General features: G+C 51.3%; 58 protein-coding genes, 1 rRNA gene and 1 riboswitch (1 of these 60 running past the window's edge). Of the genes, 5 read left to right on the top strand and 54 right to left on the bottom strand.

The window, feature by feature from the left end; all coding sequences use genetic code 11:
* From nadB to yabN, 21 genes are all read right to left on the bottom strand, one after another.
* Positions 1-482: the 5' end (the start) of an L-aspartate oxidase gene (nadB, locus tag CFI03_RS11655; protein ID WP_127497058.1), read on the bottom strand. Its footprint begins 1,135 nt before the window's first position; only the first 482 of its 1,617 coding nucleotides appear in the window; it begins with the start codon at positions 480-482; the stop codon falls past the left edge of the window.
* Between the two features lie 46 nt (positions 483-528).
* On the bottom strand, positions 529-1,467 hold the full coding sequence (gene nadA / locus CFI03_RS11650) for a quinolinate synthase NadA (RefSeq protein WP_012772070.1): 939 nt from the start codon (positions 1,465-1,467) through the stop codon (positions 529-531).
* Between the two features lie 251 nt (positions 1,468-1,718).
* Complete coding sequence (locus CFI03_RS11645) at positions 1,719-2,681, bottom strand: ABC transporter permease (protein ID WP_201008784.1); 963 nt, start codon at positions 2,679-2,681, stop codon at positions 1,719-1,721.
* Positions 2,678-3,772, bottom strand: a complete 1,095-nt coding sequence (locus CFI03_RS11640; RefSeq protein WP_127496989.1) for an ABC transporter permease — start codon at positions 3,770-3,772, stop codon at positions 2,678-2,680. The genes CFI03_RS11645 and CFI03_RS11640 overlap by 4 nt, the downstream gene beginning before the upstream one ends.
* A 6-nt stretch (positions 3,773-3,778) precedes the next feature.
* Entirely contained in the window at positions 3,779-5,323 is a 1,545-nt protein-coding gene (locus CFI03_RS11635; protein ID WP_248757504.1) for an ABC transporter ATP-binding protein, read from the bottom strand.
* A gap of 108 nt (positions 5,324-5,431) precedes the next feature.
* On the bottom strand, positions 5,432-6,499 hold the full coding sequence (locus CFI03_RS11630; RefSeq protein ID WP_248757503.1) for a BMP family lipoprotein: 1,068 nt from the start codon (positions 6,497-6,499) through the stop codon (positions 5,432-5,434).
* Positions 6,500-6,829: 330 nt separating this feature from the next.
* Positions 6,830-8,842: an ATP-dependent zinc metalloprotease FtsH gene (gene ftsH, locus CFI03_RS11625; protein WP_201008785.1), complete on the bottom strand. Its 2,013-nt coding sequence runs from the start codon at positions 8,840-8,842 to the stop codon at positions 6,830-6,832.
* A 104-nt stretch (positions 8,843-8,946) separates the two neighbouring features.
* The gene (gene hpt, locus CFI03_RS11620) at positions 8,947-9,486 is read right to left on the bottom strand and encodes a hypoxanthine phosphoribosyltransferase (protein ID WP_012772064.1); all 540 of its coding nucleotides are present in this window, start codon (positions 9,484-9,486) and stop codon (positions 8,947-8,949) included.
* Positions 9,487-9,540: 54 nt separating this feature from the next.
* Entirely contained in the window at positions 9,541-10,968 is a 1,428-nt protein-coding gene (gene tilS / locus CFI03_RS11615; RefSeq protein WP_248757502.1) for a tRNA lysidine(34) synthetase TilS, read from the bottom strand.
* A gap of 53 nt (positions 10,969-11,021) precedes the next feature.
* Positions 11,022-11,939, bottom strand: a complete 918-nt coding sequence (locus CFI03_RS11610) for a protein kinase domain-containing protein (protein WP_248757501.1) — start codon at positions 11,937-11,939, stop codon at positions 11,022-11,024.
* Positions 11,923-12,651, bottom strand: a complete 729-nt coding sequence (locus tag CFI03_RS11605) for a vWA domain-containing protein (RefSeq protein WP_127496995.1) — start codon at positions 12,649-12,651, stop codon at positions 11,923-11,925. The genes CFI03_RS11610 and CFI03_RS11605 overlap by 17 nt, the downstream gene beginning before the upstream one ends.
* 227 nt (positions 12,652-12,878) lie before the next feature.
* Positions 12,879-15,371 (bottom strand): stage II sporulation protein E, encoded by a 2,493-nt coding sequence (gene spoIIE / locus CFI03_RS11600; protein ID WP_481857670.1) that lies wholly within the window; start codon positions 15,369-15,371, stop codon positions 12,879-12,881.
* 874 nt (positions 15,372-16,245) lie between these two features.
* Positions 16,246-16,734: a S1 domain-containing RNA-binding protein gene (locus CFI03_RS11595; protein ID WP_127496997.1), complete on the bottom strand. Its 489-nt coding sequence runs from the start codon at positions 16,732-16,734 to the stop codon at positions 16,246-16,248.
* 97 nt (positions 16,735-16,831) lie between these two features.
* Positions 16,832-17,143, bottom strand: coding sequence for an FtsB family cell division protein (locus CFI03_RS11590; RefSeq protein ID WP_248757500.1), 312 nt, complete (start codon positions 17,141-17,143; stop codon positions 16,832-16,834).
* Positions 17,144-17,161: 18 nt separating this feature from the next.
* A complete protein-coding gene (gene yabQ, locus CFI03_RS11585; protein ID WP_127496998.1) occupies positions 17,162-17,770 on the bottom strand; it encodes a spore cortex biosynthesis protein YabQ in 609 nt (202 codons plus the stop codon).
* Complete coding sequence (gene yabP, locus CFI03_RS11580) at positions 17,767-18,051, bottom strand: sporulation protein YabP (RefSeq protein WP_127496999.1); 285 nt, start codon at positions 18,049-18,051, stop codon at positions 17,767-17,769. The genes yabQ and yabP overlap by 4 nt, the downstream gene beginning before the upstream one ends.
* Before the next feature lie 109 nt (positions 18,052-18,160).
* Complete coding sequence (locus tag CFI03_RS11575; protein ID WP_127497000.1) at positions 18,161-18,976, bottom strand: DUF817 domain-containing protein; 816 nt, start codon at positions 18,974-18,976, stop codon at positions 18,161-18,163.
* Positions 18,977-19,134: 158 nt separating this feature from the next.
* On the bottom strand, positions 19,135-19,875 hold the full coding sequence (locus CFI03_RS11570) for a hypothetical protein (RefSeq protein ID WP_248757499.1): 741 nt from the start codon (positions 19,873-19,875) through the stop codon (positions 19,135-19,137).
* A 157-nt stretch (positions 19,876-20,032) separates the two neighbouring features.
* A complete protein-coding gene (locus tag CFI03_RS11565) occupies positions 20,033-20,311 on the bottom strand; it encodes an RNA-binding S4 domain-containing protein (protein ID WP_012772052.1) in 279 nt (92 codons plus the stop codon).
* Positions 20,312-20,314: 3 nt separating this feature from the next.
* On the bottom strand, positions 20,315-20,587 hold the full coding sequence (locus tag CFI03_RS11560; RefSeq protein ID WP_012772051.1) for an HU family DNA-binding protein: 273 nt from the start codon (positions 20,585-20,587) through the stop codon (positions 20,315-20,317).
* A 202-nt stretch (positions 20,588-20,789) separates the two neighbouring features.
* Positions 20,790-22,268, bottom strand: coding sequence for a bifunctional methyltransferase/pyrophosphohydrolase YabN (yabN, locus tag CFI03_RS11555; protein WP_248757498.1), 1,479 nt, complete (start codon positions 22,266-22,268; stop codon positions 20,790-20,792).
* A 225-nt stretch (positions 22,269-22,493) separates the two neighbouring features.
* On the opposite strand from yabN, the gene CFI03_RS11550 reads away from it, so the two are divergent.
* A complete protein-coding gene (locus CFI03_RS11550) occupies positions 22,494-23,633 on the top strand; it encodes a glycerate kinase (RefSeq protein ID WP_248757497.1) in 1,140 nt (379 codons plus the stop codon).
* 21 nt (positions 23,634-23,654) lie between these two features.
* Positions 23,655-24,278 carry a GyrI-like domain-containing protein gene (locus CFI03_RS11545; protein WP_248757496.1) on the top strand — a complete coding sequence of 208 codons (624 nt, stop codon included), beginning with the start codon at positions 23,655-23,657 and terminating at the stop codon, positions 24,276-24,278.
* A 493-nt stretch (positions 24,279-24,771) separates the two neighbouring features.
* Here the strand turns inward: CFI03_RS11545 and melA are convergent, their stop codons facing one another.
* Positions 24,772-26,070: an alpha-glucosidase/alpha-galactosidase gene (gene melA / locus CFI03_RS11540; protein ID WP_248757495.1), complete on the bottom strand. Its 1,299-nt coding sequence runs from the start codon at positions 26,068-26,070 to the stop codon at positions 24,772-24,774.
* Positions 26,071-26,256: 186 nt separating this feature from the next.
* On the opposite strand from melA, the gene CFI03_RS11535 reads away from it, so the two are divergent.
* Positions 26,257-27,111 (top strand): AraC family transcriptional regulator, encoded by an 855-nt coding sequence (locus CFI03_RS11535; protein WP_248757494.1) that lies wholly within the window; start codon positions 26,257-26,259, stop codon positions 27,109-27,111.
* 71 nt (positions 27,112-27,182) lie between these two features.
* Here the strand turns inward: CFI03_RS11535 and spoVT are convergent, their stop codons facing one another.
* The 21 genes from spoVT to CFI03_RS11430 form a co-directional block, all read right to left on the bottom strand.
* Positions 27,183-27,722: a stage V sporulation protein T gene (gene spoVT / locus CFI03_RS11530; protein WP_201008795.1), complete on the bottom strand. Its 540-nt coding sequence runs from the start codon at positions 27,720-27,722 to the stop codon at positions 27,183-27,185.
* 491 nt (positions 27,723-28,213) lie between these two features.
* Positions 28,214-28,399, bottom strand: coding sequence for a type II toxin-antitoxin system antitoxin (locus tag CFI03_RS11525; RefSeq protein ID WP_248757493.1), 186 nt, complete (start codon positions 28,397-28,399; stop codon positions 28,214-28,216).
* Positions 28,400-28,411: 12 nt separating this feature from the next.
* Positions 28,412-29,284, bottom strand: coding sequence for an SPFH domain-containing protein (locus tag CFI03_RS11520; RefSeq protein ID WP_248757492.1), 873 nt, complete (start codon positions 29,282-29,284; stop codon positions 28,412-28,414).
* A gap of 130 nt (positions 29,285-29,414) precedes the next feature.
* A complete protein-coding gene (locus CFI03_RS11515; RefSeq protein ID WP_248757491.1) occupies positions 29,415-30,521 on the bottom strand; it encodes a peptidylprolyl isomerase in 1,107 nt (368 codons plus the stop codon).
* 128 nt (positions 30,522-30,649) lie between these two features.
* A complete protein-coding gene (gene mfd, locus CFI03_RS11510) occupies positions 30,650-34,177 on the bottom strand; it encodes a transcription-repair coupling factor (RefSeq protein WP_248757490.1) in 3,528 nt (1,175 codons plus the stop codon).
* A gap of 126 nt (positions 34,178-34,303) precedes the next feature.
* Complete coding sequence (gene fin, locus CFI03_RS11505) at positions 34,304-34,534, bottom strand: anti-sigma-F factor Fin (RefSeq protein WP_012772040.1); 231 nt, start codon at positions 34,532-34,534, stop codon at positions 34,304-34,306.
* Positions 34,535-34,597: 63 nt separating this feature from the next.
* Positions 34,598-35,158, bottom strand: coding sequence for an aminoacyl-tRNA hydrolase (gene pth, locus CFI03_RS11500; protein WP_127497012.1), 561 nt, complete (start codon positions 35,156-35,158; stop codon positions 34,598-34,600).
* A gap of 126 nt (positions 35,159-35,284) precedes the next feature.
* Entirely contained in the window at positions 35,285-35,938 is a 654-nt protein-coding gene (locus tag CFI03_RS11495) for a 50S ribosomal protein L25 (protein ID WP_248757489.1), read from the bottom strand.
* Between the two features lie 60 nt (positions 35,939-35,998).
* A complete protein-coding gene (gene glmU / locus CFI03_RS11490; RefSeq protein ID WP_283094506.1) occupies positions 35,999-37,399 on the bottom strand; it encodes a bifunctional UDP-N-acetylglucosamine diphosphorylase/glucosamine-1-phosphate N-acetyltransferase GlmU in 1,401 nt (466 codons plus the stop codon).
* A 228-nt stretch (positions 37,400-37,627) separates the two neighbouring features.
* Positions 37,628-37,912: a septation regulator SpoVG gene (gene spoVG / locus CFI03_RS11485; protein WP_012772036.1), complete on the bottom strand. Its 285-nt coding sequence runs from the start codon at positions 37,910-37,912 to the stop codon at positions 37,628-37,630.
* A gap of 129 nt (positions 37,913-38,041) precedes the next feature.
* Complete coding sequence (locus CFI03_RS11480) at positions 38,042-38,437, bottom strand: RidA family protein (RefSeq protein WP_248757488.1); 396 nt, start codon at positions 38,435-38,437, stop codon at positions 38,042-38,044.
* A 62-nt stretch (positions 38,438-38,499) separates the two neighbouring features.
* Positions 38,500-39,324 (bottom strand): pur operon repressor, encoded by an 825-nt coding sequence (gene purR / locus CFI03_RS11475; RefSeq protein WP_012772034.1) that lies wholly within the window; start codon positions 39,322-39,324, stop codon positions 38,500-38,502.
* A gap of 81 nt (positions 39,325-39,405) precedes the next feature.
* On the bottom strand, positions 39,406-40,260 hold the full coding sequence (ispE, locus tag CFI03_RS11470) for a 4-(cytidine 5'-diphospho)-2-C-methyl-D-erythritol kinase (RefSeq protein ID WP_201008801.1): 855 nt from the start codon (positions 40,258-40,260) through the stop codon (positions 39,406-39,408).
* Between the two features lie 126 nt (positions 40,261-40,386).
* Positions 40,387-40,572 (bottom strand): small, acid-soluble spore protein, alpha/beta type, encoded by a 186-nt coding sequence (locus CFI03_RS11465; protein ID WP_012772032.1) that lies wholly within the window; start codon positions 40,570-40,572, stop codon positions 40,387-40,389.
* A 155-nt stretch (positions 40,573-40,727) separates the two neighbouring features.
* A complete protein-coding gene (gene veg / locus CFI03_RS11460) occupies positions 40,728-41,003 on the bottom strand; it encodes a biofilm formation stimulator Veg (RefSeq protein WP_012772031.1) in 276 nt (91 codons plus the stop codon).
* 155 nt (positions 41,004-41,158) lie between these two features.
* Entirely contained in the window at positions 41,159-42,052 is an 894-nt protein-coding gene (yabG, locus tag CFI03_RS11455; RefSeq protein WP_127497025.1) for a sporulation peptidase YabG, read from the bottom strand.
* A gap of 1,255 nt (positions 42,053-43,307) precedes the next feature.
* Positions 43,308-44,204, bottom strand: a complete 897-nt coding sequence (gene rsmA / locus CFI03_RS11450) for a 16S rRNA (adenine(1518)-N(6)/adenine(1519)-N(6))-dimethyltransferase RsmA (RefSeq protein WP_283094505.1) — start codon at positions 44,202-44,204, stop codon at positions 43,308-43,310.
* A gap of 5 nt (positions 44,205-44,209) precedes the next feature.
* Entirely contained in the window at positions 44,210-44,755 is a 546-nt protein-coding gene (gene rnmV, locus CFI03_RS11445) for a ribonuclease M5 (RefSeq protein WP_248757487.1), read from the bottom strand.
* Between the two features lie 155 nt (positions 44,756-44,910).
* Positions 44,911-46,044: a ubiquitin-like domain-containing protein gene (locus CFI03_RS11440; protein ID WP_248757486.1), complete on the bottom strand. Its 1,134-nt coding sequence runs from the start codon at positions 46,042-46,044 to the stop codon at positions 44,911-44,913.
* Between the two features lie 244 nt (positions 46,045-46,288).
* A riboswitch (cyclic di-AMP (ydaO/yuaA leader) is annotated at positions 46,289-46,498 on the bottom strand.
* Between the two features lie 183 nt (positions 46,499-46,681).
* The gene (locus tag CFI03_RS11435) at positions 46,682-47,455 is read right to left on the bottom strand and encodes a TatD family hydrolase (RefSeq protein ID WP_127497030.1); all 774 of its coding nucleotides are present in this window, start codon (positions 47,453-47,455) and stop codon (positions 46,682-46,684) included.
* Positions 47,456-47,483: 28 nt separating this feature from the next.
* Complete coding sequence (locus CFI03_RS11430) at positions 47,484-48,779, bottom strand: HD domain-containing protein (protein WP_201008804.1); 1,296 nt, start codon at positions 48,777-48,779, stop codon at positions 47,484-47,486.
* A gap of 284 nt (positions 48,780-49,063) precedes the next feature.
* On the opposite strand from CFI03_RS11430, the gene CFI03_RS11425 reads away from it, so the two are divergent.
* Complete coding sequence (locus CFI03_RS11425; protein WP_012772023.1) at positions 49,064-49,318, top strand: AbrB/MazE/SpoVT family DNA-binding domain-containing protein; 255 nt, start codon at positions 49,064-49,066, stop codon at positions 49,316-49,318.
* Positions 49,319-49,440: 122 nt separating this feature from the next.
* On the opposite strand, the gene rsmI is transcribed toward CFI03_RS11425, so the two are convergent.
* The 10 genes from rsmI to CFI03_RS11375 all read right to left on the bottom strand — a co-directional run bounded on the left by rsmI (position 49,441) and on the right by CFI03_RS11375 (position 56,749).
* The gene (gene rsmI, locus CFI03_RS11420; protein ID WP_248757485.1) at positions 49,441-50,328 is read right to left on the bottom strand and encodes a 16S rRNA (cytidine(1402)-2'-O)-methyltransferase; all 888 of its coding nucleotides are present in this window, start codon (positions 50,326-50,328) and stop codon (positions 49,441-49,443) included.
* Between the two features lie 30 nt (positions 50,329-50,358).
* Positions 50,359-51,009 (bottom strand): tRNA1(Val) (adenine(37)-N6)-methyltransferase, encoded by a 651-nt coding sequence (locus CFI03_RS11415; RefSeq protein WP_236013587.1) that lies wholly within the window; start codon positions 51,007-51,009, stop codon positions 50,359-50,361.
* Between the two features lie 116 nt (positions 51,010-51,125).
* A complete protein-coding gene (locus CFI03_RS11410) occupies positions 51,126-51,542 on the bottom strand; it encodes an initiation-control protein YabA (protein ID WP_201008806.1) in 417 nt (138 codons plus the stop codon).
* 32 nt (positions 51,543-51,574) lie between these two features.
* The gene (locus CFI03_RS11405) at positions 51,575-52,384 is read right to left on the bottom strand and encodes a PSP1 domain-containing protein (protein ID WP_127497040.1); all 810 of its coding nucleotides are present in this window, start codon (positions 52,382-52,384) and stop codon (positions 51,575-51,577) included.
* Between the two features lie 4 nt (positions 52,385-52,388).
* Positions 52,389-53,366, bottom strand: a complete 978-nt coding sequence (holB, locus tag CFI03_RS11400) for a DNA polymerase III subunit delta' (RefSeq protein ID WP_127497042.1) — start codon at positions 53,364-53,366, stop codon at positions 52,389-52,391.
* A 15-nt stretch (positions 53,367-53,381) separates the two neighbouring features.
* Positions 53,382-53,825 carry a YaaR family protein gene (locus CFI03_RS11395; RefSeq protein ID WP_127497044.1) on the bottom strand — a complete coding sequence of 148 codons (444 nt, stop codon included), beginning with the start codon at positions 53,823-53,825 and terminating at the stop codon, positions 53,382-53,384.
* 16 nt (positions 53,826-53,841) lie between these two features.
* Positions 53,842-54,171 carry a cyclic-di-AMP receptor gene (locus CFI03_RS11390; RefSeq protein WP_012772016.1) on the bottom strand — a complete coding sequence of 110 codons (330 nt, stop codon included), beginning with the start codon at positions 54,169-54,171 and terminating at the stop codon, positions 53,842-53,844.
* 59 nt (positions 54,172-54,230) lie between these two features.
* Entirely contained in the window at positions 54,231-54,884 is a 654-nt protein-coding gene (gene tmk / locus CFI03_RS11385; RefSeq protein ID WP_201008808.1) for a dTMP kinase, read from the bottom strand.
* A gap of 110 nt (positions 54,885-54,994) precedes the next feature.
* Positions 54,995-56,467: an aminotransferase class I/II-fold pyridoxal phosphate-dependent enzyme gene (locus tag CFI03_RS11380; protein WP_248757484.1), complete on the bottom strand. Its 1,473-nt coding sequence runs from the start codon at positions 56,465-56,467 to the stop codon at positions 54,995-54,997.
* A 90-nt stretch (positions 56,468-56,557) separates the two neighbouring features.
* Positions 56,558-56,749, bottom strand: coding sequence for a sigma factor G inhibitor Gin (locus tag CFI03_RS11375; RefSeq protein WP_127497050.1), 192 nt, complete (start codon positions 56,747-56,749; stop codon positions 56,558-56,560).
* 175 nt (positions 56,750-56,924) lie between these two features.
* Between CFI03_RS11375 and CFI03_RS11370 the strand changes: the two genes are divergently transcribed.
* The gene (locus CFI03_RS11370; RefSeq protein WP_201008810.1) at positions 56,925-57,455 is read left to right on the top strand and encodes a transposase; all 531 of its coding nucleotides are present in this window, start codon (positions 56,925-56,927) and stop codon (positions 57,453-57,455) included.
* A 51-nt stretch (positions 57,456-57,506) separates the two neighbouring features.
* On the opposite strand, the gene rrf is transcribed toward CFI03_RS11370, so the two are convergent.
* Positions 57,507-57,623, bottom strand: a 5S ribosomal RNA gene (gene rrf / locus CFI03_RS11365).
* Positions 57,624-57,671: the final 48 nt, after the last annotated feature.

Raw genomic sequence — 57,671 nt, 5'->3', positions numbered from 1 at the left:
ATGCCCGGGTCGGCCGTCGCCTTCTCCGAGAGAGCGCGCACAATCTCGTAACCCGTCGCATCGCCGTTGGCATGAAGGATGCGGCGCTGGCTATGCGCGCCTTCTTTGGTCAGCGCGAATTCACCGTTCTCGAGATCGAACTGCGTCCCCATTCTGATCAGATTGTTAACCCCTTCCGGCCCTTCGTGAACCAGAACGTTAACGGCATCCTCGGAGCAGAGGCCGGCCCCCGCGATAAGCGTATCCTCTCGGTGGTAAGCCGGGGAATCGTCATCCGAGATGACGGCCGCGATACCGCCCTGCGCGTAACGCGTATTGCTGTCGAGCAGCGATTTTTTCGTAATCATTAAGACAGACTGGTTATTCTCGCTTGCCCGAAGTGCGGTAAAAAGACCGGCGATGCCGGCCCCGATCACAATAACGTCCTTCTCTATTACCGGCAAGTCCTCGAGTGACAAATCAACAAGATATCTTGGTATCATCATCTTCGTAATGCGCCTCCAAGCATAGGAGTAGCGCATGCTCCTCCTATTTAACGAGTAACATGCGCTCCAGGGACTTACGGGCCTCGTCCGCAACATGATCAGGAACGTAAATTTGAGGCTGCATGGTTTCCAGGCATTTCACCAGCTTCTTCAAGTTGTTCACTTTCATGTTCGGGCAAACCAAATATTTGGATGCAAAATGGAAAGTCTTGTTCGGGCTGTCCAGACGCAATTGGTAGCCGGTACCGTCTTCCGTACCAACGATAAACTCCTGACAATCCGATTCTTTGCAATATTTAATAATAGCCGTTGTACTGCCGACGAAATCGCCAAGCTCCACAACCTCCGGACGGCATTCCGGATGCACGACAAATTGAGCGTTCGGATATTTCGCCTTCATCTCTTCAACGTCTTTCACCGTCAGCATATCATGGGTGTTGCAATAACCTTCCCAGATAATCATTTTCTTGTCGGTGTTCTGCTGCACGTAGTGGCCAAGGTTTTTGTCCGGTACCCAGATGACTTCATCGCCTTCAACCGAATTCACCACTTTAACGGCGTTGGCCGAGGTACAGCAAATATCCGTCTCCGCTTTGATTTCCGCAGAAGAGTTAATATACGTAACAACAGTCGCGTTCGGATGCTGTGCCTTCAGCTTGCGCAAGCCGTCCACGTTAACCATGTCGGCCATTGGACAGCCGGCCCGTTCGTCGGGGATAATGACGGTTTTGTTAGGAGCCAGAATTTTCGCGCTCTCTCCCATAAAATGAACGCCGCAAAAAACAATAACGTCCGCATCGGTTTGTGCAGCCTTTTGCGCGAGCAGGAACGAGTCCCCGCGGAAATCGGCCACCTCTTGAATTTCGTCTCGTTGATAATAATGGGCAAGAATGATGGCATTGCGTTCCTTCTTCAATTGCATGAGCCTTTCACGCAGTTCACGATTCTGTTCCGCCTTGCGTTCCAGCGCCAGTGCTTCCACAGTTGATCCTCTCCTCTTATGAGGGATGGGCGATGAGTCCCATTCCGATTATGGCTATCCAGACTTTGTGAATTGATGCACAAACTATTTCAAAGTCAATGGCCTATTTATGATTCTTTTGTTAAGGTTTAATTTACTCCAGGTGCAGGATGCTGTCAATGTATTTAGACAATAAAAAAACCTCTTCTCCACAGCAAATTTTGCATGAAGTGGAGAAGAGGGCATAAACGGCTGCCGCAAAGGGATTCCGGCTACCTTTTCGCCGGATCATACGGCTCGCCCAGCGCACCTGGCGCTGCCGAGCGTCCCACTGCGCCCGCAAGCACAAGAAGCGTCAGCAAATACGGAAGCATATAGAAAAATTCGTTCGGAATATGATGCGACCATTCGAACAGCTGCGCCCAGTTCCGAAGCGCCTGCGCCATCCCGAAGAAGATCGCCGCTCCGGCTACGCCAAGCGGATTCCATTTGCCGAAAATAACGGCCGCAATCGCGATAAAGCCTTGCCCGGAAATCGTATTATGGGCAAAGTTGCTTGTTGTTGTCAGAGCAATCGTTGCACCGCCAAGTCCGGCCAATGCACCGCTCAGCATAACGCCGATGTAACGGTACTTCGTTACGCTGATGCCAACCGTATCAGCCGAGCTTGGATGCTCGCCCACCGCACGGAGGCGAAGGCCAAAGGTTGTACGGTACAGAACGATATAGCTGAGAATAACAACACCGATCACAATATAAGTGGTTGGGTAAGCCGTGAAAATACCTTTGCCGAGCAAAGGAATATCCGATAGTCCCGGAATAGCGACCGGATTAAACACATATTCCAGGGTTGGTGTTTGTCCGGAGCCTTCATAAAGGCTTTTCGTCAGATAGATGGCAAGGCCCGCCGCCAAAATATTAATAACGACGCCTACAATGGTCTGGTCGGCTTTAAACGTGATCGTGGCAACCGCATGCAGCAGAGACACCACAAGTCCCAAAACCAGACCGGCAAGAAGTCCGATCCACGGAGCGCCATGCTTCATTCCGCCCTGAATGGCTTGATCGGCGAATACGGCAGCCCCAAAAGCGCCCGCGATCATAAGTCCCTCAAGGCCGATGTTCACGACGCCGGACCGCTCCGAGAACACGCCGCCAAGTCCGGTAAAGATCAGAGCGGTTGAGAAAACAAGCGTAATGCTAATTAATTGTCCGATTGTATCTAGTGCGTTCACAGGGCACTGCCTCCTTCCGACTTGCCTTTATTCGAGCGGCGAGCCATAAACGGCTTCAGGAAGAACTTCACGAGTCCATGCGAAGCGACAAAGAAGATAATGGACCCGATAACGATCCGTACAATCTCCGGCGGTACATTCGCTCCGAAGCTCATGCCGGCCGAGCCGTAGCTTAATCCGCCGAACAGCACGGCGCCAAGGAATACGCCGATTGGCGTATTGCCGCCAAGAAGAGCAACCGCGATACCGTCAAAGCCGTAACCCCATGACGCGGCCATAACCGTCTGGTAACCAAAGACGCCAAGAATCTCGAATACGCCGCCAAGTCCGGCGAACACGCCACTGATAAACATCGAAGTAATGATCGTGCGGTTAACGTTCATCCCCGCATACAGCGCGGCGTTCGGATTGAGGCCAACCGCGCGGAGCTCGTAGCCTTTTTTCGTGCGCCACAAGATAACGTAAAACACGACCACACCGATGAGCGCAATCAGTGTTCCCCAATGCATACGGGCATTGCCCATGCTTTCGGACAGCCACTTGATCGATACAAGCGCCGATTCGTGAACCGGCTTCGATTTCTGTTGGCCTTCCATGACGAGATACGTGCCTACGATATAGTTGGACAGGAAGAGGGCGATCCAGTTCAGCATAATGGAGGAGATAACCTCATTAACGCCTCTCGCTGCCTTCAAATAACCGGCGAGCGCCGCCCACAGGCCGCCAAACAGCCCTCCTACGATAATCGCTAGCGGAGCATGAATATACCATGGCAAATCAAGCGTTACCCCGACAATCGTTGCGCCTGTCATCCCCATTAAAAACTGACCGTCGGCGCCAATGTTGAAGAGGCCTGTACGGAAAGCAAAAGCTACCGCGATACCGGTAAAGATTAGCGGCGTGATCGCACGGATGGCTTCGCCGATATCGTAAGGACTACCGAACAGCTTCTTCACCAAGGCAGTATACGCCATCCAAGGATCGTATCCACCCGCAAGCATCGCAAGCGCGCCGCAGATAAGACCAAGGATGATCGCCACGAGCGGCACGAGGAAGGAAGACTTGTCGAATATTTTTCTCATCGTGTTCATTTCGTTTTACTTCCTCCCTTCGGTTGCAGCTACTGCGGATGCATCGCCTGCCATCATCAAGCCAAGCTGCTGATCGTCGCGATGATCGGCATCCACTTCACCCATCAAACGTCCTTCGTACATTACCGCGATTCGGTCGGACAAGGAATATAGCTCATCCAGCTCGAAGGAAACGAGCAGAATCGCTTTGCCTTCATTCCGCGCTTCGACAAGCCGCTTATGTACGTATTCGATCGCGCCGATATCGAGACCGCGCGTTGGCTGAACCGCAATAAGCAGGTCCGGGTTTTTCCAGAGCTCGCGGGCGATAATCGCCTTTTGCTGGTTGCCGCCGGAGAGCGAGCGCGCTTTCGCATGGATACCGGAGCCGCGGACATCAAATTCATTGACCAGCTTATCGGCCAGCGTGTCCATCGCCTTAAAGTCGATAAAGCCGTTCTTGCCGAACTGCGGATCGAAATAACTGCCGAGAATCATGTTCTCGCTCAGCGTAAAATCAAGGACAAGACCATGCTTGTGCCGGTCCTCCGGAATATGGCTGATACCGGCCAGCGACACTTCGCGCGGCGTTCGGTTCGTAATTTCCTTGCCGTTCAGTTTTACGCTTCCGCCGTTAACGCCGCGCATCCCCGTAATCGCATAAATAAGCTCGCTTTGGCCATTGCCGTCAACCCCAGCGATACCAAGAATCTCGCCGGCGCGAACATCAAGGCTGATGCCATCGAGAACCTGCTTGCCTTGATCGCCCTTCATACGCAGCGAATCAACGGACAGCACAACATCGCCAGGCTCCTTTTTCGATTTCTCGACTTCGAAGGTGACGTCTCTGCCGACCATCAGCTCGGCCAAATGCCGTTCGTTTGTTTCCGACGTTGGAAGGGTGCGAATAACCTTGCCTCTGCGGATAACGGTTACCGAATCCGCCAGCGCCATAACTTCCTTCAGCTTATGGGTAATCAAAATAATCGATTTGCCCTCCGCCGCCAGGTTCCGCAAAATTTCAATCAGCTCTTCGATTTCCTGAACCGTCAGTACGGCTGTTGGCTCATCGAAGATCAGAATATCGGCACCGCGGTACAAGGTCTTCAAAATCTCTACCCGCTGCTGCATGCCGACTGTAATATCTTGAATCCGCATTTGCGGATCTACTTTCAATCCGTAACGTTCGGAGAGATCCCGAACTCTCTGATTTGCTTTTCTATATTTCAAAAAACCGAATTTCGACGGCTCGTTGCCGAGCACGATATTCTCTGCCACCGTAAACGGCTGCACAAGCTTGAAATGCTGATGGACCATCCCGATCCCAAGTTCGATTGCCTTACCTGCACCGTCAATGACGGTCTTCTTGCCGTTAACCCAAATCTCGCCTTCTTCAGGCTGATACAAGCCGAACAAAATGTTCATCAGCGTTGATTTGCCCGCCCCGTTCTCGCCGAGCAGTGCATGAATCTCGCCTTTTTTCAGTTCAAAATTGATGTTATCATTGGCTACTAACCCTGGAAAACGTTTCGTTATTCCTTTTAGTTCAACAGCCGTTGTGCTCCGGTCCATCTTTCATCATCCCCCCGGGGTTTCTACCTGTATGGCAAAAAAGGACAAGACCGGCTTACTGCCGGCCTTGCCTTGACACAGCGACATCAAATATTTTCGCGAGGAAAATTATTTAACTGGCACCGTAATCTCGCCGCTGACGATTTTTTGTTTGTACTCTTCAACTTTCGCAAGAACATCAGCCGGAACGTTTTTCGTGGAAGTCTCAGGCAAACCTACGCCATTGTCTTTCAGACCAAGCGTTACGACTTTTCCGCCTTGCCATGTACCGTTGATCAGGTCCGTCGAAACTTTATAAACAGCCGCTTCTACACCCTTCATCATGGAAGTCAGTGTGATTTCGTCGCCGAATTCGAGCGATTGGTCTTTGTCTACGCCGATTACCCACACGTCTTTGCCAGCGTCTTTACGGGATTTAGCTTCGTTGAACACGCCGTTACCGGATGCGCCGGAAGCGTGGAAGATGATGTCGACGCCAGCGTCATACATCGTTGCAGCCGCTTGCTTGCCAAGGTCAGGCTTGGAGAAGTCGCCTACATAGTTGATTTTCATGCTTTTTGCAGCTTCAGGGTTAACCGCTTCTACACCAGCTTTAAAGCCGGCTTCGAATTTTTTGATAACCGGAATTTCCATGCCGCCTACGAAACCGATTTTGTTTGTTTTCGTCATCAGACCGGCAACAACGCCAACGAGGAAGGAGCCTTCATTTTCCGCGAAAGATACGGATTCAACGTTAGGCAGATCAACTTCAGCATCGATAAGCGCGAATTTGGAGTTTGGATTCTCTGTTGCGACTTTCGTCATCGCGTCCGTAAACAGGAAGCCGATCCCCCAAGTCAGATCATATTTCTCCGATACGAAAGCCTTCAAGTTCGGCTCCATGTCGGCATCGCCTTTGGATTCAAGATATTTGGTTTCAGCACCGGTATCAGCCGTTACTTTCTTCAGAGCTTCCCAAGCGCTTTGGTTAAAGGATTTGTCATTAACGCCGCCAACGTCTGTAGCCATGCCAATCTTAAGTTTGGAAGTTGCTCCAGAAGTACCCGGGGATGCAGCACCCTCGTTGCCGCCTTTGTTAGAGTTATTGGTGTTGTCATGGCTCTTGCTGCCGCATGCGGACAAGACAAATGTCAACGCCAGGATGATCATAAGCATTAAACCAACTTGTTTCTTCATACCTGTTCTCTCCCCTGCTTTATATTTGTGTTTAGGGCAATTGCACTATCTTTATTATTCTTGATGTCCAGCGCCACTATTCTCCTTAATTATAATTACAATCTAACAGCCGTCAATCACATTATGTCAACTAATTTGACACAGAAATTTTGTTCACAAAACAACATGTCGATTATGTAACATTTGTGCGAGTAATATTCGAAATTTTCGGACAAATAGCTAACATAGTCTTGGTTAGTCCTCTAATGAATACCCTCAAAACCCGAACGGTAAACAAAAACAGCTGTCCTTCGTTTGCTATCAAGCAAACATTGGACAGCTGTTTTTTAATTAGGATCCTTTATTCGGATCTTCGTCGTCTGGTTTTTGTTCATCCAGCTCAGGAGGCGTAATCTCGCCTGCATCGCGGGTTTGAATGCGGACCTTCACGCCGCCGATCGTATCTACGATTGGCTCGGACGAGGATTCCGCTGCACCGCTTCCTTCTCCTGAAGGCTCATCTCCGCCTTCAAGACCGCCGGATTCGATCAAATTCTTGATTTGCTCAAGCTCGAGCGTTTCTTCTTTAAGAAGCGTTTGAGCGATCAAATGTACTTCTCTGCTCTTCTCCGTTAACAACTGCTTCGCGCGAGTGTAGCAATCATTGATGAAGAATTGCATTTCCTGATCAATCTCGTAAGCGATCTTATCGGAGTAGTTCTGCTCATGCCCAAGATCTCTGCCCAGGAATACTTGGCCTTGCGATTGGCCGAACTGCATCGGACCAAGCTTATCGCTCATACCGTATTCCATGATCATGCTGCGGACGATACCAGTCGCTTGCTTAAAGTCGCTGTATGCGCCCGTACCAATCTCGCCAATGAACAATTCCTCCGCAACGCGTCCGCCAAGCAGACCCGTAACTTTATCAAGAAGCTCTTGCTTCGTTACGAGCATACGGTCTTCCTTAGGAAGCATAATGACGTAACCACCGGCACGGCCGCGTGGGATAATCGTAACTTTGTGTACCATGTCCGCATGCTCCAGGAAGTAGCCGACAATGGTATGACCAGCTTCGTGGTAAGCGACGATCCGTTTCTCGCGATCGCTGATGACACGGCTTTTCTTCTCCGTACCCACGATTACGCGGTCAATCGCCTCGTCAACCTCTTGCATGGCAATGTCTTTCTTGTTGCGGCGGGCTGCAAGAAGCGCTGCTTCGTTCAGCAGGTTCTCGAGATCCGCGCCGGTAAAGCCCGTCGTACGTTTTGCAATCACATCAAGCTTCACATCTTTGTTAAGCGGCTTGTTGCGCGCATGGACTTTCAATACCGCTTCGCGGCCTTTTACGTCCGGACGGTCAACCGTGATTTGACGGTCGAAGCGTCCCGGACGAAGAAGCGCCGGGTCAAGAATATCCGGACGGTTCGTCGCAGCGACGATAATAATGCCTTCGTTGGCACCAAAGCCGTCCATCTCAACGAGCAATTGGTTGAGCGTTTGCTCGCGTTCGTCATGTCCGCCGCCAAGCCCGGCGCCGCGCTGACGACCAACCGCATCGATCTCGTCGATAAAGATGATACACGGAGCGTTTTTCTTCGCATTCTCGAACAAGTCGCGGACACGGGATGCGCCGACACCGACGAACATTTCCACGAAGTCCGAACCGGAGATGCTGAAGAACGGCACGCCTGCCTCGCCGGCAACCGCACGGGCAAGGAGCGTTTTACCGGTACCCGGAGGACCCACAAGCAATACGCCCTTCGGAATACGTGCGCCCACGACATTGAATTTGCGAGGATCCTTCAGGAAGTCAACGACTTCGACAAGCTCTTGCTTCTCTTCGTCGGCGCCCGCCACGTCCTCAAAGGTAATGCGCTTCTTCTCTTCGTTGTACAGCCTTGCGCGGCTCTTGCCAAAGTTCATCACTTTGCCGCCGCCGCCCTGAGCTTGGTTCATCAGGAAGAAGAACAAAATAAATATGATCACAAACGGAATTATGGAAGTAAGGAACGTAAGCCAGATGCTGGGTGTATCCATTGGCTTGTAGTTCAGCTTAAATCCGTATTGCTTCTCTGCATCAAGAATATCCTGCCCCGCTTCTAGACCGATACGCGAGGAGAAGTTCTTTTCTCCGTTTTTGGAGTCCGCAGGCGGTTCTTTATATTTACCTGAAACCAAATAAGTATAACCATCGTACTTCACGGTCAGCTCTTCCACGTTATTGGAACTGATCGCTTGGCGAAGCTGATCGTAACGAATTCCGACGGTAGTATTATTTTGGCTGCTGATAAACTGAATAATCCCAACCGTTACTAAAAAGATGATCAAATAAAATCCAGTATTACGGATGATCCGATTCATCCCCTACCTCCTCTCAAGACGCTTTTAATATTTTAACATAGCATGACTTTCCATCTCAATAGAACCAAGAGCGAGGGGGAGACATGCCGGTTTAACCGCAAATTCTATTTCTCGTAAACTTCCGGCTTCAGAATTCCGATGAACGGAAGGTTGCGGTATTTCTCTGCGTAATCGAGGCCGTAGCCGACAACAAACTCATCCGGCAGCGAGAATCCGGTGTAGTCCGCTTCAAGATCAACCGACCGGCGTGCAGGCTTGTCGAACAGCGTGGCAACCGTTACCGACTTGGCATTGCGGCGTTCCAGCACATCGATCAGGTAGCTCAGCGTCAGACCGCTGTCAATAATATCTTCGACGATCAGGACGTCACGCCCTTCCACGGAGGCATCAAGATCTTTAATAATCTTTACGACGCCCGACGATTTGGTCGAAGCCCCGTAGCTCGATACCGCCATAAAATCGATCTCAAGTTTAATCGGCATCTCTTTGACCAGGTCAGACATGAAAATAAACGCACCTTTGAGGACGCAAATAACGAGCGGATTACGCCCGTCGAAGTCGCGGCTTAACGTTTCCCCAAGCTCTTTCACCTTCGCCTTGATTTGGCCTTCGTCGTAGAGTACCTCTTTAATATCGTTCAACAAAATGTAAATCCTCCTATATCTTTCACTTTATAATTATGAATACAGCAGTGCTTCTTATTCGTTCTCCATTCGAATGAACAGGAAGTCCGTTGTCTCATGACCGGTTTGCGCATGGCTTGAACGTCGTATCCCCGGAATCCAGAGCAGGCGGTTATTCGCATCAACCAGCAGCGGATATCGCTCACGCTCGGATGGCGCGATCTTTTCGTCAACGAACATATCTTGCACTTTTTTGGACCCATTTAATCCTAAAACCTGAATTCGGTCGCCAGGCTGCCGATTACGTACCGTAAGCGGAAAATCAAGCTGGTCCGCATCAAAGCAAACCTCGCTCCGTCCCGCAGGTCTTACCGCTTCACCCCGCTTCAGCCGCTCGATATGCAGCGCTCTTCCGCCGGCCGTGATAAACGCCGACTTCGAATCCCCGGAAATGGAAAAGGCATAGCTATCTTCGGACGTGCCCGATGCGTTCAGCACTCGCACCCATCGGATGCTGCCATACTCACGGATGCACCGAACACCCGAGCCTGCGTCGTATCGCCAGGTACTCGGGGCTGCAGGGGCTGCCGCAAGCCGCATCGTCTCAATCGCGTCAAAGGAGGCAATTTCTGCATCCTTCGAAAGATAATTTAATATTAGTTTAATCAATCTTCTTTGTAAAGCGACATGAAGACCGACCAGCTCGCCGGCATTAAGCTTGCATTCATCCGGCGACGACGTTACGAGCGATGCAAAGAGCCGCTGTCCTTCAAGCTCCATCCAGTCATCCTCCGCCCCCGCCACATCGGCGATCCGCCTGAGCGAGTGGGTAAGCTGAGGATTAAATTGCGAAAGATAAGGGATAACATCCAGCCGAACGACATTCCGAAAGTAATATCGCTCATTGTTGCTGCCGTCGAGGCAATAAGGAATATCCTGCCCGGAGCAGTAGCGCACAATGTCTGACTTGTTCATACGAAGTAATGGTCGAATAAGTTCCACGTTTTTTTCTTTCCTTTTGGCGGCCATTCCCGCAAGGCCGGTTAGGCCCGCTCCGCGGATGACCCGCATCAGCACCGTCTCCGCTTGATCATCGGCATGATGGGCAAGGGCGATGGAGGATGCATCGTATTTTACCGCGATTTCATGCAGAAAAGCGTAACGCTTCTCCCGCGCCGCGGATTGCGCATTCATTCCCGTTTCTTCTATGTATGCGGGCATATCGAGCTCAATCATCTCGAAAGGCACGCCCAGCTTCACCGCGTATTGGCGGACAATCTCCGCCTCCTGCCGGGAAGCCTCCTTGCGGAAGCCATGATTGACATGGGCCGCAATAATCGTAAGCTGCTCCTGCCGGGCTGCAAGCCAGAGCAGATGCAGCAGAGCCATTGAATCGGGACCGCCGGATACGGCGGCCACGATTCGATCGCCCTTTGACCATAGCTGTTCGGTTGCTGCGTATTTCATCATGTCGTTCAGCAGCTTATGGTCTCCCGTTTCCATATGCGTATGTATCTCCCCATTCCCTTTTAGTATATGTTTCTTCTATATATCAGCTATATACCACTTCGAAGCAGCCAGTAAACCGAAATGCCAAGCACAACGGCCGACACGGCGGCAAGCCCTTTGAGCCATCCGGGCGTCTTTGCGCTTTTGACCCGCGTGTCCCTGCGGTGCAGCAGTCTCCTCCAGGCCTCCGCTCCTTCCGAAGCGTCGAAGAATTGCCCGCCGAGCGCCTGCCTCAGCCATCCCGCTACGGGAGCCAGCCCCTTGCACTCGCCAATTAAACGTTCCAGCTCTTCGGTTGAACGGATTTGCGGCAACCCTCCCGTCAGCGCGTGAAGCTTCTTCGGCTCATGGAGCATGATGCAAAGCACGGCGAAGGAGAACAGATCGTATCTCGCATCCGCCGAGCGCGAGCCCGCATTCCAAAAGCCGCGGTCGTAAATTTCGGTGAACTGGCGGATCCCTTTGCCCATCGCCGTAACGCCGCCGTAATCGACAAGCTCCACATACCCGTAGTCGGCCACCAGCACGTTATCGATCTTCAGATCGCCGAATACCCAGCCCTTGCGGTGAAGCTCGGCCAGCTTGCCAAGAAGGTTAAGACCAATGAGCGGAAACCATTCGGACCCGTTTTTATCCAGGAAGTCGGAAATCGTTACGCCGCGCACGTATCTCATAATATAGAAAGGATACTCTTTGCCATCCTCTCCAAGCAGATCATCCACTTCATAAAGGTAGGTCTGCTTCCGGTCCTGCTTCTCGAGAGCCTGCAGAACATTGATCTCCGACTGCAGATCAATGGCGTCCATCCCTACTTTTAATGCGCACCAGCCGCGGTCGGCATGAACGAGATAAACCTTGCCGTTCGCTCCCTCTCCAAGCAACCGCTCGACTCGATAACGGGAGTGCTTCCATTTCCCCGTTACAACGGCACCGCGGCGGAGATTCAACTTAAACGACGTAGTCACTCATCATCCCATCCGTTTCATCGTTTCTGCTCTTCTTACCATAATCCCCCTGCCGGTAAAAATCAATGACTTGCATCATCGCCGGACCCGTTGGCGTTGTCCCGCTCATGGGGAATTTCGTAAATATAGAAGAAATGCCTTTCAGATTATCGGTCCAATCCAGATCCAGCTTGCAGTCCTCGCCATGCTTGCTGCTTGGGAAATGGAACACGGCAATCTCGCTCTGCCCCTGACGTGCCTGCAGGCTTAGCATAAGATCATGAATCGCTTCCTCCACCGCGCGAAGCTTAGGCTTCATGCTGGCGCTTGCGTCTATCAGCAGGGCAACCTGCAGCTTGGATGTCTCGCCAAGCTCGTCGATAACACGGACGACCTCGCTCCGCTTCTCGGGTGGGAGCGCTTCGATCGAACCGTTGCCAAGCACCTGCTTCAGTTCCTTTTGGACCGCCAGCTGAATCGTTTGAACCGCCGTTTTTCTCGTCATCATTTGAACCGTCTGCGACAGCTGCCGCATATTCACAAGCCTGCTCAGGCCCCCTCCGGCGCGAGCAATCTCTTCTATTTCGGATGCACCAAGTTCTCCCACATCGCCGTAATCGAGAATTCCTACAACGTTAACCGCAATACCTTCCGACTTCGCATGCGCCGCCGCTACAACCGGACTCATTCCGACGTTGGAGCAGCCATCCGTCACCAGCAATATTTGTTTCATTATTCCTTGCCTCCTCTTCAAAACAAGCATAACCTCTCTATTAGTTTTGCCGTTTGAAGCGAGGGATAAACCGCTAGATTGCCCTATTTCCCGAGAAATTATGCAGCCCCTGCAATGAAAAATTCATAATCATGCCTAAGCCATGCGAAAAGGCTCCCGGAGCGAAAGCGCAAACTGCCGCGCTTTCGTCCAAGAGCCTGCATCCGCCCATTTGTCATCTGCCTCCTTCAGCTAACCGTCCGCGGCCGCTCCAGCCGGTTGATTCCCGGCCATCGGAATGACGCCCATTCCGGCAAATGCTTATCGATCTTTGCGACAAGCACCGTCATATCGTCTTTAATATCGCCCTCATGATACCTCACCACGGTCTCCAGCAAGGCATCGGCCATTTCCTGCGGTTCATCGGTTTTCAGCTCCTGAATAATCCTCTTCATCCACATCTCCTTATTGACCGCATGTCCCGGCGCGTCATATATCCCGTCGCTCATCATGACGATCGTGTCGCCCGGCTGCAGCGGCATGGAGATCAGGTCGAATTCAATATCCTGCAAAATACCGACCGGCAAATTATTCGCCGTTACGGGAATCACCTCGTTTCCTCGTTTAATAAAGCTTGGCGTCGAGCCAATCTTCATGAAGGTCGTCCTCGCCGTATATAAATCGATCATCGCTAGATCGATTGTCGCGAACACCTCATCCGGCGATCGCAAGAGAAGAATCGAATTGACCGATTTGATGGCAAGCTTCTCGTCCATCCCGGACTTCAAAAGCTGCTGCAAAATCGACAGGGCTGCGCTGCTCTCCTGGCGCGCGCGTTCTCCATTGCCCATGCCGTCACTAATGGCTACGGCGAATTTGCCATTGCCAAGCTCCAGCATACTGAAGCTGTCTCCCGACAGCAGGTCGCCTCCTTTGGCGGCACCGGCAATGCCTGTCTCCACCTCGAATTCCTTGGCCGAACCAAACACGACAAGGGTTGGTTCGCCATTCTTCTCTGCCGGTCTCTCCGATTTGACGGCCACATGCTCGCCCAGTATATCCGATAAGAGCGGAGCGATAATTTTGCGGCATTCATCGTAGCCCCTGGCAAAATGGTGATACAGTTCGATTTCCACATTCCCCTCTTCCAGATTAATGACCTCAATTTCCTGTATGGATAATCCCAGTCCCTCCAAGGCTTCACGGATCTGTTCCTCCTGCAGATGCAGGGTCTGCCCCTCCCTTTTAATTTCATGCGCCAGGTCCTCCATCACCTGCGATACGCCAGATAATTGATCCGCCACCAGCTGCCGGGAATCGAATATTTGCTTTTTCCAGTGCATATCATTCTTATAAAGCTCGTACTCCTGCTCGATAATGCCAAGCACCTGAGCAGGCTTCGCGCAATGGGACGCCCATGTGCGCGGCATATTGTGCGTTGGAATGCGATCCTCGTCCACGGCCGAGATCATGTCCTTCATCATTTGATAGGTTTGAAAATACTTGCCCTCCCAGCAAGCCTTATTCCGGTGGCAGTCCGCGCAGCTTCGCGCCGACACCGCCTGCATGAAATGATTAAGCTCCTCCTCCTGCTTCACGGCACCCGCCGTGTTATTGAGCTGGCCAAAGCTCTTCGAGAGCTGGCGGAACACCTCCGAATATTGGGATACCCGCTCCGCCGTTACATCGCGTACGCGCTTGGCATACTCATGCTGCGACTTGGCATGCTCGTTTGTACCCGGAACATAGCGGGCGATGGTTCGAATCATAATTTTTGGGGTAAGCATAAGCAGGACAGCTGCGGTGACCGACTCCCATGTCGACGTCATCACATCCGATCCGCTTCCCACATAGATTGCGAGGATCGAGGTGCCGAGCAGCATGCCGAAGGCAACCGCGGCTTTACCGCCTTCGCGCAGAAGGCCGGCCAATAGACCCGCGAAAGCAAGCAAGCTCATTTGCACAACCGCGTTAAAGTCGGCGAGACTAAGAATAAGTCCGGCAACTACGCCGACGCAGGCTCCAAGCGGAGCTCCGCCTGCAAGGGCAAACAATAGCAGCAGGAAGCGCGACATAATATGTTCAACGGACAGACCGTAAATTTGCCAGCCTACCGCTCCGGTCATGACGGAGGCAAGCAGAATCATCAGGCAGATAATCTCTTCATTCTTGAGAGAGGCGGTTTTTTTCGCCATGGTCAGAACCGGTATGGCCTGAATAAAGACAAGCGTAAGCACAAAGCTGAGCGCTGCCTCCACAACCACCATCATGAACCCATACCAGCTCATCGTATCTCCTATGAAGAGTCCAAATAGCTGCACAAGTAAGGTGGAGATAAAGACGAGTAAGGGAGCAGTCCCGAGCTCCGCTTTCTCGTAAGCCTCCAGGCCTTTAAATAATAAGAATAGAACGGCGAGCTCCATCCCGATCCATAAGGGTGCGGGCGTAACCGCGAACCAGCTCCCGGCCACGAGCGATACGGCTGTCCAGGCGAACGCGTCTTTTCGAAGAAAGTAGACGACCGCAAAGTAAGCCGCAGCGAAGGGCATCAGGGATTCCAGGATCACCGCCCTTCCGAGCAGGAAGCCAAGCCCCACAAGCATGATTGTCCATTTTTTCGCAAGCACCAGCTGGACCAGCCTTCTCGAAGATAGCCATCCACGGCCCTTTTCCATCATGGAACGTCCCCATCCCATTTGTTGTTCACCTGCGGGAAACATAATCACGTTTTCTTTTTTCATTTCGAACACCACCCATTTCGTTTTGTTGTGGTTCTCATTATAGGAGCATGGCCGTATGAAGTTTGTCAGTTTAACGTGGGCGTGCCAAAGTTTTTTCCGACAAAACCCAAATCCTTCACCGACAAATTGTCAACGCTTTCAAATATGCGCCGTTACTGGCTTTAAACCTGACACGTGACTATTGGCACTACTGCCGCTTCAACAAAAACCGTCGCGTCGCGCCTCGTTCTGTCCGCGAAATCTTTGTTTTCTGCTGTCGGGATTGCAGGGAGTATCAGGGAAACAGGCTGAAACTTTTTTTGAAATGAGGTATATTTTTTGAAAAATGCGCATAGCGGGGGCCGAAAAACGTGAATGGAGCGTTTTTTTCTTGCGTCTGGGGCGAGAAGGGGCTTCGTAAAACTCCGTTAGCTGCATCGCGGGGACAATTGATGTCTGCTTTTATGAGGAAGTTTGTCGCTCCGTACGGGATGATCTTAATTCCCCTACTTGAATCGTTTATGAACATCACGTTTGGGGAGTGACGAGAAGGCGTGCTGCCGTGAGAAAACCCTTATCGATGTAACTCGAAGATGGGCGACCGCGTTTAGTGGTAGGTTTTATCGCCGAATGGACTGCCGTGAGAAAACCAAAATCGATGCAACTCGAAGAGGAGCGACCACGCTTAGCGGTAGGTTTTATCGCTCTGCGGTAAGAAAAACTTTTATTCGAAGATAACTCGGAGATGAATGACCCTGCCTTTAACGGTAGTTTTTCATGCGGTTCAGGATGATTTTTATTTTCGCTTAAGCGGAAATAAACTTAATCATCCTGAAGCCGTAAAAAAGGCAGAACCGTTTAGGTTCTGCCCTCATATGATTGTATAAAATCCAGCTTAGACCCGTTTAGCACCGCGGCCGCCGCGTTTGCCTTCGGTATTTTTCTTCAGGGAGGAGATACGTTCTTCGCTATCTTTCAGGAAGCGAGACATTTTATCCTCGAATGACGGTTTGTTGTAAGACGGTCTGCCAGCTGACTGCTTGTTGAAAGGACGTCCACCGCGATCTTGACCGCCGCCGCCTCCACGGTTAAAACCGCCGCCACCGCCTGCACGTGGTTCACGTTGTGGCGCTGCTTGGCCCTCAGGCCGGTCAACTGCCTGTTTAATGGAAAGTCCGATCTTACCGTCTTTATCAACGTTGATCACTTTGACTTTAACAACATCGTCAATTTTCAGGTGATCCTTCACGTCTTTGACGTAGTTATCGGCAATTTCCGAGATGTGAACGAGCCCTGTGACACCCCCGGACAAATCAACGAATGCTCCGAAATGCGTTATGCCTGTCACTTTGCCTTCTAACTTGGCTCCTACTTCAATTGCCATAAAATAAAATGTTCCTCCCTAAGCTAAATAGCGTTACTATCGTGATTATAACCGAATCGTCAAAGTAAGGTCAACAGACGTTCACCCGTTGTAGCGTCTATTTAATGACCTGAATCTGCTGTTCTCCAGGTGTTACCATTCCTTGTTCCTTCGTTGCAAGTTGTCTGATATATTCCGGATCGTTAAGCCGATCGATCTGTTGTTGAAGCTGCTTGGACTGCAAAGTGGAATCATCTACCTGCTTCTTGATCTCCGTCAATTGCGCCTGCGTGGCACGCGCATCCTTGATTTGACCAATAAAGGTATACGCCGCCCAGCACAAAAATAGAGTGATGCACATGGCCCATATGCGCAGACGGCGTTTGGATCCTGCGTTCGCTGTCGATGGATTGGCTGTGGCAGTCGTCATAACGGTAAACCTCCTAAATCATTTGAACAGGCGTTTCCATAATTTAATAACGCCCGATAGGATCTTGTCCCATCTTTCTTTGAGCTGCAGGCTGGAAAGCTTTGGTCCAAGCCATCGCCATAGAGGGCGCGTAAGCGGACCAAGCAGAAAACGCAGCAAAAGCCAGAACGGACGAACCAATTGTAGCACAATTTTTAACAGGAAAATAGTGAGTGCGGTCCCAAATCCGATTAATACGCGGATAAACCGGTATAAAAGGACGACCGGCTTCACAATTAGAAGGTCAAATGTCCGCAGCGTGAACCGGATGAGAGCTCGTACCGCATCAATCAGCCATTTTACCGTACGGATGACCGGTTTGCTCAGCAGCCAATAATAACATAGCACGCCAATAAGCAAGCCGAGGAATACATACGCCCGCACCTCGCCATAGTTGCTGGCGTACAGCACACGAAATACGAGGAGCGATGCGGCAAGCCAGTACACCATATCGAGTACCGGCAGCGTCCACCGCGGGAAGCGCAATTCATTCGACACAACCCGGTAGCCGTCGAAGATCACGCCCATCCCGATGCCTGACAGCAGCATCATCCCCATTGTGAGAAACTGTAGGCTTAAGGAGGTCACTTAAACAGCTTTCCGAATAAGCCTTTAGTTTTGGTAGAGGTATTGGCGTCCAAATAGGCGAGTGAATGGACATACCCCTCGATGGCGACCAGGTTTTGCTCCAGATTGAGATGCTTGATATGCAGGTTTTGCCCTTTTATCATCAAGAAGCCAAGATCGGTATCGAGCAGAAACTCTTCGCTGTCGAAACTTTCCACATTTAAAACGCCGGTAATTTCGAGCAGCTTGCGGTTCAGCATTTTGACTTCCTGCCGCTTCTGCCCTTTGCTTTGTTCAACCATTGACCCGTCCCTCCACTTCGAAAGCATAGCTTGAGACTAGCTTATGGGGGTTGGACGAACTTTAGAACATTCGCGCGTGGGCAATTCTACTCTTTCATATTCGGTTTCGCTAGAGCGCCGGATTTCCTCCGTCTCTGGCGCTTTTTACGCGCTTAAGCTGCGCAACGATAATGACGCTGATGACAACAAGCAGGAACCAGGAGCTGATTTTTCCCAGGTGGACAATATGCCAGGTATGCTCCTGGTCCGGATAGGCCCATGCCCCCATAAACGTCGAAATATTTTCCGCGAGCCAGATGAAAAAGCCGATAAGCAGGAAGGACAGCACGACATGCATGCGGTACTCCCTCCCCCCCACCTTGTAAGCAAAGGATGTCCGGTAAAAGACGATAATCAGAAGCAGCGTCAGCAACCACCGCATATCCCACAAATAGTGATGGGTAAAAAAGTTTAGATAAATAGCAGCGCACACCATTACGGCATACCGCTGCCGCGGCCACCCGTATACGGAGATCGACAGCCTCCTCCATGCCTGGCAGATATAGCTCGCAACGCTGGCGTACATAAACCCGCTGTAGAGCGGCACCCCAAACAGCTTCGACCAGCCTTCCCCTGGGTAAGACCAAGAACCCATATGCACTTTGTACAGCTCAAGCATCAATCCGATAATATGGAACATGCAAATGACCTTAAGCTCGTCGATCGTCTCCAGTTTAAATACCACCATTCCAATCTGGGCAAACAGGCAGATCAGCAAAAGCAGATCGTAACGATGAACGTAAGGTATGGATATAACCTTGGTTAAAGCAAGAGAAGCGAATATAATAACCGGAAAAATACAGGACATGGCCTGCTGATAACCAAAAATAAAAAGCTGCCATATGCGGCGAATCCAGACGGCATTCAATAAGGGCTGCAATTCCATAAGTATGCCCCTCCTCTGCTTGATGGAAATTCACCATTAAAGTACCACAAACATTTATCGTTTTACAATAAATATTTAATGATATCATTGATATGTTTGTTTCGGAGAATGAAAAAAGCACTTCCCCGTTCGGAGAAATGCTCTTTTTCCTTAACTATTTATGCCGTTACCGCAGCTTCTTCCGCCGCCCGGGCAGCCGCCGCATATTGCTCCGTTCTGATCTTGAGATAAAGAACGAGAGATAGAATAACCCCAATCAGCGATAACCAGTCTATGAACAGATAATAAAGCGTAACCGTAATCCCGTTGATCATCCCCGACTCTAGCAGCAGCTTGCTTGCACCCAAGCCTAAGAGAAAATTAAATAGATTGACAACAATGCCAAGTCCGAGAAAACGCCAGAATTGTCCTGCGGCCATATTGCGGCTGCTCTCGAGCGGATTCGTCACGGAGGTATTCTCGATCGAGACGACAGCGGGAAGCAGCAGAAGCCTTACGTACATGAACAAACCCGGAATGACGAACAACAGGAGCCCCGCCGAAAAAATAACGCTTTGGAGAAAACTATACATGATCATCCGAGGCCACTTGCGGAGCCCCCAGCGGTAAGCAGCGGCAACGCTGCCCTTGCCGCCCCGGAGTCTCTCAATCAAGCAGTAAACGACAACGGGGGTCAGCAAGGTTAGGAATAGTTGGGAGATGATAATATCCTTGAGAATATTATCGATGGACAGGTTGGAAAAACCGTAACAGATTATGAGTTCGACCGGCACGATTGTGATTGCCGTTATGAATAGCAGCACTGCGGCATTTTTAATAAAGAGAGAAAAGGTTAGTCCCAATACGCCTCCGCCCTTTGAAGGACGGACTTCGGGCAAATTCGTCATGGCGGGAATCAAGGGTTGTCTACCTCCTGAGCATCAAGGTGAACCGGCTTCGCCGCCCTTAGACGGGATTGATCCGGCGAATTCTAAGCCATGTTTATGGGAGACGCAAACCTACACTCCTGGAATTGAAAAAAAAGAGCTGCCACTTAAGGTGACAGCTCTTTTTTGTTTACCAGCCGAGATTATCCTCGCGCGGGCGTTGTTCTTCCTTGATCAAAGTGTAGAGCTCACCGGCTTCATCCTTGCGGGTCGTCTCGGCAATTCGTTCGACGCGAACGGTTACCGTCTTCTGTCCGTATTGGATCGTAAGCTCATCCCCTGCTTTAACCGTGCTGCTAGCTTTCGCTTCACGGCCGTTGATCCAGACGCGTCCTTGCTCGGACACGTCCTTTGCTACCGTACGGCGCTTGATCAACCGGGATACTTTGAGGAATTTATCGAGACGCATGTATTACTTGATAGCGTCTTTCAGTTTGTTGCCTGCTTTGAATGCAGGAACTTTGGATTCTGGGATGGAGATTTCTTTACCCGTTTGCGGGTTGCGGCCAACGCGGCCGGAACGTTTACGAGTTTCGAAAGTACCGAAGCCGATCAATTGTACTTTGTCTCCGCCTGCAAGAGCGTCAGTAACTTCGCCGAGGAAGCCGTTCAGTACCGCTTCTACGTCACGTTTAGTCAAACCGCTTTTTGTTGCAATGTTGTTGATCAGATCTGTTTTGTTCATTATTAATATCCTCCTAAATTCAATTCGCCTGTTTTGTTCGGTCAGCGCTGCTACTGGGTGCTGCCGTTTGGTTGGTAATTTTAAGCATAAACACAAACACGTTGATACTTATTCTGCTTGTCTGTAAAAAAATCCTGCTGCACGAGTAAAAAAATTTACCGAAAGATGCAGAAATGTTGCGATTCGTGGCGAATCCGAGGCTCTATTGTCGCTTCGCTTCTTCCCACCAACGATCCATTTCTGTTAAATCAGTCTGGTCAAAAGTTTTGCCGTTTATACGAAGCTGCTCCTCAATATAAGAGAATCGGCTCTTAAATTTTGCATTGGTGCGAGAGAGAGCTTCTTCAGGATCCGCGTGGATAAAGCGAGAAGCGTTCACAACCGCAAACAGCAAATCTCCCAACTCTCCTGCCTGCTCTTCCGAATCCTTCGAATCTATCGCCTCGCGCAGCTCGCGAAGCTCCTCTTTTATTTTGGTCAGAACCGGCCCCAGATCCTTCCAATCAAAGCCAACCTTCGCCGCTTTCTTCTGAAGCTGGTAGGCCTTCATAAGCGCCGGCAGATCCTTCGGAATGCCGTCCAGCTGCGATTTGCGGGCATCGGCTTCGCCTTTCCTCTTCTTCTCCTCCGCCTTCATCTGCTCCCAGTTGACAAGCGCTTCGCCGGCATCCCCGGCGCTGCGGTCGCCAAACACATGCGGATGGCGGAAAATCAGCTTCTCGTTCAGGCTTTCGATAACGTCATAGACAGAGAATGCTCCCGTCTCCTCTTCCATCTGGCTGTGCAGCATCACCTGAAGGATCACGTCGCCAAACTCCTCCCGCATATTGTCGGGATCGTCGTTATCAATGGCTTCAAGCGCTTCATACAGCTCTTCGATGAAATTTTTGCGGATGGACTGATGCGTCTGCTCGCGGTCCCACGGACAGCCTTCGGGGCTGCGCAGAATAGCAACGATCTCATGCAGACGGTCGAACGTGCGGTTAAGAACGGCATCCTCTTCCGTACGGGGTACCCAAATCAGCGACAGATTGCCGAAGCCCGGCGTCCGGTCGAGCTCGTACAGCGGAACCTTAAGGATCTGTTCCTCGCCCGTTACTCCAAGCGCGTGACCAACAACAACCTCGTAGTCATCCGGGTAACGCTCCATCAGCGCGAGCTTTACATCCGATGCCGTATAAGCATCATAGACCTGCCCTATAATCGTATGTACGCGCGGCTGCACGTGAGCTGCCTTCAGCTCTGCCGCATCAAGCAGCGCAAAGCCTTCGATCGGATCAATGCCAAGACGGATAAAAGCCTGGTCAAGGAAGCTTTCCCCGCCGATAATTTCGAGCGTTATACCAGCCAGCGAGCAGCGCTCGCGCAGCAGCTGTACCGTGCGCTCCGCTACCATCGGATGCCCAGGTACGGCATACAGGATTGGCGCGGATGCCTCCTGCGCCTTGCGGACAAGCGTATCCGCTATTGTATCATAAACCTCCGGAAAGGTGTCATGCTGTTCATAAACGCTGTCAAAGGACGTGTAAGCCAGCTGATGCTCCCGCAGCAGCGACATCACCGGATGCTGCTCCGTACGGACGTAAATCGCCTCCGCCTCCCGCAGCCTCCGCCACACGCCAAGCGTTAATTGATCGGGATCGCCCGATCCCAGGCCAACTACCGTTATCGTTTGCGCCATATTCGTAATGCTCCTTCCTGCCACAAGCAGATTCTACAGGTAGTATACCATTTCTTGCATGGGGATTAATAATACCCGGTAACTGCAGACAACAATTAGCAGGCTTTTTGCCTGCTGCGGCCCGCGCTGACTGCTCATGTTGCTCCTTTCCCCCTCTTGCAGCGCAGCGACCGGGGAATCAGGTATACTAAAGGCAATAAGGAACGTAAAAGGAGATGGCTGCTCGTGAAAATCGTTATAGCACCGGATTCTTTCAAAGGCAGTTTGTCCGCCGCTTCGGCGGCGGACGCCATTGCTCAAGGCATCCGGCGGTGTCTGCCGGATGCCACCATCGTCAAGCTTCCGATCGCTGACGGCGGAGAGGGAACGCTCGACAGCCTACTCGCCGCTACGAGCGGTGAGCGCATAACCGTTACCGTAACCGGCCCGCTAGGGGCAAGCGTAAGCGCTTCTTACGGAATAATCGAACAGACGGCCGTTATTGAGATGGCGGAAGCTTCCGGCCTTTGCTTGCTGTCCGAGGAACAGCGTAACCCGGCCTTGACGACAACTTACGGGACAGGCGAGCTTATCCGCCACGCGCTGGACCGTGGTTGCCGGCGGTTTCTGCTCACCGTAGGCGGCAGTGCCACCAATGACGGCGGGACCGGCATGCTGCAGGCTCTAGGGATGCGGCTGCTGGATCCGCAGGGCAATTCCGTCCCGCCCGGCGGAGGGGCTCTAGCGGATATTGCGACGATTGACGACAGTCTATGGGATCCGCGCATTGCGGAGTCTTCTTTTGTTATCGCCACTGACGTGCAAAACCCGCTTATCGGGGAGCAGGGGGCTTCAAGCGTATTTGGTCCGCAGAAAGGCGCGTCTCACGAGACGGTAGACCTGCTAGAGCATGGGATGACGGCGTGGGCGGATCTAATCGAAGCGAAGACGGGAATCCGGCTTCACGAACGCCCTGGCGCAGGTGCAGCCGGCGGCTTGTGCGGCGCCTATCTGGCCTTCTTCCCCGCATCCGTTCGCCGCGGCATTGATGTCGTTCTGGAGCATGTACGTCTGGAGGAGTATCTAAACGGAGCGGATCTGGTCATAACCGGGGAAGGCCGCATCGATCACCAGACATCCTCCGGCAAAGCACCGATGGGCGTAGCCCAACTGTCCAAGAAGCATGGAGTACCTGCGATTGCGTTGGCGGGCTCCGTCGGCTCCGGCATTGATGTCCTGCATGCGGAGGGAATTAGCAGCGTGCACGGCATCATGAATACGCCAATGACCTTACAGGAAGCGATGGAGCGTGCCCCCATCCTGCTTGAGCAGTCGGCTGAGCAAGTTATCCGTGCTTTCCTGGCAGGACGCGCAAGCAAACCATAAAGGACCGGAGGGATATTCGAAATGAAATATGAGTGGAAAAAGAATAACAAGCGGCTTTATCTGCCCAAAAATCCCCCTTCCGTCATCGAAGTCCCCGCAATGAACTATTTCATGCTGAATGGCAAAGGCAATCCCAATCACCCGGAATTCGCAGAAGCGGTCGGAGTACTCTACTCCTTGTCCTACACCGTAAAAATGCTCCCTAAAAAAGGAGATGCGCCGGAGGGATATTACGAATACGCCGTTTTTCCGCTCGAGGGTATATGGGATCTGGAGGAGGAGGCCAGGCAAGCTGCCGTTCTCGACAAGGACAAGCTCGTCTACACCCTTATGATCAGGCAACCCGACTTTGTAACGGAGGGATTGGCACTTGAAGTCATCGAGACCGTCAGCAAGAAAAAGCCCCACCCGCTTCTAAGCAACGTAACGTTCGGACAGCTGAAGGAAGGTCTCTGCGTCCAAATGATGCATCACGGTCCTTACGATGACGAACCGGCCAGCTTCGAAAAGATGGAGCAGTATTGCGAGGAACAGGGGCTCCGGCGGATCTCCAAGCTCCATAAAGAAATCTACATATCCGATGCCAGAAAAACACAGCCGGAAAAACTAAAAACCGTCCTCCGTTTCCAGGCGGGGCGCAATTGATATTCCGTACGGGATTCTACTGATTGACGCATATGCGATCTCAGTTCAGAATTGTATCTCTTCCGGTTGCTGTTGCCCTTTTAAAGCTTGAACTAACTTGATTATACGAGGCTTTAAAATGGCAACGGCAAACGCTCCGCTCCTCCAGAGATACAATTCCTCACCTCCATCCATTGCTATTTAAACCACAATAGGCTGCCCACTAACCCGGGCAGCCGAATTATTTTAGGGACGGCCTGAGTCCACCAGGCCGCCAGGAAAAAAATCAGGCCGCCCCGATAGGAGTGGGCGGCCTGATTTACCTATAAAAACCGCGCTTGTGCGGTTTTTGATCGCGTTGCGATCGATAGATAGGGTAAAGGAAATATACTTACTGGAAGAGCGTAGCGCTTGCCTTTGTACCCATGAAATCTCGCCTGAGCGAGTTAATTCAAAATTTCATGGGTACAACAGCAACTGGAAGGAAGTATATTTTCTGTCCCGCCAGCATCGATTATGAGAATCGCGGCAGCCAATCCCCATGAGCCTCGATCAAATCGTCGCACAAAGCCACAATATCATCCATGGACAGCTCCGCCGAAGTATGAGGATCCAGCATAGCGGCATGGTAGACATGCTCTTTCTTCTGCGTCAGCGCCGCTTCAATCGTCAGCAGCTGCGTATTAATGTTCGTGCGGTTGAGCGCAGCCAGCTGCGGCGGCAGATCGCCGACATACGTCGGATTGATGCCCGAGCGGTCAACAAGGCACGGAACCTCTACGCAAGCTTCCTTCGGAAGGTTGGTAATCAATCCGGTGTTCATGACGTTGCCGCCGATTTTGAACGGTTTGCCCGTTTCAATGGCCTCCATAATATGGGAAGCGTATTCATGACTGCGTTTATGCTCGATATTGCTGTTGGCAAGCAACGATTCACGCATATTATTCCAGCCTTTGATCTGCTCGACGCAACGGCGCGGATACTCATCCAGCGGAATATTGAAGCGCTCGATCAGCTCCGGATAATTGCGCTTGATGAAGTACGGATGATACTCCGCGTTATGCTCGGACGACTCCGTGATGTAATAGCCGAACTTCAGCATCATTTCGAACCGGACCATGTCATGATGTTTCTCCTTCTGCTTCTCCGCCGCACGGCGCTTAATCTCCGGATAGAGATCCACGCCATCCTTCTTCACTTCAAGCAGCCACGCCATATGGTTGATGCCCGCAATCTTGGATTCCACTCCCGTAGCGTCCATTTCCAAGCTTCTAAACAGATCGGACACGCAAGCCTGCACGCTGTGGCACAAGCCCACCGTTCTAACGCCGCCCGCCGTCGACAGCACGTTCGTCAGAACCGCCATTGGATTGGTATAATTCATGAACAGAGCGTCCGGACATACCTCGCGCATATCCTTTGCAAAATCAAGCACAACCGGAATCGTGCGCAGATTGCGGAAAATACCGCCGATGCCAACCGTATCGGCAATCGTCTGGCGCAGCCCGTATTTTTTCGGAATCTCAAAATCCGTAATCGTACATGGATCGTAGCCGCCGACTTGAATGGCGTTGACCACATATTTAGCTCCGCGGAGCGCTTCTTTCCGATCGGAATAGGCTTTAACGACACAGCTGCTTCCGAGGGATGCTTTCATATTCAACAGCAGCTGCTCGGAATCGCGCAGCCGTCCCGCGTCAATATCGAATAAGGCAAGCTCGAAGCCTTGCAGGGCCTCCGTTGACATTACGTCACCAAGAACATTTTTCGCGAATACCGTGCTTCCCGCACCTAGAAAAGTAATTTTAGACATCTTTGCTTCCGCCTCCGTTTTCGTAAAAGGAATTGACTCCTCCACTATATATCCGAAGCAGGCAAGCGAACATGGCAAAGCCTCTTATTTATTTGTCATAATCCCATTTCCTTATGACGAGCCGCGCCGCCTTGTTTATAATAAAGAAATAAGCTGTGTACCATCCGCATTGGAGGGAACCGCCCTATGCCGTTAACCGAAATTTATCTGCCCAGTCCGGCAACAGAGCGTTATATGGACTTAAGCCTGCTCTTTTGGGGCAAGCAGGATTGCGATCCCGGGCATTATTGGGGTCCCGGTCTGCGCGATATGTATATTATTCATTACATCCACAGCGGCACCGGTCAATTCCGGTTAGGCGAGCTCAGCTATGAGCTGCATGCCGGCCAAGGCTTTCTTATCATTCCGGGCTCGCTTGTGCATTACAAAGCCGACGAGGAGAACCCCTGGACTTACTCATGGGTAGGACTTAAAGGACTTCATGCGAAATCGCTTCTGCAGCGGGCCGGACTTAGCTCCGCAAATCCGATATTTGAAGCGACGGAACAGAAGGGCTTTTTCGAATCCGTCTATGAGCAATTTCATCAAGCCCTTGAAGATCATCCCGGCAGCGGGGATCTATTCAGTCAAAGTCTTCTGTACCAGTACATGGCCCGGCTGGTTGCCTGCAATAAGATTCCCTCTGCTCCGGCGCATGCCGTTAATACGAAAGAAGCCTACATCAACAAAGCGGTTGCCTTTATCGAGAACAGTTACAGCCTTCCGATCTCCGTTCAGGACATCGCGAATTTCGTGGGGCTCGACCGCACTTACCTGTCCGGCTTATTCAAAGCGCAGCTGGGCGTATCCTTGCAGGCCTTCCTGCTCCGTTTCCGGATGAACCGGGCCGTTGAGCTTCTGCATCACCAAGAGCTTACCATTGGCGATATCGCCCGCTCCGTCGGATATACCGATCCGTTCCTGTTCTCGAAAATGTTCAAGAGAGTGATCGGTATCTCTCCCCGGGCATCCCGGGACCATATCAACCGCACCGCCACATAAAAAGGCTTGGTTTCCGTTACGATGCAACCTGCAGTCGGTTAACGGGAACCAAGCCTTCATTTTCGCCCTTATTATTGTTCCATTTGTTTTGCCAGGAACCCTGCCGCCGTCTCCACCATTTTGGTTTCCATCTGCGACATTTTAACCGCTTCGTCTTTGCTGAGCAGGACAACGGTGCCGATTGGATCTCCTCCTGCAACGATTGGTGCTGCTACATAAGCGGAGTATGTGTCGTGCATATCCTTAACGATCTCGTATGTGCCGGAAGCGCCTTCAATCGTCTTGCGGTTATCCATGCAGCCTTCCAGAATCGAGCCGATCTGCTTCTCCAGCAGTTCTTTTTTCGAAGCGCCGGCTACGGCAATAACCGTATCGCGGTCGGTAATGAGGGTAACATGGTTGGTGCTCTCGAATAAGGATTCGGCATACTCTTTGGCGAAGTCGCCAAGCTCACCGATTGGAGAGTATTTCTTCAGGATTACTTCACCATCGCGGTCAACAAATATTTCGAGCGGATCTCCTTCACGGATACGTAAAGTACGGCGGATCTCCTTCGGAATCACCACACGCCCGAGATCATCGATGCGACGTACAATTCCAGTTGCTTTCATTTCTTGTTGCCCCACTTTCCTAGAGGATTTTAAGTCACTGGATACGATTAGCCTTCATAACAAGCGATTGACGCCCACCTCGTTCATAACCCAAGGGTTAAAGCGTTCTCGCGGAAAAAGAATGATTCAGCTAGCGGAGCGCCTATTCTAAAGCTGCCGTTATGCTGGTTGTGATTCGGCGGCTCTTATGTCTAGCGCGTTCGATAACGAATTCTTTTGTGAATCTGACCATAGTATTCATCGGCTCCCAATTTCTTATGCACGGCCATCCGCCGCTTCCCGCGGGTTTCCTGCTGAAGCCAGGCAATCTCGGACAGATGTGTAAGACAATCCGTAAAGCACCATTTAAAGCATTCCCTTCTATGCCAAAAACCTTGCTTCATTTCCTTCTTTTTAATAATTAACCCCACTAATTGTTCCACGTGAAAAAATCCATTCATGAGAAAACCGCCGTTCCACCCTATAAAAGATGGAACGGCGGTTGCCAAACATCACTCATTATTAGCCGGATTGCTGGGCGCTGGCTTAGGCAGCCTTCCGGCTTTGCCAAGCGCCTCCCGGAGCAAAAACTCGATATGCCCGTTCACGCTGCGGAATTCATCATTCGCCCATTTCTCGATGGCACGGTGTAAATCTGGATCGAGCCGGAGCGCAAAAGCTTTCTTATCTTTCCCCATTGGTCTGTCCTCTTAGGAGTACAGCGTGCCCGTATTAATAACCGGCGTTGCCCCCCGGTCGGATACAATGGCAACCATCAGATTGTTGACCATTGCCGCGCGACGCTCCTCATCCAGCTCGATTCCGTTCTCCGCCAGCTGCTTCAATGCGGAATCCACCATGCCAACCGCGCCTTCCACAATTCTTTGACGTGCCGACACGATTGCAATCGCCTGCTGGCGCTGCAGCATGGCGTTTGCGATCTCCGGCGCGTAGGCCAGATGCGTCAGGCGGGTCTCCAGCACTTCTACGCCGGCTACGGCCAGACGATTCTGCAGTTCATTCATCATCTCCGCCGCTACTTCATCCGCATTGCCGCGCAGCGACTGCTGTGCGGAGTCGGTGAAGGTATCGTAAGGATATTGGGCAGCGATATGGCGAACAGCCGTCTCGCTCTGAATTTCCACGAAGCGCTCGTAGTTATCCACGTCAAAGGAGGCCTTAGCGGTCTCCGTCACTTTAAATACTACAACGGCGCCAATCTCAACCGGATTGCCTTCCGCGTCATTCACCTTCAAGGTCTGGCTGTTGAAGTTGCGGACTTTCATCGACACCTTCTTTTTGTTCGTGAACGGTACTACAATCCACAAGCCGCTCATACGGACCGTACCTACGTACGTACCGAAGAACGTAATCACCTTCGCTTCATTCGGCTGAACGATTGTGAGCGAGGATATTGCCACGATAAAGACCACCTCAAGCAATATCCCAAGAACAATCAGGAAAACGTTCGGGACCAGTTGATCGGAGCCAAATATAATAAGTGCGATACCTCCGGCAAAAGAAATAATCGCGGCGAGCAATGCGAGGAATCCGTTTACGTGCCAAGCCTTATATTCCTTCATAAGAACACCCCTTATATTGTTTTGATATAATCATGATATCACTTTTTACAAATACAAGAAAGTCCTTCATCAAAAAAAGCTGATCCATCATTTGCATGATGGGATCAGCTTTCAGTAAAGGCTTTTATATTTATTTAGCTGCAGGAGATTCCGATGCAGCCGGGGATTCAGACGCCGCTGGGGACTCCGAAGCACCTGGAGATGCGGATGCACCTGGCGATGCGGATGCTTCAGGAAGCGTGATTTTCACGTCTTGCTTCGGCATTTCGTCCGTCATGAACGTATTCATGTGGTTGTAAGCCACCACGCTTTGTACTTCTTGCTTCTGCTCGTCCGTAATTTTGTCGTACGCTACTTGGTCGCGTTTTTCAACTTCGATAACATGATAGCCGTATTCGGTCTCAACCGGATCACCGATTTTGCCTACTGGCTGCGTCAGAGCCGCATTTTTGAAGCCCTCTACCCAATCCGAAGCTTTCGCGTCCTTGTATTCGCCGCCGCTATCCTTGGAGCCTGTATCGTCGGAATACTCTTTCGCAAGGGCTGTCCAATCTCCGCCTGCATCAAGCTTCGCTTTCACTTCTTTTGCGCGGGCCAGAGCTTCTTCTTTCGTGCGGAGCGTCTTCGTGGAATCCGAAGGGTCCGTTGTTGCTACGAGAATATGACGAACGGTTACCGGATTGTAGTTGCCGATGTTCTTTGCGTACTCGGCTTTCATCTCGTCGTCCGTTACCTTCGAATTCATATGCTCAACCACAACCAGCATCAGGTTGAGGTAGGTTCTTATGTCAGCTGTCGATATTTTTTTGTCGTCAAGCTTCTTTTTAACGTCGGCGTTCGTTTTAAGCGTATCTTCAAAGCTCTTCATTTGCTCGTCCGTTTGATCGCCCGCTTTTTTGAGCGTTGCTTCCGTAGCTTGCTTGGCAAGGATCTTGTACGAAATGAATTGCTGCAGCAATTGCTCCTTGAATTGCGGGATTGCAATCACTTGCTCGTAGCCCGGCTGCATGATGTTGAAGATATCCAGGTACTTGTTGAACTCCGCTTCTGTGACGTTGCCGTCTTTGTAGGTTGCAACGACAGTACCTTTGCCTGCCCCCGCGAAAGTGAGGCCCGTGGAGCCGCCCTCGTTATCTTTCTTGCCTCCGCAAGCCGCCATGATCGTCATGACCAGCACTGCCGCGATTACGAGCAGTGCGCTTCTGCGCCATGTCGATTTGCGTTTTGTGTGCAACATGTTGAATCCCCTTTCAATATGAGAAGTTTATTGTATTGTAACAGAAAACGACAAGGCTTGACCACAAGGTTGTAACAGCTGCCCCGCGCAAGGAGGAGCAGCCCGGCATTCGAAGCGCTGATTTTCCCTCAGCTTTTTGCGTCCTGCAGCGCTTCTTCGCCCTTTCTCGCATCCTTGAATTTCTTCAGGAAGCCCTCAAGAAGCTGGACCTTCTGATCCATCTCAAGCCCTTTGCCGCGCAGCAGAAGCGTTGGATACTCATCCTGGATTGCGCCTTGGCGGAACCGGTTCTCGTACTGCACGCACAGCTGATCCACCAGCTTGCGGTCAATCTGCTTCTTCTCGCGTTCGCTGAAGCGGACGATAAGGTCATCGCCCTTCTGGCTAATCTGTTCAATGCCGTATTGCGTGCCGTATACCTTAAGCCGCGCAACCGAGAGCAGATTGTCCACGGCCTGCGGCAGATTGCCGAAACGGTCGATCAGCTCCTCTGCCAGATCCTCCGCTTCGTCAATCGACGTAACGGTAGCCACTTTCTTGTAGATCTCGATCTTCTGGATGCTGTCGTAAATATAATCGGAAGGCAAGTAAGCGTCGATGCTGACATCGATCAGCGTGCTGACGCGGCGCTCTTCCTTCACTTCCACGCCTTCCATCTCCGCCTTGCGCTTCGCAATCTCGTCAGCCAGCATCTGCGAATACAGATCAAAACCGACGGAGGCGATAAAGCCATGCTGCTCCGCTCCAAGCAAATTACCCGCTCCGCGGATGGAAAGGTCGCGCATCGCGATCTTGAAGCCGGAGCCCAGCTCCGTAAATTCCTTGATCGACTGCAGGCGCTTCTCCGCCACCTCGGTGAGCACCTTGTCCCGTTGATAGGTGAAATAGGCGTAAGCAATCCGGTTCGAACGGCCAACCCTGCCCCGCAGCTGATACAGCTGGGAGAGGCCCATTTTGTCCGCATCGTGCACGATCAGCGTATTTACGTTCGGAATATCGACGCCTGTCTCGATAATGCTCGTGCTGACTAGCACGTCGGACTCGCCGTCCAGGAAGTCCAGAATCGTCTTCTCGAGCTCCTGCTCCGACATTTGGCCGTGACCGACCGCAACCTTGGCATCCGGCACAAGCGCATTGATCTGCTCGGCCATCTGGTAAATCCCTTGCACGCGGTTATATAGGTAGTAAACCTGCCCGCCGCGGGCAAGCTCCCGCTCAATCGCTTCGCGCACGAGCGAGGTGCTGTATTCGACCACGTAAGTCTGCACCGGGAAACGGTTCTCCGGCGGCGTCTCGATGACCGACAAATCGCGAACGCCCAGCATAGACATATGCAAGGTTCGCGGAATAGGCGTAGCGGTCAGCGTCAGCACGTCGACATTGGTCTTCAGCTTCTTGAGCTTCTCCTTATGCGACACGCCGAACCGCTGCTCTTCGTCGACGATAAGCAGACCCAAGTCTTTAAAAATAACATCCTGCGACAGTAAGCGGTGCGTGCCGATCACTACATCGACCGTACCCGCCTTCAAGCCCTTCATCGTATCGTTCTGCTCCTTGCGGGAACGGAACCGGCTTAATACCTGAATGTTGAACGGATATCCGGAGAATCGTTCCCGGAAGGTTTCGTAATGCTGCTGGGCAAGAATGGTCGTTGGCACTAGAATAGCTACCTGCTTCCCTTCGATTGCCGCCTTGAAAGCGGCGCGAACCGCCACTTCGGTCTTGCCGTAGCCTACATCGCCGCAGAGGAGACGATCCATCGGCTGCGGCTTCTGCATATCCTTCTTGATCTCTTCGATCGCCCGCAGCTGATCGCGCGTCTCATCGTAAGGAAACATCGCTTCGAATTCGTTCTGGTAGGCCGTATCCTGGCCGAAAGCGAATCCGGGCGCCGACTGACGCTCCGCGTACAGCTTGATCAAGTCATCGGCAATATCCTGAACGGAAGCGCGTACTTTATTTTTCGCCCGTACCCATTCGCTGCCGCCCAGCTTATTGATCTTCGGCTCCTTCTCTTCGGAACCGACGTATTTCTGAATCATGTCGACCTGCTCGACCGGCACGGACAGCTTATCGCCGCCGGCATACAGGATATGCAGGTAGTCCTTATGAATGCCGCCGATCTCCAGCGTGCCGATACCGACGTATTTGCCGATACCGTGGTTCTGGTGAACGACGTAATCGCCGACCTTCAGCTCGGTATAGCTCTTGATCCGCTCGGCATTGTCGATCTTCTTATCCATCCGGCGCGCCTTGCGCTGCTTCTGCGAGAACATCTCGCCTTCCGTAATAATGACAAGATGCGAAGAGGGCAGCTCAAAGCCGGATTGAAGATTACCCTCAATCAGGATCGGAGGCTCGATATGGTAATCCTGCAGCACGCGGCGGATCCGGTCGAGCCGCTCGGCGTTGCCGCCCAGCATCATCACCTTCGCGCCGGTCTTTTTCCACCGCTCCATCTCCGCCTTGAGCACATTCATCTGCCCATGGAAGTTCTGCATCGCGCGGCTCGTCATATTCAGGATATTTTGAGGCTGCGAATGCGGGATTTGACGCAGGAAAAGCGACATAAACAGCGTTTGGAACTTCCGGTGATGCAGAATCTCATCCGATTCCCGGGCAAGCGTAAAGCTTGGCAGCGATTTGCCGTTGGAGAGCAGATGGGTCGACCATTCGGCCTCATCCCGCTCCAGCTGGCGGCCCGTCTCGATCAGCCTTGTCGGCTCATCCAGGATTAGAACCGTATCCTCCGGCATATAGTCCAGAATGGTCTGTCTTTCCGGGTACAGCAAGGATATATATTTATAGATTTCAGGAAAATAGACTTGCTCCCGCAGCTTCTCGATCTCGCCGCCGATTTCCTGACGGAGGCGATCCTTCGCCATGCGGTCCGTCATTTTGTCGAGCTGCTGGGCAAGAAGAGTCGCCGCATGCTCCGCCGCAGCGCTAAAGCGCCGCTGGTCGGCAACGATCTCCTGACAAGGCGTTACGGTAAACGTCTGCAGGTTATCAAGCGAACGCTGGTCGGAAGGGTCGAAGGTGCGAATGGAATCTACCTCGTCTCCAAACCATTCGATCCGGTACGCGAGCTCCGCCGTGAGCGGATAAAAGTCCACGATACCGCCCCGTACGCTCATCTCGCCTTTGGACTCCACGCGGTCCGCGCGGACATAGCCAAGACCGGTCATTTGGCGCAGGAAATCATCCAGTTCAATCGTGTCGCCAACCTTTACCGTAATCTTGGCATCGGACATAACCCCTTTAATCGGCTGATAACGCCGAATGCCGGAGAACGGAACGACAATAATCCCGCGGAAGCCTTCGGACAGCTTGATCAGCACATCCATGCGCTGCGCCAGCGTCTCAGGACTTGAGATCGCCGCTTCGGCAGCTACCAGCTCATTCGCGGGATATAACAATACATCATCGGCAGAGATGCATTCCTGCAAATCCTCTGCAATTTTCTGTGCGGCATACATATTATGCGTGACAACAAGCAGCGGACGGTCTAGATCATCCTTCACCGCCGCAACGAGTACTTGCCTGGAAGAGCCCGCAAGTCCCGATATCATCTGTTCGCGCATTCCTTTGCGGACGCCGGCTATAATCGATTGTACATCCGGATCCGCGGCAAAAGCCTGTACTAACGCTTTCAATCGTGAAGGCACCCCGTTTCTATACACAAGACAAAAGGCAAAGAAATAGAAGCTTTATTTTACAATAGGAATCATCGAAAAGAAGCCTCAGCCGAATGCCAAGGCTACGAACGCTATTGCGTTACATTACTGCAGCGGATTTACGACGAGCAAAAGCTCCGGGTTTGCTTCCAGCGCCTCGCGGCAGTAGTCGCAAACAACCTTAACCGTAATATCGCCGTTCGAGTTATACGCTATTATATCGCTGCGCTCTTCGGGGGTCAAGAAATGGAAACCGAGCCGCGACTCTGAAATTTCCTTCTCCTCTATGGTCCCCATCGGCGTCCGGCAGTGCCGGCAAATATAGTTCACAGCCATATGTATGCCTCCTGAAGAATAGTTATACCCTTCAGTATGCCCGTTTTGTCCGAGCTTAGGCGGTTACTTGTTAAACTTGGCCATCGTATTGTCGAAGCTCGCCTTCAGACTATACTCCACCGCGTCGCAGGCCTGTTCAATCATGCTCTTCAGCGCTTCCTGCTCGCTCTTCGGGAAATTATCGAGCACGTAGTCGGCAATGTTGCGGCCCGGCTGCGGACGCGAGACGCCCATTCGGATCCGGTTGAACTGCTGCGTGCCCAAATGCTGAATAAGCGACTTGATGCCGTTATGGCCTCCTGCGCTGCCCTGATAACGAAGCCGGACTTTGCCGACCTCCGTATCCATATCATCGTAAACAATAAGTCCGTCTTCCAGATCAGCCTTGAAGTAATCCATGAAGCTCCGGACAGACTCCCCGGACAGATTCATATACGTCATCGGCTTAATAAGGACAACCTTCGTGCCTTGTACATTTCCTTCGCCAATCAAAGCTTTGCATTTGCTCTGCGTCACTTGAATGTTCCAGCGCCGAGCCAGCTCGTCTATGACCATAAAGCCTACATTGTGCCGCGTGCTTTGATAGGTTGTGCCGGGATTCCCCAGCCCTACAATCCACTTCATGCTATCCTGCTCTCCAATCTCATTTTGCGTATGTCTATATTCATTCTACACGATGGGCAATATTCCCTGCACGAAAGGAAGAAACGGTATCTTCCCGCGGAGGGCAGATACCGTTTGTCCATTCCTTTATTTTGCGAAATCAACCTCGTGCATTTGCGCTTCCGTGGAACGCGATACCGCTTCCTTCGCTTCCACTTCCTGCGCCTCCGCTTCCTCGGCCGTCAGGTCCTTCTGAGGTACCAGAACCGTCACGAGCACCGCCGAAGGATCGGTCATAATCGTTACGCCAGCCGGAGCCTGAACGTCTCCCACCAGATAGCTGCTTCCCATCAGAAGGCCGGTTACGTCAACCGGAATCGAATCCGGAATGCTTCCCGGCAGGCAGCGCACCTCCAGCTCATGCAGCAAAGCCTGCACGATGCCGCCCTCGCACTCGCCCTGCGAGTCCCCAACCAGATCGATACGGACATGAGTTGTTACTTCCTCATTCATATTGATTTGCTGGAAATCAACATGGATCAGCTTACGCGACAGCTTCTCGCGCTGTACGTCGGCAATCATGACCGACTGTTTGCCCGCGCCCGGAATGTCCAGGTCGATGACCGCATTCGGATGGGAACGCAGCAAAGCGAGCAGCTCCTTCTCCTGAATGGCCACGGAAGCCGGGGAAGCGAGCTGCTTGCCGTAAACGATGCCGGGTACCCGGCCGCTTGCCCTCAAGCTGCGGAGTTCGCTCTTCATGGTTGTATTTCTTTGTTCTGCCGTCATTGCTATGGACATCGGGATAGGAACCTCCTAAAAAGTCAATTTCCATATCACTTTGCCCAACTGCTGGAAAACCTATTCTTTCTTGCTTCTTTCTTTCTTCGCTTTCGCGCGGGCACGGATCTTATCCGCATAACCTGCTTTGTTCTCCTGACGCTGACGAGCAATCGCCAGATCCCCGGAAGGAACGTCATGAGTGATGGTCGATCCGGCTACGACGTAAGCGCCCTCGCCAAGCTTCACCGGTGCGATCAGATTGACGTTGCTGCCTACAAAAGCATTGTCGCCGATCTCCGTAATCGCTTTGTTGAAGCCGTCGTAATTGACCGTAATCGCTCCGCAGCCGATGTTGACGTCTTTGCCGACTACGGCATCGCCCACATAGCTCAAATGGGACACTTTGCTGCCGTCGCCAAGCGTAGCGTTTTTCAGCTCGACGAAATCTCCGACCTTGCAACCCTCGCCAAGCTTCGATCCCGGACGCAGGTTCGCGTAAGGACCAACCGTGCTGTCCTTGCCCACAACCGAATCGGCAACCGTCGAATATTTTACGGCAGCGCCGTTTTGAATCTCGGAATCGGTGATATCAGCCTGAGGCCCGATTTCGCAATCCTCGCCGATAACCGTTTTGCCGCGCAGAACGGTGCCCGGATATATAATCGTATCCGCTCCAATGCGCACATCGGCTTCAATGTACGTATTCGCGGGATCAATAATCGTTACACCTTCAATTAAATGCCTGCGGTTAATGCGCTCGCGCATGAATCGTTCGGCTTCCGCCAGCGCTACGCGGTCGTTTACCCCAATCGCTTCCGCCAGGTCCGGCGTGCAATAAGCTTGAACCGTATCGCCGGCATTGCGGAAAATACCGATAACATCGGTCAAATAGTATTCGCCTTGCGCATTCTCGTTCTTCACTTCCGCCAGAGCCGCGAACAGCTTCTTGTTGTCGAAGCAATACGTACCCGTGTTGATTTCCTTCACCGCTGCTTCTTCGGCCGAGCAATCCTTCTGCTCGACAATGCGCTGTACGGCGCCGTCCGCGCCGCGAATAACGCGTCCGTAACCCGTCGGATTATCGAAGGATGCAGTCAGAACCGTTGCTGCCGCGCCGGTGGATGTATGCAATGCCAGCATCGATTGAATGGTCTCCGCCCGTACAAGCGGAGTATCGCCGCAAATGACGATCGTTGTGCCTTCCTCCGAACCGAGAAGCGCTTCTGCTTGGCGTACGGCATGGCCGGTGCCCAGCTGCTGCTCCTGCAGCACGTATTCCGCGCGGTCGCCGAGGTAGCCTTTTACCATTTCCGCCCCGTGGCCAACGATAACTACCGTACGCTCGCTCTTTGCTTCATTAACCGTATCGAGCACATGGCCAACCATCGGTTTGCCGCTCACTTGATGAAGAACCTTATATAGTTTCGATTTCATCCGCTTGCCTTGACCGGCAGCCAATACAATCGTCATTACCTTCAATTGAAATTCCTCCTACACTACCTATTTTGAATGTTGTTATTTATAAGTTTGGATGTCCTATGAATAAATTACGCAAAAGTACGCGTTCCGCCACCTTGTAAAAGACTATATCCCATTATACACAAAAAGAAAAGAGAGCCTCACGGCCCTCTTTTCTATTATCCCTTTGTTAAAACGGCGTCCGCCGTCCCGACAAAGGGACGCAATTCCGTTACTTAAAGGATAGGCTTAAGCTCCTTCTTCAATTGCCACTTCTTCCACTGCCGCACGCTCGTATTCAGCGAGTACAGCAGCTTGGATTTTCTCCCGGGTCGTCGAAGAGATTGGGTGAGCGATATCCCGGAATTCTCCATCTGGCGTACGTTTGCTAGGCATAGCCACAAACATGCCATTGTTACCATCGATGACGCGAATATCGTGAACAACGAATTCATTGTCAATGGTGATAGAAGCAATAGCTTTCATACGCCCTTCCGAATTTACACGGCGGAGTCTGACATCAGTAATTTGCACTTGTGTTCACCACCTTTGCCTATCTGAGACTTGGTGTATACTTCCACATTTTTGTGCTAATTCCTTCTGCTTTTTTGGAAAAAAATGCGATATTTAAAATATTTTTTTACAGATAATTTTTTTTCGTTTCTATTCGACAACAGTCGATGCAATGAGCTCGATTTCGACAAGCACATCCTTCGGAAGCCGCGCCACTTCAACCGCGGAGCGTGCTGGCTTATGGTCGCCGAAGTACGAAGAATAGATGCCGTTAACAATTGCAAATTGATTCATGTCTTTCATAAATACTGTTGCTTTTACAACATTATTTAATGTTACTCCTGCTTCTTCTAATACTGCCTGTAAATTACGGAAAACCTGTTGCGTCTGTTCCTCGATTCCGCCCTCTACCAATTGGCCCGATGCGTCCAGCGGAATTTGACCGGAGGTGAACAGCAGATCCCCCACCTTAATAGCCTGCGAATACGGCCCGATTGCAGCCGGCGCTTTATCTGTAGCGATTACTTGCAGCTTTTTGTCTGTCATTGCGAATTCCCAACCTTTCTATTCATGTAATTCAAGCAAAGCGGCTGCGCCGCTATGCTCTTTTATTTGAAATAGTTGCCCGGAATAACTTTTGTCTGCTTCGTCTTCAGATCGACGGCCGTCAATGTCGCAAGCGATACGTAATCCTCGAGCAGGCGCTCTTCATGCTCCACTTCGCCCGATTCTACAAATACGCCCACGCCCGCTACGGTCGCCTTGAATTCGTAAAGCAAATCCATCATCCCTTGTATCGTACCGCCGGCTTTCATGAAATCATCAATAATAAGGACGCGGGACTGCTCCTTGAGGGCACGTCTGGCGAGGGACATCGTCTGGATCCGTTTGTTGGAGCCGGAAACGTAGTTGATGCTTACCGCCGAACCTTCCGTGACTTTATTATCTCGTCTTACAATCACAACCGGCAGATTGAGGCAAGCAGCCGTTGCGTAAGCAAGCGGAATTCCTTTGGTCTCAACCGTCATAATCACGTCAATATTTCGGTCAGCAAAAGCTGTCGCAAACATTCGTCCAACATCAGCCAGCAGCTCCGGTTGTCCCAGCATATCGGTCATATACAAATAACCGCCCGGAAGTACCCTCTCAGGCTGTTCCAGTTGGCGGCAAATGTTGTCCATAATCGATAAAGCCGTGGAAGTATGCATCTTAGGCGTATATTTAACGCCTCCTGCAGCACCGGCAAGCGTATTTAATTCACCGAAGCCTTCTTCTTCGAAGACCTCTTTTATAATGGCCAAATCTTCACTGATGGAAGATTTCGCGGACTGATAGCGATCAGCAAATGCTGTGAGCGAAATTAACGTGTGGGGACGACTCAGCAAATATTGCGTCATCTCTACCAGTCTTGCGCTTCGCTTCAATTTTTTCAAAGCCATTCCCCCCACTAAATCCGAATAATATAAAGTCAATATAACATTTTTATACGGATTTAATCAAGAAAAACGTCAGCATTATGTCAGCATTCTTACCACGTAGACTTCCTTGCAGAATCCGCGAAGTCCATTATAGATACGTGGAAGCTTGGCTTCCTTCGAGACTAAACCAAACACCGTTGGTCCGCTGCCCGACATGAGGACGCCATCGGCACCTAACTTTTGCATGCTTTCTTTCAGCTGCAGCACTTCCGGATATAAATCCAAAGTCACATTCTCGAGCACATTGCCGAGTCCGGCGCAGATATCCGTGAAGGACCCGCGTTCGATGGCCGATACCATCTCCTTCGTTGAAGGATGGTTCTTCAGCTCATTGGCACGCAGTTTTCCGTATACATCGGCCGTTGATACGTTAATAGGAGGCTTGGCCAATACGACCCAGCACTGCGGCGGATTGCTGATGCGCTCCAGCTTCTCCCCGCGTCCGCGCGCTATCGCGGTACCGCCCGTTACGCAGAACGGTACGTCGGAGCCAAGCTCCGCGCCGAGGCGGCAAAGCTCGTCCTCCGATATATTTAGCTGCCACAGGCGGTTCAGCCCGCGCAGCGCGGCGGCAGCGTCGCTGCTGCCCCCGGCCAGCCCCGCGGCTACCGGAATCTTTTTATCCAGATGTATATATACGCCCTTACGGACGTCGTAACGCTCTTTGATCAGACGCGCAGCCTGGAAGGCCAGGTTCTTCTCGTCAAGCGGTATGTATCCAGCCTGGCTCGATATAATAATCGTATCCCTCGGCAGCTCCTCCAGCTCCAGACGGTCAGCCAGATCGACCATCGTCATGATCATCTCGACTTCATGGAATCCGTCCTCCCGCTTCCGCAGGACATCGAGCAGCAGGTTTATTTTCGCCGGAGCCTTTTCGTAAATTTTCATGGCAAGCTCTCCCGTTCGTTGTTAGCTAAGCAACATTATAACAAACGGGCACAAGAAAAGCTAAGAGGTCAACGCTGGCCTTAAACGCCCCGTTCTCTTAGCTTTTCTGACGGCTGTATTTCCAGTCTATTGCTGTCCGTGGTTTCTGGCTGCGGCCTGCTCCGCGAGCTGAATTGCCCGCTTTACCATGTTGCCGGCATCCTTTGTGCTAATACCGCCCCAGCCTTCTTGTTCCACCTTGTTGATGAAACCCAGATCCTTCGCCAGCTCGTATTTCAGTTGCTCGGACATGACACTTCTTCTGCGGCCCATATTCCGTGCACCTCCTGTCCTTAGAAAGGTATGTGATTGCGGTTTAGTATGTGCCAAGCAGACGATCGATTATGCAGCAGACTGAACTCAAACAACCTCCGATATGAAAAAAAACGCGAATCCAATTGATCCGCGTTTAAGCATGCTGCATGCATCTATTGTTGAATATGGGTGATTCGGACTTGACCTTCGTCATTGCACACGGTCACTTCAACCGACTCTGTCAGTATATCCGCATAACTGTAGGAAACGCGCTTAAACGCGTGAGACTCCTGGTCCAGTTTGACAATGAAAACAGAAGGGTAGATTTCTTCTAACGTGCCGGTGCGTTCGATGGTCTTTCGCCGGCCACCGTTAGCTCGAAGACGGATTTTGGAGCCTACGTGGGCTTCCAAATTGCGTTTAATTTCCAATAGCGCGTTTTTTGCCATTGTCCACTACCACCTCTTTCCTTGTCCATTATAACCAGAAAGAGGAGGTTTGTCAAATGAAGCAAAATATTATATCAGCGTTTTTATTTTCTTGTCAACGGTTTTTTCGCCCATTTTTTCGGATTTGGTGCATATTCTCATAAAAAGTGTACATATTAAGACGTTATCTTCATGCTTGCCGTGGAATGGGTCACTTTTTTCGGCTTCGGCAGCCCCATCCGGTGCCTGCCCATCGTCTCAATTCCGCCTACCCCGTCAATCCCGCTGATAGTCCCGTGAATCACGTCCGAGAGGTTGATTGACTCCCTGACAGACGTATAGCTTGCTTTAATTGCAATATATACAGGATCCAAGGCATGGATCAATATTCTTCCCGGGGAGCTCGCGAAGTTGGAGCCCGACTGCAGCAGCGCTTCAAAATGCGATTGGCATGCGCCGGCTACCACAACAAGCCCATCCATATTCTTTTCGTATTGGCGGGCAACGCGCACGGCATTTACGAAATGCTGCGAATTTTTATAGCTGCTCAGGCTATACAGATCTTCGCCCTCGCGGTTTTTGAGGACTCCGTCATGACCGGTGATCACAACGATATCCGGCTTTACCTGCGGCAGCAAACGATACAGCAGCTGTGCCATCTGCGATTCGTGAGCGTGCACGCCATGCGCGGGCACCTTCATCGTTTGGTACAACTGCATGCTTTTCCGTAAGTAGTTGCCGTCTCCGTCCAAATGAAGCACCTTACCCGGCAATTCGAAATAAGACTGGCTTTGCTGTTGCAAAGCAGCTCGGTCAGGGCTTGATAACACCGTAAGATGCGCCTTCTCCTGCCGCATCCGTTTAAGAGAGTCGTTCACTTTAATCTTCACTTGCTGCCGCGCGCTTGTCGCTTCCGGGTCCCGAACAACCGACAAGTCGGGAATTGGCGCATCCGCAAGCAATCGGTAATCCGTGCCTTTCAATAAAGCTTGATCGGATCGCATCTCTTCAACTCGGAACAGCACGTCACCGCCATAGGAATTGCGGACGACCAGGTCCCCTTGCTTCATGGGTAAATCACCTCTTCGTCTATCGTATGGGTGGAGGGAGCGGAATGTGCGGAGAAAATTGTGCGTATGGGCTTGGGCGAGTGGTTGGGGAAAGCCCACGGATGGCTCCGGCTGCCGCTTTGAGGGACTGGGTAACTCCCAACGGCCACTGTTGCCTGTACATTGCTTGAACTAATGCCACATGGGTGGCAATGTACAGGCAAAGGCGGACTAAAAACTTTCCAAGGGAAAGTTACTTCGGAAGCATACGCTCCGCTCCTTATGGGAGTTACCCCTTACCCTCTTGCGGGTAGCCTCCGCTTCCCAATTGCCTCCCACATTCCTTGTGGGAGGCAGAGGCTGCCCGCGCTACTGCGCCTGGTGCGGCGTTATGGCGGGCGGGCGTATTGCCTGCCCGCTGTTATAAATGAATAGCAACGCTTGCTTGCTATATACAGGTGCCATAAACGTTTTACACACCGTTGCTCCATGCAGCACAATGGAGTAATAACTACGCCCAAAAGTGCAGCAAACTATAGACAGCTTAGAGTGCAAGGAAAGGCAACAACCGGCAGCTACATCACTTCTGAGGTCTTTCGGCAATTCACTCAATGTAGGACGACGTGTTTTAACTTTGCAGCACTCTGTGCGCTTTTGCAGCTTATTGGTGTACGTCGCCCGTCACCGAATTTGCCAGTTAGCCGATCGCGGCGCTTTCTATGCCCCCTAGGGAGTAAAGAGTGTTCCACCTGAAGTTAAAATTCGCGGTATTCAAACTATCCCCCATTCCCTTACTTGCATATTGCCCGGGTAATGGTGGAGCGAGGGTGAGGCCGTGTAAGTCGGTTTTTTCATGCTACAGGATCTTTAAGCGGTGTGCTTAGTATTCTTTGTGGGCTGTAAGAGGAAATTTTCGTGTTGCTGGGCCTCCGGAGGACAAATGAAGCGAAGATAAAGCTGTGTAAGTCGGTTTTCCGTGTTGCTGAGGCCATAGTGGATGGAGCAAACGACAGTAGAGTCGTGTAAGTCGTTTTTTCCACGTTACAGGAACATCAGATAGCCGACAGATCTCAGTGGGATACTCTGAACGGATGAGCGGGCTGTTTGGGGGCCACAGTGCCCCCTTACAGGCCCGAGCACCCGCACGGCGCTTCGCAGCCGTGCCAAGGCCCTCCCTGCCCGCCACTCCGGCGGCGGGCGCGGCCACAACAAAGCCGGCGGCGCTAAACGCTCGCCGCCGGCTCAAACAAGGCTCGGCCGCTAACAGCAGGCCGAGCTAACCCCGCCAGCCCGCCGCCAGGAAGGCGCGGCTGATGCGGGCGAACTCGTCGAGGGACAAGGTCTCCCCTCGACGGCCAGGATCAATCTCGCAGCCGATAAGCAGCTGCGTCATTTCCTCGCGGCGTTCCTTGCCCACGAACGCCGTCAGATTGTTCGCCAGCGTTTTGCGGCGCTGGGCGAAGCTCGCCTGGACGATGCGGAAGAAATGCGCCTCGTCCTCCACATCCACCGGCGGCTTCTCGCGCACCGCCAGCTTGATGACAGCCGAGTCGACATTCGGCTGCGGAATAAATACCGTATGCGGCACGATGCAGACAAGCTGCGGCTCGCAGTAATACTGCACGGCTACGCTCAAGCTGCCGTACTCCTTGCCGCCCGGCTTCGCCGCCATCCGCTCCGCGACTTCCTTCTGAATCATGACGACGATGTTCTCGAGCGGCAGACGCTCTTCCAGCAGCTTCATCAGAATCGGAGTCGTCACGTAATACGGCAGGTTCGCCACGACGCTTACGCCAGTCACGTCAGCGAAACGCTCCTCGAACAGCTTTTTCAGGTCCAGCTTAAGCACGTCGCCGTGCACGACCTTCACATGCTCCTCGCCCGCCAGAATGTCGCCCAGAATCGGAATAAGCCGATTGTCGATCTCAATAGCCGTCACCGTGCCCGCCGCCGCAGCCAGATGCTGCGTGAGCGCGCCGATGCCCGGACCGATCTCAAGAGCGCCCTTCGTCTTGTCGAGTCCGGCCGCGCTTACGATCTTGTGTAAAATATTTTGATCAATCAAGAAGTTCTGGCCCAAGCTCTTCTTAAACGAGAAGCCATACTTCGCGATAATTTCCTTCGTGCGTTTCGGCGTTGCTACTTCAATCGCCTTCATATCGTTTCCGCTCATACCGTTCACTCCTGTCCCTGTTCCATCGTACGCAGAGCCTCCGCGAATTCTTCGCGGGAGATCCGGAAGCTTGTACACCGTTTGAAAAACTGCTTGCCGTTCGCATATCCGATCCCAAGCAGCTTGCCCATCCGAAGACGGCGGTTTGCCGCGTCCGGATGGACGATAAGACCCGCTTCCATCAGATCTTCCCAGGTAATGTCCCCTTCTCCCGCCGCCATCTCCGTCCGCAGCTCGGAGAGCGCCTGACGAATCGCTTCGGGGCTTGCGTTCTCGATTCCGATATCGCCTTTGTACATGGCCTTCTCCTGCGGCAGAAAAGCATGCTTGCAGCCCGGCACGCGCCGAGCGACAATTTTGCGAATTCTCTCGCCCGCATGATCGGGGTCCGTAAATATAATAACGCCTCTGCGTTCCATCGCCAGCTCGATCCGGCGAAGCACTTCCTCGCCAACCGCAGAACCGTTCGTTTCGATCGTATCCGCCTCAACGGCCCGCTTCACGGCTACCGTATCGTCTTTGCCTTCCACCACAATAATTTCCTTAATCACAAGCGAACATTCCTTTCCAAAGCAGCAACTTTCGCTCTTCTTTCACCGTCAATGATTATGCAGCCTGCTTAGCATCTCCATACACACAAAAAGAAGAGGCAGCGCCTCTTCTTATAATGGCATATTTAACAATGAAATACGATAGCGTGAAGCCATTAGCTCGCGGTTGGCTTGGTTGGTCCAAGCACGTATACGGTATACCCTTTTTTCCGGCCGAACTTATTGGCATAGCTTGTGCTGTCAAAGTAAACGTCGATCTTGTTGCCATTGATGGCGCTGCCCGTATCCTCCGCTCTGCGGAAGCCAATGCCTTCGATGTACACCCACCAGCCGATTGGAATAACATCCGGATCCACCGCGATCGTACGGCCTTCCTTCACCTTCGCGCCGGAAGCCGTAATGCCGTATCCCGGATGACTCTCATCCTTGCCCGTAGAAGCTACGCCTGCCGAATAGGCGGTTAAAGTGACATTCTTGAGAATCTTCTTTGCCTTAAACGTTACGCCGCTCTTTGTATAGGAGCCCGTGCTCGCAGCCGAGAGCGTATGTACGTCCTTCTTCGATCCGACCGCTACGACCTGACTGACCGTATGCTTCTGAACGACCTTGTCGACCAGCTTGGAGGAGACAAGAACACCGTTCTCGTACTTTTTCTCCACGCGCTCGATAACGACGCCATTCTTTCCGGATTGCACCAGCTTCTCCTTCCCTTTCTCGAGGGTAGGATCTTGTTTCTTTACGATCGAGAACGGCAAAGTCCGTTCATTCTCTGCTACCTTGGTATCGATGCGGGTAACGGTCACCGTCATTGCCTTCGAAATCTGAGTATCGAGAGACGGGATAACTTTATCTTGATCGCGGACAGGAATATTTAATTTCCCGATCGCCGCCTGTACTGTTTTCTCTGTCGTGTACACCGTCGATGTTTTGCCATCTGCCTTTACGGTAACCGGAACCGCGTACTTGATTTCGATGCGGTCTCCGTCTTTGATGGACGCATTCAGAGGATGAGATACCTCGTCATAGGGTCCAACCGTTATAGCTTGTTCATCCAGTAGGCGTTGCAGGACCCATTGTTTTGTTTTAACAACAGTTTCTTGTCCGTTCACTACTACGGATACGCTCTTATCAGCCGATCCGTACAACAACACCAAAAACATGAAAGTCATAGCGATTGAGATAATTGCACTCAGAACAATCAAACGCAAATTTTCATGCTTCCATCGCATTGCGAAAGTCATGCTGGATGATCGCTTCCCATGGGTCTCCTTAGCTTGGATCATGCCCACTTCTATCGGTCCTCCTTCATAGCCCCGCCGCCAAACTGTTACGCATGATACTATTGACGCGACTATTAAGTATATTGGCGTGACGAGCACGCTCCAGTGTTACGGCCTCCCACCTCCAAGATTTACCCTGTAAAGACTATTTCCGAAGTAGCAAAATCGAAAATAAAAAGAAGCCTTCGACAGAGGATCTGATCGTGGCTTCCTGGGTAATCAAACATTCAGGAAAAGGTGAATACACGAGGTTGATCGCTCTCTATAATCGCTTACGAGGTTAGCTGACGGGTTCGGGCGAGAGAGCTGCCCTATCCGCGGAACGAATGCTCATGGCAATCGCCGCAAAATTCACCCCTGAAGAATTCATACGCAGCACGATGCTTCAAGACGTCTTAATTATGCATCCGCTGTCGTTGGTTCCCCCGCTCTCCGGCTTTCGGAGATTAAGCGCAAACTGGAAATCCAATACAAAAGTTAAAGCTCTGAGAAAAATCATACATTCCTGACCACAGAATTGTAAAGATGCGTTAAAAGACGATTTTAACGAAATTTTAGGATTCTGAAGGCAAATATCGGCGATTCCAACAAGTAAAAAGAGTTTTATCGCCGCTATAGTCCTTATTTCAGCGGTTTTAATCCGTTTTTAAACAATACCAAAACATTTTTTACCGTTTGCGCTTGTAATAACTGCGATTTCTTCCTTGGATTTTCCTGTTATTTCCGCTGCAGCCTCTGCGACCAGGGACACATACGAGCTCTCATTTCTCTTCCCTCTAAATGGATGTGGAGACAAATAAGGGGAGTCCGTTTCGATAAGAAGACGGTCAAGCGGAACGTTCGCAAGCACCTCTTTTGGCACCCTTGCATTTTTGAAAGTGACGGGTCCGCCGAACGAAATATAGAAGTTCATATCGAGGCACATTTTTGCCGTTTCCCAGCTGCCGGAGTAGCAGTGCATAACCCCTCCGACTTCAGACGCTTTCTCTTCCCTCAGAATACGAACAATGTCCTCATGCGCATCCCGGTTATGGATGACAATCGGCTTACCCAGCTTCCTGGCTAGGCGAATTTGATCCCGGAATACCCGGTGCTGCACATCCTTCGGAGAGGTATCCCAGTGGTAATCAAGACCGATTTCCCCTATGGCTACAACCTTCGGATGGGCACAAAGCTGCTCGATCCATTCCAGATCCCCCGGCTCCATGAAAACGCTGTCCACCGGATGCCATCCAACTGCTGCGTAAATAAAATCGTATTTTTCCGCAAGCTCCATCGTCGTTGGAATTGTTTCGCGGTTGAAACCGATATTGATCATTAAATCGACACCGGCAGCACGCGCCCTTTCGATAACTTCGGCACGGTCGTTGTCGAATTGCGGAGAGTCCAGGTGGGTATGCGTGTCGAATAAAGATATCATCTTAGCTGCAAGCTCCTTCTATATAGAGTTAAATTTTGAATAATTCCCGGACAGCCGGGCTTAGCCGGTCAGCAGCGGCGAGCAGGGGCTCGATCGGGTAATAAATATGATACTGGCCTTGATGCAGTCCGCTGATGGATCGTACAATGTCGGATTTCACCGATATTTCGCTTAAGGTGTTATCTTCGTTAAGCAGCAAAATCGGCGCTTTATCCTCTTTCCCGCCTTTTTTCGCATCGGGGCGATAAATGTCGTAAGGCTGGTCAAACGGGAAATCGATTTCCATATGGTAGTCCGGGTTAAGACCGATCGCGATGAACTCCAGAGCCGCTTCTTCCAATAAAGAATCCCCCGGATCATCAAGCGTAATGTATTTGTAGAGCTGGCGATTGAGGAACCGGTCGCACAACCCGGCGAGCAATGCATCCTTCTCTTCGGTCCATAACGAGAAGATCGTCTGCATGTAGGCCTCGTCCAGCTTCAAATAATCCGGTACCGTAATGCTGCCGTCAAGCAGCTTGTTAATGGGTCCCGGCATCCACGAAAAGGTGTAGCCGCTGTCGTACAGCTCCTTGGCCCGGCGGGTGATCTGCCTGAGTATAATCTCCGAGCTCCGGGTAACCGGATGGAAATAAATTTGCCAATACATCTGGTAACGGGACATTAAGTAATGCTCGATGGCATGCATCCCGCTTTCCTTTACGACAATCTTGCCCTGAACGGGACGCAGGACGCGCAAAATCCGCTCCAGGTCGAAGTTGCCGTAGTTGACTCCCGTAAAATAAGCATCGCGCAGCAGATAGTCCATTCGGTCCGCATCCATCTGGCTGGAAATCAGGCTTACAACGATCGGGTTCGGGTACGTCTTACTGATTACCGAGGCTACCTTCTCCGGGAAATCCTCCGATACGCGGCGCAGCACGCGGTTAACTTCCGTATCCTCCAGCAAAATCGCACAGGTCCATTGCTCATGATGAGTGTCGAATACCTGCTCCAGCGAATGAGAAAAAGGCCCATGGCCAACGTCGTGCAGAAGCGCGGCGCAGAGAGCCAGCAATCTTTCCTCCGCCGGCCAACCCGGATACTCGTTACGCTCGAATTGAGAGATGATTTTCCTCGTTATTTCATAAACCCCTAAGGAGTGGGAGAATCGGCTGTGTTCTGCGCCATGAAACGTCAAATAAGAGGTTCCAAGCTGGCGAATTCGTCTAAGCCTCTGAAACTCCTTCGTGTTGATCAAATCCCACACCGTCTGATCCTGCACGTAAATATATTTGTGCACCGGATCCTTAAAAACCTTCTCTTCGGTCAGCTGCTGATTCACTCGCCCTTTCAACCCCTTTGTTCATGGTTTCGACACAAAACTCTGGTAGAATGTCGAATACTGTCGTAATATAGTTTCCAAATTGTCGAAGCTGTTGTATTCTATAGTAAGATTAATATGACCTTGCTATAGAGTCAAATTCCCGTAAATATAGGTCTAGTAAGCTCTATTAAAGACTTTCTCGGTTGACTATTATGGGAATCGTTGGTATTATAGTAGCCATAAAAAGAAAAACTATGTCGAATAGTGACGAAATGTAATTTCCTGAGAGGAGAAACAAAATCATGATGAAATCTACTGGTATTGTACGTAAAGTCGACGAATTGGGTCGTGTTGTTATTCCAATCGAATTGCGCCGTACCCTTGGTATTGGCGAGAAAGATGCTCTGGAGATCTATGTAGACGGCGAGCGTATTATGCTTAAGAAATACGAGCCTGCATGTATCTTCTGCGGCAATGCGGAAAACGTATCCTACTTCAAAGGCAAAATTGTTTGCCATATTTGTTTATCTGAGATGCCTTCTCCTGTGACAAAATAAGAAATATAGGTTATAATAGAAATACACCAACTTGTTAATTCTAACCTTTTTATACTCCTTGATGCCTTCCTGTGCTAGAACCCGGCCAGGAAGGTCTTTTTTTGCCCGAATAACGCAGTAATCTATCGATTAACTGCGTTATAGACTTCCCTCTTTGGCAGGCCACGGTCTTGGGCCGCTTTTTTAATGGCTTCTTTGCGGTCGATGCCTTCAGTCTCGTAATGGGCGACATGCTCTTCAAGCCCAAGTGTTGTCCACCAAATCTCTCCGTTATCTCCCGCATCCCCCGATCCTGCAGCTGCCCCTTCAATAATAAGGCAGTACTCTCCCAGGGGAGGATTCTCCTCAAGAAAAGCAAGACATTCCGATATGCTTCCGCGCGCAGCCTCTTCATGGCGCTTAGTAAGCTCCCTAACCATCGCAATCCGCCGATCGCCCCAGTGTTCCAGCATCGCGTCCAGCGTCTTTTTCAGGCGATGGGGAGATTCATACATCATAAGCGTCCCTTCTTGACGGGATAGACGGGTCAGCCATTCGGCAAGCGGCTTTTTATCCCTTGGGGGAAATCCCGTGAACATGAACCTGTCGGTCGGGAGTCCCGATATGATCAGCGCCGATAAGGCCGCATTCGCTCCCGGTATTGGCACTACCTTTATACCCGCTTCCACGGCATCTTTAACAAGGTCAGCCCCTGGATCACTGACGGCAGGCAAGCCTGCATCGCTGACAAGCGCAATAGACTGTCCTTCTATTAATAGACGGATAAGCTCGCTTCCGCTAGCCTGCTTATTATGCTCATGATAGCTGACCAATCTGGTGGCTATTTCGAAATGCGTAAGCAGCTTGCGTGTCTGCCTTGTATCTTCAGCGGCAATAAGCTGCACTTCTTTTAAAGTCCGGATTGCCCGGTAGGTCATATCCTCCAGATTGCCAATCGGAGTACCTACCAAATATAGGATACCATAATCGTTATCCGCTTGATCTTTAAAGCTTTTTTGAATTTGTATCATTGCCTTGCTCCCTCCCGTCCGTAATATTGTTTATTCGTATACAAAGACCGGCGGCAGCAGCCTAAGCTCCGGCTTGCCGTCGCGTATCGCCTCTATTAATACCATATTGGCCTCCCCTTGCGCATTGGGATGGATGAACTGCACGCGCTTGGGCTCAAGACGGTATTTCCGCATCGTCTCCATAATATCGATAAACCGCGAAGGACGGTGAACCATAGCCACCTTTCCTCCCGAACGGACAAGCCTTGCGCAGGCATGAACGACATCATCCAGCGTGCAATGTATTTCATGACGGGCGATTGCGTAATGATCATTCTCGTTGGAGTCGCCTGCTTTTACCGCCATGTATGGAGGATTGACCGTTACGGCGTCATAAATACCATTGCCGGCTTCTTTCATGAATATTTTCAGATCCGCCTCTATAATAGAAACCTGCTCCGACAGGTTATTCATCGCTACGCTGCGCCTTGCCATGTCCGCCAGTCTTGGCTGAATCTCAACCGCATCGATCCTCGCATCGGTCCTGGTCGTCAGCAGCATCGGGATTACCCCGTTTCCCGTGCAGAGATCAAGAATTCGTCCGCGCTTCGGAATGGTAGCGAACTTCGACAGCAGCACCGCATCCAGGGAGAAGCTGAATACTTCCCGGCTTTGGATGATATGGAGACCCGTCTCCGTCATCAGATCATCAATTCGTTCATTTGGTTCCAGTCTTACTTCCCGCACCTTTGACCTAACTCCCCTGACATAAAGATACCGCCCTTCATAGACAAGGACGGTATACTTGCAATGTTCTATTATTTATTAAGGAAGGATAAGCAGAACAAGCAATCTCCTTCTGTCCTCAAATGCCCGTAATATACGTTGCAGATGTGGAATCCTTCGTGATACAGCCTAGCCAAATTATCATGCGCCTCACCGACGAGACCGGCTTGCTGCGATGTATCGTGAACCGTATCTTCCTCCGCATGCACTGCAACCTCCCGGCGGGCAGGCTGGACAGCTTGTCCCCCTTGGCGGCTTGCAGTCGACTTTGGCTTCGGCGACGTCTCTCTTTTCAATATTTTGCGCAGCTGTTCGTTTTCCATGCTTAGCTGCTGATTTTCCTCCAGCAGTTCTTTCACACGCTGCTTCAAAACGCCCAGATGAACATGGAAATCACCCATCCGGCTTTCTAATTCATCCATTTGATTAAAGATTTCTTTGTTCTCCAAGCTTTCACCCCAGAGCTTTCAAACGTAGTCGTTCAATTTTCCTTCACAACCACATCGTCGAGCGGCAGCTCCTTCGGTTTACCCGACACATCGAACAACTGCACGTACACAGACTTCGTGGAAGCGTTGATGCCCGTTACTTTGCCTTCGCCATAAGACGTGACGACGATTTTGCCAACGGAAGGAAGCTCCTCCCGCACGCTTTCGTAATTGTCATGCTCATATTTCAAGCAGCACATAAGACGGCCGCATAACCCCGAGATCTTCGTAGGATTTAGCGATAAGTTCTGATCCTTGGCCATCTTGATGGATACCGGTTCGAAATCCCCGAGCCAAGAAGAGCAGCATAATACACGCCCGCATGGCCCGATGCCCCCAAGCATTTTCGCTTCGTCGCGTACGCCGATTTGCCTAAGCTCGATACGCGTACGGAACACACTGGCCAAATCTTTTACCAACTCCCGGAAGTCGACCCTTCCTTCAGCCGTAAAATAGAAAATGATTTTGTTCCGGTCGAACGTGAATTCCACATCAACCAGCTTCATCCTGAGCTGATGATCTCTTATCTTGTCCAAGCAGGTGGCAAAAGCGTTCTTCGCGGCGGCACGGTTCTCCTCCACGACCTTCGCATCTACCTCGCTGGCAATCCGGATCACTTTCTTCAGCGGAAGGACAACGTCTTCTTCACCGACTTCTTTCTGTCCGACCACGACTTTACCGTATTCGATCCCCCTGGCCGTTTCGACAATTACATGCTGGTCCTTGTCCACGGGGTGCAGGGCTGGATCAAAGTAATAAATCTTGCCCGCTTTCTTAAAGCGGACACCGACAACGTTATACAAGGATTTAGCCCTCCTGTAGGTTTACCAATAGTTGCTCGACAGCAAGCTGCGGAGATACGTTGGAACGTATTTTTTTACCCGCTTCAAGCGTGTGCTCGATACAAGCAATCCAGCTCTCGATCGGGCGGTTAAACGCATGCTTGCCAATCCAGTCCAACTGATCTATATAAACAATACTTTCCTGCCTTCCGGCCTGAAATTGAATCATGTCTTTGAACCATAATACAAGTAACGACAGCATGAGCTGCGTTTCACCCGCAAGGTCCGTTTTGAAAAATTGCTGCTGGGCGGTGAGCATTCCCGCGGTGAATCGGGTCAGACTCTCCTTCCCTAATTGTATCACTACGTTTCTGATTTCTGCAAACTGATTCTGTTGGATAATCTCTCTAGCACCATCAAGTCCGGAGCTCAATTGAACGGCTGCGCGGGCCAGAGTCGGCGGTGCTCCCTCGTTAACCAGAGACTGCAGCATTTCGTTTGCCGAGAATGGCAGGAACGGCACCCACTGCGCCCTTGAACGAATGGTTGGAAGCACGGCTTGTCCATTATCCGTAATTAGTATGGCAACAATAGGAGAAAGCGGCTCCTCCAAAAATTTAAGCAGACTATTCGCTGCCTGAAGGGTCATTGTCTCCGCGCGTTCGACAATATATACCTTCCGTGAAGTACCGCTTCCCCGGTAAGCAAGCTCGCGCTGGAGCTCGCGTATTTGATCAATCTTGATGGATTGCCCATCCGGCGTAATGGTCAGCAGATCCGGCTGATTCCCATTCTCGAATTTACGGCATTCCAGGCAATGATCACAGGCGTCATCCCCGCCAGACGTGCAAAAGAGTGCCTTGGCGAAGGCTCTGGCCATAGCCTTTCTTCCTGTACCGGAAGGGCCGTAGAACAAATAAGCATGCGAAACCTTGTCGCTCTGCAGCGCATGCTTTAATATTCGCTTCGCTTTCCATTGGCCGGCTACTTGTTCCATGCTCATTGCTGCTTACCCTTTCTAAAACAATAAATTAATTAGAAGTCCGCGAATTTCTCCGATCCGGCCAAGCAGCTCGAGTCTGCCTTGTTCCGTCTCCAGCAGCTCCTCTGCCATGGATACCAGCGCCGAATCAATTTCATCGAGCAGCTTGTATCGCTTGGTCCGGCCTCTTCGATCAAAACCGCGCAGCTCCTTCAGCCCGATCCCGCGTTTGACGGTATCCTCCAGAAACCGCTTCACCATCTGCCGGTACATCTTCAGCTCACGGACCGTCATCGTTCTGGCCAGACGCTCGCCTTGATTATGAATTTCCGTAAGCTTCTGCTGCAGCTGCTCCTGCGTCCGCATGGCATCCTGCTGTACCAGGGCGTCAGAGAAGCTTCTGGCAGGAGCCGGCTTCGTCGCCGTATCTCCGCCTGCACGGTTCTGGCCGAGCGGACGCCAGCTTTGATCGATTTTCATCGCTATTCACGTCCAATCAGAAATGTTCGAAACGCTCAACAGGTACGACGAATACCGCCGCTCCCCCTACTTGCACCTCTACAGGGAAAGGAATGTACGAATCGGTCGAACCGCCAATCGGTGAAACAGGCGTAACCAGCTGATCTCTCACCTTGCAGTTCGAACTGATCACTTGCAGTACCTCGTGAACACGCTCATCTTCTATACCAATCATAAACGTTGTATTGCCTGCGCGAAGGAATCCCCCCGTACTTGCAAGCTTGGTAGCGCGGAAGCCATCCTTCACAAGAGCATTCGACAAACGGTTGCTGTCCTTATCTTGTACAATCGCAATGACTAATTTCATCCTCATTCCTCCCAATTGGTTAGGTTAATAGAACAGGCACGAAGTCATTCCTACGTTGTTTATTGCACATCGGCTGCGAAAAATCCTTTAAATCTGCGGTCAATCGTCAAAATAACTTCTTCCAGTACAGCATTTGCCGCTTTTCCCGCATCAACCTTCACGATCCGCTCCGGAAACTGCTCTAGCAGCTTCCTATAGCCTTCCCGCACTAGCTGGTGAAAAGCAAGCGACTCCAGGTCCAGGCGGTTGACTTCGCGTTCGCCTGCGGCTCTGATCCGGGCTAATCCAACCTCCGGATCGATATCCATGTAAATCGTAAGCTGAGGCATGGCTCCATCCACCGCAAAACGGTTGATCGACCATACCTCCTCCATGCCCAGTCCTCTGGCATGGCCCTGATAAGCGAGGCTGCTGTCCACGAAACGGTCGCAGATGACAATCTGACCGTCCGCAAGCGCCGGCATAACCTTCTCGACCAAATGCTGGCGTCTTGATGCCGCATACAGCAAGGCTTCCGTGCGCGCATCCATTCCCGTGTGGTTACGGTCCAGGATAACGGAACGGATCTGCTCCGCAATCGGGATGCCGCCTGGCTCGCGGGTCGTAATGACGGTTTTGCCCCGCTGCTGCATCGTATGCGCGAGCTGCTCAATCAGTGTTGTTTTGCCGGCACCTTCGCCGCCTTCTATGGTAATAAAGATTCCCTTATTCAACCTCGTATGGCTCCTAACCTTAGGCTACTCAACACTATAGTTGTGTATAGTATATATTTTAACAAAGTTCTAACAAAGCGAATACCCTTGTACTACTTATTTTAACCTAATTAACGCGAATATACGGCAATTGTCTGCATCCTGCTGTCGACCGCTCCCTGAAACTTGGCTCCAGTCTCGGCTAATGTCGAAATATACCCTATCATCTCTTTGGTCAACACTTCTCCCGGGTAAAGAATCGGTATCCCCGGAGGATAAGGTACAACCATTTCCGCGACCTCATAGCCCTCTGACTCTACCAACGGCAGCCTTAGCTGCTCCCTCTTTTTCCGGCTCCATTCTACCGGCTTCAGCGGAGTTGAGGAACCAATACCCGGATAGGAACTTGTTGAAACTCTTACGCTCTTGATGGAGCTGTTTCTGATGATGTGTTCGATCTGTTTGCAGGCAGCCTGAAGCTTTAACCTAGCGTCATCTCCTGTCCGGCATCCCCACACCAATACTACATGCTTGATATCCGCCATCTCCGCCCAGCAGCCCTGCTCCTCCAACAGCTTTTGCAGTTCAAAGCCGGTGACGGTCCCTGTACGATCCCATAAAACAACTCTTAACGGATCCAAGTTATCGTAGGCTTCCGAGCTTTGATTGGACGGGAGTACCTTCAAGGCCCCTTCCTCCTGCTCTACCCAAGACCGGAATGCCTGTACGGAAGCAACTCCCGGTTCAAACCATGCTGCCCCATACCGGTCTACCATAACGCGCGCAACATCAAGGGATGCCATAATCGGAAAAGACGGACTTGAACTCTGAATCTCGGCTAGTACTTCTTTTATCGATTCTCTTGGAATCCGGTCCCCCTTCAGATGAAGCATTGCTCCCATCGTTAAGGCGGACAGCGTCTTATGAGTAGACTGTACAACCGCGTCCGCACCGGCCTGAATAGCCGACTCGGGAAATGAAGGATGTAATCCGTAATGCGCGCCATGCGCTTCGTCTACAAGCAGCATACTATTATAGCCGTGTATGAGCTCCGCATAGCTCGTCAGATTTGCAGTCATGCCGTAATAATTGGGATTGGTCAGCATTACGGCTTTAGCTTCGGGATACAGCTTAAGCGCTTGTTCTATGCTCTCTAATGATGGGGTTGTTGGCAATCCCGTTTCCTCATCCATTCTAGGCGTGACAAATACCGCTCTCACCCCTGCTAGCTTTAATCCGTTAAGGACTGACTTATGGACATTACGCTGAACGATCATGAGATCGCCAGGCTCGTATACTCCAAGGATCATCGCCAGATTTCCGGATGTGCTTCCCCCTACGAGAAAAAAGGTCTCATCGGCCCCGAAGCATTGCGCTGCAAGCCTCTGCGCTTCCGCTATGGATGCCTCCGGATGATGCAGATCATCGGTAGAGGACAGTTCCGTCACATCCAGCTTCATCATGCAGGACAGCCAATTCATTGCTTTGTTTTGTTCCTGCTCATATATATGCCCATATCCGTGCCCTGGTACGTGAAATCCAACCGGCTCCGTCTCATAATGCTGTACTAATGCTTCGAACAAAGGGGCGTGCGAACGGTTCATGGTCTAAAAGCATCCCTTCTATCTATTATTCGTCTATTGTAACGGATTTAGGCACAAAAAAAGAGCGGCATCCTATTAGAAGGACTCCGCTCAGGCGTTTTTCTCAATAAAAATCTGTTTCATTTGATGAATAAAGAAAGGGTACTTGGCGTCCTTAACGTCTGTTCGAACCATCTCGGATTCGCATGACTCGCAAATAAACTCAGACACGATGCGGATACCTTCACCCTCTGCTTTATGCTCCCCGCATATAATGCAATGAAGCGCGCGTTCCTCCGACATACCCATCCCGCCTTTCTGTCATCCTATATAGCTATTATTATGGCATATATTCTAGCGGTTTATACTTGTTTCATAGCCCATTTCAAATATTTCTATATCGTATGCAGCATCCGCCTAATTGGTGAATCCAAAACTGCCGATATACTACCTGAGTAACGAAGAAGGGAAGTACAATATGCGTCAATCCTTATTGGAACAGCAAGCGGCCACGATCTATCAATATAAGCTTGTCCGGAGGAAAGTCATTCGCCCTGAGCTAGTCCAAAGCCATATCCTCATTGCAGTCATCCTGCTGGCCTTCCAGCTGCTGATGTACCGCATGGACGGCTTGTTCAGTTGGCTCCTTGGTTTTGCTATCGTGCAAGTCATTCATCTTGTTATTCTACTGCTTGCCTTTATACGCGTTGACGATGCCGTAGACCGGCGCTGGGTTTGGGGAATTACGCCTCCATGGTTCGGCTTTAAGCCCGCCAACGATATCCGCCTTGCCCTATACCGCCGCGTACACCGCCACCTCTTCTGGATTGGCCTCTGCGCAGTTGCGGTTATGTATCCATGGATCCAGCCGTCCCTCTTGATCAGCATCCTCTGCTGGCATTTATGGCTTATCGTCCCTCGCATGCTCTTATCTCTTGCCTTCCGCAAGCAGCGTAAAGACGGCATTCTCCGCCTCCAAAAAAACGAAGCCTCTTATTATCATCAATAAATACCGGGACAAAACAAAAAACCTGCCGCGAAATGCGGCAGGTTCTTCATTGCTTGGCGACGTCCTACTCTCCCAGGACCCTGCGGTCCAAGTACCATCGGCGCTGGAGGGCTTAACGGTCGTGTTCGGTATGGGAACGCGTGGTTCCCCTCCGCCATCGCCACCAAACGTAAGCTCTTGGCTTATTCAAAGCTTGCGCCTTGAAAACTGGATGCG

It is taken from the genome of Paenibacillus sp. ATY16, assembly GCF_003399985.2.
GTDB classification, from domain to species: Bacteria; Bacillota; Bacilli; order Paenibacillales; family Paenibacillaceae; genus Pristimantibacillus; species Pristimantibacillus glycanilyticus.
The sequence above is the reverse complement of the archived record's forward strand: the minus strand, read 5'-3'. Positions and strand labels throughout refer to the sequence as shown.

Bases quoted from the DNA above. Each gene is read 5' to 3' on its own strand.
- CFI03_RS11640 (WP_127496989.1), bottom strand. From the start codon at position 3,772: ATGAACACGATGAGAAAAATATTCGACAAGTCTTCCTTCCTCGTGCCG.
- CFI03_RS11635 (WP_248757504.1), bottom strand. From the start codon at position 5,323: ATGGACCGGAGCACAACGGCTGTTGAACTAAAAGGAATAACGAAACGT.
- CFI03_RS11630 (WP_248757503.1), bottom strand. From the start codon at position 6,499: ATGAAGAAACAAGTTGGTTTAATGCTTATGATCATCCTGGCGTTGACA.
- ftsH (WP_201008785.1), bottom strand. From the start codon at position 8,842: ATGAATCGGATCATCCGTAATACTGGATTTTATTTGATCATCTTTTTA.
- tilS (WP_248757502.1), bottom strand. From the start codon at position 10,968: ATGGAAACGGGAGACCATAAGCTGCTGAACGACATGATGAAATACGCA.
- CFI03_RS11605 (WP_127496995.1), bottom strand. From the start codon at position 12,651: ATGAAACAAATATTGCTGGTGACGGATGGCTGCTCCAACGTCGGAATG.
- spoIIE (WP_481857670.1), bottom strand. From the start codon at position 15,371: ATGAAAAAAGAAAACGTGATTATGTTTCCCGCAGGTGAACAACAAATG.
- CFI03_RS11595 (WP_127496997.1), bottom strand. From the start codon at position 16,734: ATGGCAATTGAAGTAGGAGCCAAGTTAGAAGGCAAAGTGACAGGCATA.
- CFI03_RS11590 (WP_248757500.1), bottom strand. From the start codon at position 17,143: ATGACGACTGCCACAGCCAATCCATCGACAGCGAACGCAGGATCCAAA.
- yabP (WP_127496999.1), bottom strand. From the start codon at position 18,051: ATGGTTGAACAAAGCAAAGGGCAGAAGCGGCAGGAAGTCAAAATGCTG.
- CFI03_RS11575 (WP_127497000.1), bottom strand. From the start codon at position 18,976: ATGGAATTGCAGCCCTTATTGAATGCCGTCTGGATTCGCCGCATATGG.
- CFI03_RS11565 (WP_012772052.1), bottom strand. From the start codon at position 20,311: ATGCGTCTCGATAAATTCCTCAAAGTATCCCGGTTGATCAAGCGCCGT.
- CFI03_RS11560 (WP_012772051.1), bottom strand. From the start codon at position 20,587: ATGAACAAAACAGATCTGATCAACAACATTGCAACAAAAAGCGGTTTG.
- yabN (WP_248757498.1), bottom strand. From the start codon at position 22,268: ATGGCGCAAACGATAACGGTAGTTGGCCTGGGATCGGGCGATCCCGAT.
- CFI03_RS11545 (WP_248757496.1), top strand. From the start codon at position 23,655: ATGAAATATGAGTGGAAAAAGAATAACAAGCGGCTTTATCTGCCCAAA.
- melA (WP_248757495.1), bottom strand. From the start codon at position 26,070: ATGTCTAAAATTACTTTTCTAGGTGCGGGAAGCACGGTATTCGCGAAA.
- CFI03_RS11535 (WP_248757494.1), top strand. From the start codon at position 26,257: ATGCCGTTAACCGAAATTTATCTGCCCAGTCCGGCAACAGAGCGTTAT.
- spoVT (WP_201008795.1), bottom strand. From the start codon at position 27,722: ATGAAAGCAACTGGAATTGTACGTCGCATCGATGATCTCGGGCGTGTG.
- CFI03_RS11525 (WP_248757493.1), bottom strand. From the start codon at position 28,399: ATGGGGAAAGATAAGAAAGCTTTTGCGCTCCGGCTCGATCCAGATTTA.
- CFI03_RS11520 (WP_248757492.1), bottom strand. From the start codon at position 29,284: ATGAAGGAATATAAGGCTTGGCACGTAAACGGATTCCTCGCATTGCTC.
- CFI03_RS11515 (WP_248757491.1), bottom strand. From the start codon at position 30,521: ATGTTGCACACAAAACGCAAATCGACATGGCGCAGAAGCGCACTGCTC.
- fin (WP_012772040.1), bottom strand. From the start codon at position 34,534: ATGGCTGTGAACTATATTTGCCGGCACTGCCGGACGCCGATGGGGACC.
- pth (WP_127497012.1), bottom strand. From the start codon at position 35,158: ATGAAGTGGATTGTAGGGCTGGGGAATCCCGGCACAACCTATCAAAGC.
- CFI03_RS11495 (WP_248757489.1), bottom strand. From the start codon at position 35,938: ATGTCCATAGCAATGACGGCAGAACAAAGAAATACAACCATGAAGAGC.
- CFI03_RS11480 (WP_248757488.1), bottom strand. From the start codon at position 38,437: ATGACAGACAAAAAGCTGCAAGTAATCGCTACAGATAAAGCGCCGGCT.
- ispE (WP_201008801.1), bottom strand. From the start codon at position 40,260: ATGAAAATTTACGAAAAGGCTCCGGCGAAAATAAACCTGCTGCTCGAT.
- CFI03_RS11465 (WP_012772032.1), bottom strand. From the start codon at position 40,572: ATGGGCCGCAGAAGAAGTGTCATGTCCGAGCAACTGAAATACGAGCTG.
- veg (WP_012772031.1), bottom strand. From the start codon at position 41,003: ATGGCAAAAAACGCGCTATTGGAAATTAAACGCAATTTGGAAGCCCAC.
- yabG (WP_127497025.1), bottom strand. From the start codon at position 42,052: ATGAAGCAAGGGGACCTGGTCGTCCGCAATTCCTATGGCGGTGACGTG.
- rsmA (WP_283094505.1), bottom strand. From the start codon at position 44,204: ATGAGCGGAAACGATATGAAGGCGATTGAAGTAGCAACGCCGAAACGC.
- CFI03_RS11435 (WP_127497030.1), bottom strand. From the start codon at position 47,455: ATGATATCTTTATTCGACACGCATACCCACCTGGACTCTCCGCAATTC.
- CFI03_RS11425 (WP_012772023.1), top strand. From the start codon at position 49,064: ATGATGAAATCTACTGGTATTGTACGTAAAGTCGACGAATTGGGTCGT.
- rsmI (WP_248757485.1), bottom strand. From the start codon at position 50,328: ATGATACAAATTCAAAAAAGCTTTAAAGATCAAGCGGATAACGATTAT.
- CFI03_RS11415 (WP_236013587.1), bottom strand. From the start codon at position 51,009: ATGACGGAGACGGGTCTCCATATCATCCAAAGCCGGGAAGTATTCAGC.
- holB (WP_127497042.1), bottom strand. From the start codon at position 53,366: ATGAGCATGGAACAAGTAGCCGGCCAATGGAAAGCGAAGCGAATATTA.
- CFI03_RS11395 (WP_127497044.1), bottom strand. From the start codon at position 53,825: ATGAAAATCGATCAAAGCTGGCGTCCGCTCGGCCAGAACCGTGCAGGC.
- CFI03_RS11390 (WP_012772016.1), bottom strand. From the start codon at position 54,171: ATGAAATTAGTCATTGCGATTGTACAAGATAAGGACAGCAACCGTTTG.
- CFI03_RS11380 (WP_248757484.1), bottom strand. From the start codon at position 56,467: ATGAACCGTTCGCACGCCCCTTTGTTCGAAGCATTAGTACAGCATTAT.
- CFI03_RS11375 (WP_127497050.1), bottom strand. From the start codon at position 56,749: ATGTCGGAGGAACGCGCGCTTCATTGCATTATATGCGGGGAGCATAAA.
- CFI03_RS11370 (WP_201008810.1), top strand. From the start codon at position 56,925: ATGCGTCAATCCTTATTGGAACAGCAAGCGGCCACGATCTATCAATAT.